The sequence below is a fragment of the Curvibacter sp. Hmag1.1 genome (assembly GCF_059769165.1).
The window spans coordinates 3,317,696-3,373,855 of sequence record NZ_JBMBGX010000002.1 but is presented as its reverse complement, the minus strand read 5'-3'; the positions used below and the strand labels follow the sequence as shown (position 1 = coordinate 3,373,855).

The following is a 56,160-nucleotide window of genomic DNA, read 5'->3' as shown; positions in this document are numbered from 1 at the left end:
AGCCCGAGCACAAGGCTGAAGAACTGTTCGCCAGCTACAACGACAAGACCACCGAAGAACTGGCCGCCTTGGGCGCCACCGCCAAGGTCGCAGGCCGCATGATGCTCAAGCGGGTCATGGGCAAGGCCAGCTTCTGCACGCTGCAAGACTCCTCTTTCGGCCCGAGCGGCGGCCGCATACAGCTGTATGTGCGTGGTGAAGACGTGGGTGTGGACCTGTACGCCGCTTTCAAGCACTGGGATTTGGGCGACATCGTGGCGGCCGAAGGCACCTTGTTCAAAACCAAGACCGGTGAACTCTCCATTCACGCCACCAGCATCCGCCTGCTCACCAAGAGCCTGCGCCCGATGCCGGACAAATTCCATGGAATGGCCGACCAGGAAACCAAATACCGCCAGCGCTATGTGGACCTGATGACCGATGTGGAGTCGCGCAAGCGTTTCGTGGCACGCAGCAAAGCCGTGAGCGCCCTACGCGAGTTCATGGTCAGCCACAACTTTCTGGAAGTGGAAACTCCCATGCTGCACCCCATTCCCGGTGGTGCCAACGCCAAGCCGTTCAAAACCCACCACAACGCGCTGGACCAGGAAATGTTCTTGCGCATTGCGCCCGAGCTGTACCTCAAGCGCCTGATCGTCGGTGGCTTTGACCGCGTGTTCGAAATCAACCGCAGCTACCGCAACGAAGGTATCTCGGTGCGCCACAACCCCGAGTTCACCATGATGGAGTTCTACGCGGCCTACTGGAACTACCAGGACCTGATGGACTACACCGAGAAGCTGATCCGCGACGCAGCCCGGAAGGCCACTGGCGGCTTGCAACTCAGCTATGCCGGCAAACCTGTGGACTTGGAGCAGCCGTTTGAACGCCTGACCATTGTTGAAGCCATCCAAAAATACACCGACGCTGGCGACAACGTGTTTGACGCTACCTGGCTGACCAATGCCGTCAAAAAGCTGGGCCTGACCGAAGCCAAGAACCGACTGGAAGGCCGCAGCCTGGCCAGCCTGCAGGTGCTGTACTTTGAAGAAACCGTGGAAGAGAAGCTCTGGAACCCCACCTTCATCATGGAGCACCCCACCGAAATCTCGCCACTGGCCCGCGCCAACGACGACCGCCCTGAAGTGACCGAGCGCTTTGAGCTCTACATCACCGGCCGCGAGTTCGGCAACGGCTTCAGCGAGCTGAACGACGCCGAAGACCAGGCCGCCCGCTTCCAAGCCCAAGTGGCTGCCAAAGACAGCGGCGACGACGAGGCCATGCACTTCGACCACGACTTTGTGCGCGCACTGGAATACGGCATGCCCCCCACCGGCGGCTGCGGTATCGGCATCGACCGCCTGATGATGTTGCTGACCGACAGCGCCAGCATCCGCGACGTGATTTTGTTCCCCGCGCTGCGCCGCGAGGTGTGATTCAGATTTGAAGAAAAATCGGCCTCTGGCGCCCGCAGAATCTGCGCGAGCAGCTATGAAAATGGTAGCAACACCTGCGCTGCGCTACCTGAATGGCTATCCTGCAGACACGCTGGCCCAAGTGCAGCGCATGCTAGACGAGGGCCGGGTGGGTGACTGGCTCACCCGCCGCCACCCGCAAGCGCACGGGGTGCGGACCGACAAGGTGCTGTACGACTATGTGCAGGACATCAAGTCAGACTATCTGCGCAGCACCGAGCCCCTGAGCAAAGTAGCGTTCGACAGCAAGCTGCATGTCGTCAAAAACGCGCTGGGCACGCACACCACGGTGTCGCGCGTACAGGGCAGCAAGCTCAAGAGCAAGCGCGAGATCCGGGTGGCCAGCCTGTTCAAGGACACGCCGGAGCCCTTCCTCAAGATGATCGTGGTGCACGAGCTGGCCCACCTGCGCGAGCGCGAGCACGACAAGGCCTTCTACCAGCTCTGCACCCACATGGAGCCCGCTTACCACCAACTGGAGTTCGAGGTGCGCATCTACCTCACGCATCTGGAAGCAACTGGCGAACGCCTGTGGGCGGCAGCCGACTAAACCATGCAGAACGCACCGCGCCGCCCTCGCCTTTCGGTGCGTGCCACTCCGTCGCCGCAGACACCTGCATCTGAGGTGCGCCTGATTTGCTTCAACAAGCCCTACGGCGTGCTCAGCCAGTTCACCCCTGAGGGGCGCTGGCGCGGGCTCAAAGACTTCATCGACATTCCCGGCGTCTACGTGGCAGGCCGACTGGACGCCGACAGCGAAGGCCTGCTGCTACTCACCAACGACGGCAAGCTGCAAGCGCGCATCAGCGACCCGCGCTTCAAGATGGAAAAGACTTACTGTGTGCAGGTAGAAGGCGAACCCGACGAAGCAGCCCTCACCGCTCTGCGCCAGGGCGTGATGCTCAACGACGGCATCACCCTGCCAGCACGCGCCCAACGCATCCCGCCACCAGAAGGCTTGTGGGAACGCGACCCGCCGGTGCGGGTCCGGCAAACCATCCCGACCAGCTGGATAGAGTTGGTGATCCGCGAGGGGCGCAACCGCCAGGTGAGGCGGATGACGGCGGCCGTCGGCTACCCGACCCTGCGATTGATTCGTGCCGCCATCGGCCCCTACCGCTTGCAGGGTCTGCCCCAGGGAACCTGGAAGGATGACTCACCAACTGCGATGTGAGGGACCCGTTTTCAAAATTACCGACCAGTAATTTTTTATCCTAGATAGTTGCATTTTCTGGGAATTGGGCCAAAAATACGCCCATGCAAGCCCTACCCCACACCACCGGCCCTACAGATCCCGACATCGTCGTCTTGCGCCGCCGCAAGGTGGTGATGCTGACGCTGCTGGGCACCCTTGTGCCGCCAACATGGGCGCAAGACGCGTCCGCCAACCGCGCGCCCTCCGTATTGAACGCCTATGGCGCTGATTGGCTGCCCAAAGGAAGCGGACCACTCAAATTCTTCGGGTTCAAAGCTTACGACGCCACGCTGTGGTTACCCGCAGCCAGCGGGGGGAGTTTCAGCTTCAACAGGGCTTTTGCGCTGGAAATTGTTTACAACACCTCGGTCAAAGCCAGCGATATCAACAACACCTCGCTGATTGAAATCTCGCGCATCAGCGCAGCCACGCCCGAACAAGTGCAGGCATGGTCCGCCTTCATGACAGGGATGTTTGTGGATGTGAAATCCGGCGACCGCCTGCTGGGCGTCCATGTGCCCGGCGCCGGGGCTCGATTCTTTCTGAACGGTCGACTATTGGGCGAAACACCCGATGCGGCCTTCAGTGAAGCATTTTTCAAAATCTGGCTGGACCCAAAGGCTCGCAAACCGGAACTGCGCGCGGCACTGTTGGGCCTTTAACAGCTAGCGCTGGCGCAGAGGCGTGAGCAAATCACTCAAGCCGTTATGGTCGATTTCATGCATCAGCTGCAACAGGCGGCCGATTTCGCTTTTGGGAAAGCCTGATCGGGCAAACCAGTTCAGGTAGTCGCCGGGCAAGTCTGCAATCAGACGCCCCTGGTATTTGCCGAAGGGCATGGTGCGCTCCACCAGTTTTTGCAGGTCTTCTGCCTGCATCAGCCGCCCGCACGCTTGACGGTAAAGCCTTGCGCGACCAGTGCGGCCATGACTTTGTCCACATGGTCACCCTGCACCTCGATCACACCATCTTTGACGGTGCCGCCCGAGCCGCAGGCGGCCTTGAGTTTTTTGCCCAGCGCAATCAGAGCGTCGTCGTCCAAGGGCACGCCCTTCACCAGCGTCACACCTTTGCCTGCGCGCCCTTTGGTTTCGCGGGACACACGCACAATGCCGTCGCCGGCAAGTCGTTTCGGCACCTGGCACACGCATTCGGCAATCGCCTGGCGGCACACCGGACAGGTGCGGCCCACCTCGGTGGAATACACCAGCCCACCCAGATCAGAGAGAGATTTTTTCGCCATCAAAAGTCAACCCGGACTCAGCGGATGATGATTTCCGCGCGGCGGTTGCGGGGCTCGTTGACATTGGCTTCTGTGGGCACCACGGGCTCTCGCTCGCCACGACCAATGGCCTCCACCAATGCAGGCTCGAATCCACGCTGAATCAACAGATTGCGGACGGCCTGTGCACGCTGCAAAGACAAGGTGTCGTTGGCTTGCGGGCTGCCGGTCCGGTCGGTATGCCCCACCACCTGAATGTCGCCACCGGCTCGGGCCGTTGCCTGCTCCAAGATGCCAGGCAACTGGTTTTGCGAATCGGGGGTCAATGTCGACGTGCCGGGCTCAAACTGCAACGTAAAGCGAACCGGCGGCAGAAAAGGCAACGCCAGCACAGCACCATGCCGCTTGGATACCTCTTCCGCATTGGATAGCTGGGCTTCCAGGCGGCCATCACGTTGTAGCGCTGCCGTCTGGTAAGGCTGCGTCAGGTCCACCACGCCAGCGGCACTTTGCACCTGCACCGCAGTGGCACGCCCGTCGTCTTGGGGCAGCAAGGTCACGCGACTAAGTGGCGCGCAGGCCTGCAAGCAGGCAACCAGCACCAACAAGGCGAGGCGCATGTTCATAGCACCTCCACGATGAAATCGGTGCCGCGCACACTGACCGTCGATGCCGGGGTGGTGACCTTGACGTTGTCAGGCTGGACCTTGCCCAAGAGCCCGGTCACCATGCGGATGGTGCCTTGCAACACGCGGATAGCCAGGTTGCCTTGTTGGGTGGTGCCATCAAACTGGAAGCGGGTGAGGTCTACCGTGGTGTTGGGGCCGATAGCGATGGTGGTGCCATCCCGCAACATCAATACCGCAGAACCGGTGGCATCGGTCTGCACACGATCCGCCTCCACCACCCCGCCGCCTGAAGCGACTGGGCGCTTGGCATCTCCCTGCCCCACGGTAACGGCGCCTTGCACAGCCTTGAAGGTGCCACTGCGGGCTTCCTGCGCCTGCACGGACTGTGTGAGCAAAACCAGTGCGCAGAGCAGGCCGGGCACCAAGAGGGAGGGAGACTTCATGATGGGTGGATTCATTGGGAACGTAGCCCTCCATGGTACCGGACGCACCCTGATACACCGAAGGCCCCGCCACGCGCCGTCGTCCAGCCGAATACAACCACTATCATTTTTATAGCTAGCCGCGCACTACCGTCGGGCGCAGTGTGCGAAAATAGTGCTTAAACCATTTCCGGCGAATCATCCGCACCATGTCCCGTCAAAGCGTCTGGGCCACCAAAGTGGCCGCTCTCATCAAAGGCAACAACAGCCAGGCTGCGCTTGCACAAATCAAGGTCGCGCCCACGGTGAGAGACCTCCAGCAACTGCGCGCCCTGATGACCGCCGATGGCAGCCTGCTCAAGCACCGCCTCATTGACGAAGCAACCCGCGACCAGATCGTGGCACTCTCCGCCCCCCGCCTGCACCGCTCCCCCTGATGTCTTTTGATTCGTTTTCGCCCGGTCCAGAGGGCGGTCTCGTCCTGCGCGGCCCGGACATGCCGGAGCTGTTGCGCCCGGAAATTCTGGCTGACCTGTTTGAAGCCAGCGCACTGCGCACACCTCACGCCATCGCCCTGAGCGATGGAGTGACCAGCCTCACCTATGAAGAACTGAATACGCAGGCTGACCGCGCCGCGAACCATTTGCTCGCGAACGGCATTGGTGGCGGCGATATGGTGGGCTTGTGGCTGCCGCGCGGCATCCCGCTCTTGGTACTGCAACTTGCCATTGCCAAAACCGGTGCCGCGTGGCTCCCCATGGATGCCGACACCCCCGCTGAGCGGGTGTGGAGCTGCCTGGAAGATGCGGCAACCAAAGGATTGATCAGCAGCCCTGACAGCGCGGCGCCCTTCGCCTCACACATGGAGGCACAAGGCATTGCCCTGTGGACCCCGGAAACCCTCTCCGCCGAAGCCCCGCCCCGTCGCCGCACGCACTGCAGCCCGAATCACCCGGCCTATGTGATTTACACCTCCGGCTCCACCGGCAAGCCCAAGGGCATCAGCATCACGCAAGGCAGCATTTGCCACTTTTTGCGCAGTGAGAACGTGCGATTGGGCGTGCGTGCGTCGGACCGCGTATACCAAGGTTTTTCGGTGGCGTTTGACATGTCATTTGAGGAAATCTGGATCAGCTACCTCGTGGGGGCCACCCTGTGGGTCGCCTCCAAGGAAGTCGCCAGCGACATCGAGAGCCTGCCGGGCGTGCTGGAGTGCGAAGGCATTACCGTGCTACACGCGGTACCCACCCTGCTGGGCCTTTTCAACCGCGACATCCCCGGACTGCGCATCATCAACCTCGGTGGCGAAATGTGTCCACCGGCCCTCGTGGACCGCTGGGCACGACCCGGACGGCAGGTGTTCAACACCTATGGGCCTACAGAGGCGACGGTGTCTGCCAGCCTGGCCGAATTGCATGCGGGCGAGCCGGTGACCATCGGCCAGCCCCTGCCGAACTATGGCCTGATGGTGCTGGATGTGAATAGCACCGGGAACCTGCAACTGGCACCACTTGGCTCGACCGGGGAGCTGTGCATCACGGGTCCGGGTGTGGCCGCCGGCTACTTGGGCCGCCCTGATTTGACGGCCGAAAAGTTCCTGCCCAACCCCTGGTCTACCGGCGACCACGACCAGCGGCTGTACCGCACCGGGGACCTGGCCTGCATCACCCCGGAGGGACAGGTGCAGTGCCTTGGCCGCACGGACGACCAGGTCAAGATCCGCGGCTTTCGGGTAGAGCTGGGCGAGATTGAGTCCGCGCTGTGTGACCAGTCCGGTGTGGCTGCCGCCGCCGTCATCCTGCGCGTGGAAGATGGCGTGGAGCAGCTGATCGCCTTTCTGGTGGGGGATGCGGCACACGCACTCGAATTACGCCACGCGCTGACGGAACGTTTGCCCGCCTACATGGTGCCCGGCCACTACGAGGTGCTACCTGCCATGCCACGGCTGGCCTCGGGCAAGATTGATCGCAAGCAGCTCAAGGCGCGACCGCTGAGTCAGTCGGCCACGGCCGACACCGGGTCCGACACACCGGAAACCCCTGCGGAGCAGGTGCTGTTTGCTGCGCTAGGCCATCTGTTCGCCGGGCAGGCTATCCGGCGCACTGCGGACTTCTTTACCGACCTGGGCGGGCATTCGCTGTTCGCAGCCCGCCTGGCATCGCGCCTGCGGCAACAGCCAGGCTACGCCCATGTAACGGTGCGCGACATCTACCAACACCGCACAGTGGGCGCGATTGCTCAGGCCATGGACGCGCCACGGGCTGATGCCGTCCAAGTCGACACTACTTGGGTACCACCCGGCACCTGGCAACGCTGGCGTTGTGGCCTCGCGCAGGCGGCGGCTATTCCCTGGCTGGTCGCCATGCGCATGGGCCAGTGGCTGGCGCCTTTCTTCACCTACCACTTCTTCACGGGTGAGCCAGAGGACTCTATTCCTTTGGCGATAGCCGCCTCCGTACTGGCTTATCTGCTGGCCACTGTGCTGGAGTTCGCGGTAGCGATTGCCGGTAAGTGGTTACTCATGGGACGCATGAAGCCGGGCAGCTACCCGCTGTGGGGGCTCACCTACTACCGCTGGTGGCTGGCGGACCGTCTGCTGGAGGCAGCGCCGGTGTATCTGCTGAGCGGCTCGTCCATGTATGGCTGGTGGCTGCGCGCATTGGGGGCCAAGGTAGGGCACGATGTAGTGATCGGCTCCGTTACGCTGCGCGTGCCGGATTTGCTGAACATTGGAGATGGCTGCAGCATTGGTAATGCGGTGAATTTCGAAAACGCGCGGGTGGAGCATGGCTTGCTGCGTATCGGCACCATCACACTGGAAGCTAACAGCGCGGTGAATTCCTACGCCGTGCTGGAGGGCAACACCCGCTTGCAGGCTTGGGCCCACTTGGAAGGCCAGTCCGCACTTCGTGATGGACAGACCATTCCCGCCGAACGCGTGTGGGCGGGCTCACCGGCAAGGGATACCGGCCGTTTTGAGCGTGAAGCACAAAAACCTCGCCCGGTGCTAACGCGTACCACCCAGTGGCTGGAAGGTATGTACTTCGTGGTCGGTGCCCTGCTGATTACGACCCTGTTTTTCCTGCCCGTGTTCCCCAGCTTTGTGCTGATCGACTGGATCGACGAAAACGAGCTGTTTCCCTGGCTGTCCTCGAACGAGCTGGGCTGGCAACTTGTGAAGTATTTTGTGTTGGCTTTTCCCGCAGCCGCTGTACTGCTCGTGTGCACGGCACTGCTATCGGCATGCATAAGGTGGACGGTGCTTCCCCGGCTACGCCCCGGCAGCTGGCCGGTGCACAGTGCGCTGTACTGCGCCAAATGGCTGGTGAACCAGATTCAGGAATCCAGCCTGCACGTGGTGCACGGGGTCTATGCCACGCTGTACGCGCCGTGGTGGTACCGCCTGCTGGGGGCCAAGGTCGGCCGCGATGCGGAAATTTCATCGGCTCTGGGGCTGGTGCCTGACATGCTGACTTTGGGGGACGAGACCTTTATCGCTGACGCAGTGATGTTGGGCGATGAGCACATCGACGGCGGCTGGATGAGCATGCAGCCCACCGTCATTTCCAAACGCAGTTTTGTAGGCAACGGCGCCTACATCCCGGATGGCACGGTGTTGCCGGAGAACGTGTTGATCGGCGTGCATTCCACTGCCCCTGCCAACGCGCGCATGAAGAATGGGGATACCTGGCTGGGTTCCCCGCCCCTGCACTTGCCGGCACGGGAAGAGACCGCTGGATTTTCCGAATCACTCACATTCAAGCCGTCACCGGGCCGCCGTTTGGCGCGGGGGCTGATTGAGGGCTTTCGCATCGTGGCACCCCACGCGATTGTGATTTCCGTGGGCTACACCATCGTCCTCAAAGTGATGCCGTATGCAGGTGAAGGGCTGTGGTGGACAGTGATCGGGTACCTCACCCTCTCCGGCCTGCTGTACGGACTGGGGACTTACCTTTTCGTGGTCGCACTCAAGTGGCTGCTGATGGGCCGCTACCGTAAGCGCAGCTCCCCGATGTGGACATCCTTCGTCTGGCTGTCCGAGGGAGTCACCAACTTGTTTGAAGGCATTGCCGTACCGAACTTCATGCGCTACCTGCGTGGCACACCGTGGTTGCCGGTCGCATTCAACCTGCTCGGCTGCCACATCGGCAAAGGCGTGTACATGGACACCACAGACATCACCGAGTTTGACTGTGTGTACATCGGCGACTACAGCGAACTCAACGCCCTCACCTGCCCGCAAACCCACTTGTTCGAGGATCGGGTGATGAAAATCGATTGTGTGCGGATCGGAGATCGCGTGTACCTCGCACCCCGTAGCGCGGTGCTCTACAGCGCAGAGGTCGGCTCCGGCGCGTGGCTGGGCCCCCTCACTCTGGTGATGAAGGGAGAAAGCATTCCCGCCGCCAGCAAGTGGAGTGGTTGCCCGGCTGCGCCTACGGCGGCCTGAGCCCTGCGGAGCCGTCGTAAAGCCTGTGCGAATCCATCTACGGTTCACAGAAGAAGCTGTGCAAGACTTGCGCGAACAGGACTTCGCACTGATCTCTTTAGCGCTGCGGCCCGGCCTCCCGCACGCAGAGGCGCGCAAGATGTCCAGAGCAACATTGCAGGACGCTTTGCAGCACCATTTCGGATGCGATGCCAACGCTGTCTCCATCGAAACGGCGTCCGGCAATGCACCTGTCGTTAAGGTTCGACGCCAGCGAGTGCATGTGTCATTCAGCTACGAAAAAGACTGGGCGTTCATAGCTCTCGATATGCACAGCCCCATCGGCATTGATGTTACGTTCATCAATCACGAAGCGGAATGGCTTGAGGAATGCATCAGGGTGGCCAAAGATTTTCTGCCACCTGCGATCTCACGAAAAATTGAAGGCTTGGCAGGCCTAGAGCGCGCCACTGCATTTGCCGAAGAGTGGGCCCTGCATGAAGCAAAACTTAAATGTATGGGCTTGCCACTCCAAGAATGGACAAGCGAACTCGAAGTTCGCTTGTCCGGGATGCGGTCGGGCTCGCTCGGAGACATCGAAGGTTTCATAGTCGCCTATGCGCGGAAGGAAAATTGAAAACCCTGATGACAGGCTAAACTGCCGCCGCATGAGGTCTCCACGAACCATTCTTAGTGCCTTTCTCGTTCCTGTTCTCCTGGGAACTGTGGGATTTGCCTTTTCGGAAACTTCCGGCTACTTTGATCTGCGATCCCGCACGCGGTCAGGCGAAAGTTTTCAGCCCTCTGTGCCGAAAGCCACGGAGCAGCTCCAACGCATTTTGGTGACTTTCAAGGACAACTCTGCACCCCGGAGTTCTCGTCAGGCCACGGTGGAGCAGCGAATGAAAGACCGGATGGCCACTGCTGCGTCAGAGGCCAGCTCTGGCAAGGTCAAGGGGCTCTCCTATCTGCGTGCGGTCTCAGGTAACAGCCACGTTTACCTCACAGACAGCACACTAGACAGGTCTTCCATGCAGACCGTGATTCAGGCACTGGCCAACGATCCGGCGATCGAGAGTGTCTCTATCGACGAACGGATGGTTCCACATGCGTTCAGCCCGAACGATGCAGCCTACGTGAACAACACCCAGTGGCAACTTAAGGCGCCCACGACGGATTTGGGAGCAGCAAACTTCGCTGGGGCCTGGAATCGCGTTACATCTGCTTCAGTTGCAGTCAGCGGCGAGAACGTCGTTGTAGCCGTATTGGACTCCGGCTATCGACCACACGCAGATTTAGCCGCCAACCTGCTGACTGGCTACGATTTTGTCCGTTTAGATCAGAATGGTTCTGCTTTTACGGCCAATGACGGTGATGGCAGAGATACTGATGCGCAAGACCCCGGGGACTGGAATACCAATACCAGCGCATGTGCGGCGCAGGCCACTTCGAGCTGGCATGGCACTCGGGTGGCAGGAATAATTGCAGCTGTCACCAATAACAACGCGGCCCTAGCCAGCATATCTGGTCAGCCGGCCATGGCCGGTACTGCCTACAAATCAAAGGTACTGCCCCTGAGAGTCTTGGGCGTCTGTGGTGGCTACATCTCAGACGTAGTCGATGCGATGCGTTGGGCAGTCGGTATTACTGTGAATGGACTCACCAATAGCAACCCGGCCAAGGTAATCAATTTGAGTTTAGGCGGAAGCGGAACATGCAACTCTCAATATCAATCGGCGATTGATGACGTGCGAAATTCAAAAAATGCAACTGTCGTCGTGTCCACTGGAAATGACAGCAGCAACACCACTATCACACAGCCTGCGAATTGCAAGAATGTGATTGCAGTAACTGCGCACAGGAAAGATGCCGCCAGCCCCGTATTTGCTAATGTAGGAGCGGGAACGACCATCAGTGCGCCAGGTGTGGAGATATACAGCACCAGCAACGACGGGGCCCAGGCCCCCGGGAACGACACTTTTACATCGGAAAACGGCACCAGTTTCTCCGCCCCCATGGTGAGCAGTGTCGCTGCCATGCTTTACCAGATTAAACCGGGGATTACGCCTGACGAGGTCACGTCCAGAATTATCAACAGCGTTCGCAGTTTTCCGGTCAGCACCTTTTGCAGCGGCAACTACCTGTGCGGAGCAGGATTGCTGGATGCAGATGCCGCAGTTGCACAAACATTGGACAACGATGCGCCCTTTGCCAACGCATATGCGAGCCAGACACATAACGTGGGACGGGGTACCTCCATCACCTTGACAGGAGTGGCTGGTGCCGGAACCAGCGGAACTAGCTTAGCGACCGTACAGTGGACCCAGGTTTCCGGCCCGGCAGTCACCATTTCCAACGCTACCGGCAATGTGGCAAGCATCCTCACCCCTGCAAGCTCCAACGACAACAACCTCGTTTTCCGCTTCAGAGCGACTACGCTGGCACCCGCCGCAAAAACAGCGGATAGTTTCGTCACTGTCAACATGGTGTCCGCGCCAGTCGCCGCTTCCGGCGGCGGTGGAGGTGGAGGCAGCTTGGAGAGCCTCAGTCTTTTGACCTTGGCTGTCCTAGCCCTATTGGCCACTGTTTGTGCGCCAAGAAGGTTTACGAAGGTGCGTTAGGACTGGAAAAAGTCCGCCGACGGCTCCAGCCAAATGTGCCGGATAGTAAACAGGGAAACCCCACACCGCAGGGCTTGTTTCCAACCCCAGTGCTAACAGCAGCTTGATTGCCAGGCCTGCCAACAGAGCAAAAGCTATCCAAACGGCCATTCGCGATTTGCGGAAGTGCCGTATCGCCATGAGGACGGCCCCACCAGCCGCCCATCCGTGCAAGGCACCGGAAGCGCCGGCGTAGTAGTCACAGTGCGCATCCCAAACCACGACCAAAGCGACACCCAGCATTCCGCCAGCCATCGCAAGGGCTTGCTCTTGCCAGCGTATCCATGGACGAAACAGGCTCCACAAAAGGATGGCACCTGCCAGGTTCGCCAGAGCGTGAACAGAGTTGAAGTGTGCGAATTGGGCACTGAAAGGCAGCCACCATTGCCCGTCCAGAAATACTTGGCGGCGATAGATCAGCGCGGCAAAGTCCATGGCCGGCGCTGCTCAGGGTCTCAGGCGATCCAGTCCAGTGCCTGCATGTAGTCGGGGTGCACCATAAGGTCGTCCCACGCCATCGCAGGGCTGGTAGGCAGCAATGCGCGGCGGCGGGCTTCGCTCGCCTCCAGCGCCTGCCACTGGCCCTTGAGCTGGGCTTCGGTCAGGCCGTCAATCAATTCGTCCACCGCCTTGCCACCGCCCTCGGCATTGGCCATGGACTGGTTGCACAAGAGCACCAGGTCACAGCCTGCGTTTAACGCCACCACAGCCGCTTCGGTGTAGCTCACGGTTTTGCCGTCGATCAAGCGGGCGCCGGCCATGGACAGGTCGTCACTGAAGATGGCGCCGGTAAAGCCCAATTGGCCGCGCAAAATTTCGTTCAGCCACACGCTCGAAAAACCGGCGGGACGGCTGTCAACCTTGGGGTAAATCACGTGAGCGGGCATCACGCTGCTGGTCACGGTGTTGAGCCAGCGGTACGGTGCGGCGTCATCCGCCAAAATGGCTTTGAGGCTGCGCTTGTCTACCGGGATATCGATGTGCGAGTCGGCTTTCACAAAGCCATGGCCGGGGAAGTGCTTGCCGCAGTTGGCCATGCCGCTTTTTTGCAGGCCATGCATCAGGCTCTTGGCCAGCATGCTCACCACACGCGGGTCGCGTGCAAAAGCGCGGTCGCCGATGACGCTGCTCTCACCGTAATCCAAGTCCAGCACCGGCGTGAAGCTCATATCCACGCCACAGGCGCGCAACTCGGCGCCCAGCACATAGCCGGTGGCGGTGGCGGCGTTGGTAGCGTTCAGGGCGCCAGCCTTCTTGGCGGAGGTGGTGGGCGCGATGTCCCGCATCCACATCTCACCCAAGGCGCGCATGGGCGGCAGGTGGGTGAAGCCGTCGGTCTTGAAGCGCTGCACCCGCCCGCCTTCGTGGTCCACGCAGATCAGCAAATCGGCGCGCACCTTTTTGATCTCGCGGCACAGCGCCGTGAGCTGCTCACGGTTTTGCCAGTTGCGGGCAAACAAAATCATGCCACCTACCAGTGGATGTTTCAGGCGTTTGCGGTCTACCGCGGTGAGGCTGGTGCCGGCGATGTCAATGATCAGGGGGGCGTGGAATGTCATGGTGTCTGTTGCTATCAATTCAGGAGCTGGTTGCGCACATTCTACGAGCGCCAGCGGCTATTTTTATTCAAGTTCTCAGCGGGTTTCCACCACGCAGAAGCTGGCGGCGTAATCGGTTTCGTCAGTGACAGTGATATGGGCCTGCAAGCCTTTGTCTTCAAACCACGTTTTCAACTCGCCATGCAACACGATGACCGGCTTGCCGCTGCGCTCGTTGGCAATCTCGCACAGCTTCCAGGTCATGGGCATCCGCATGCCCAGCCTGATGGCCTTGCTGAACGACTCTTTGGCGCTGAAGCGGGTGGCCAGGTAGCGCAAGCCGCGTTCGGGCCAACGGGCGCTGCGGGCCTTCCAGGTCTTTAGCTCTGCGTCTGACAGCACCTTGGCCGCGAAGCGCTCGCCATGGCGCTCTACGCTGGCGCGTATGCGGCGCACATCGCAAATGTCGGTGCCAATGCCGTAAATCAAGGCGTGCCTTTATTGCCTAAGGCAGGCCAGATAGCCGTGGATGGTGGCGGTGTAGCCCAGCTCCAACGCGTCTGCAATCAGCGCGTGGCCGATAGAGACCTCTTGCAAACCGGGAACCTGCTGCGCAAACGCGGTTAAGTTGTCGCGGTTCAAATCGTGGCCGGCATTGACGCCCAGGCCTGCGTCCAATGCGGCTTGGGCGGCAGCGGCGAAAAGATCCAATTGCGCTTGCTGATCCGCGGTGCCCCAGGCGGCGGCGAATGGCTCGGTATAGAGCTCAATGCGGTCTGCGCCCACCTCCTTGGCAGCCGCCATGGCCGTGGGGTCTGCGTCCATGAACAGGCTGACGCGCAGGTTCAGTGCGTGGGCTTCGGCAATCAAGGGCTTCAAGCGCTCGGCATCCGCGGGAAAGCTCCAGCCGTGATCACTGGTGAACTGGCCTTCCGAGTCCGGCACGAAGGTCACTTGGTGCACCGGCAAGCCGCGCTGGCGCAGATCGCGCACACAGTCCATCAGGTTGTGAAACGGGTTGCCCTCCACGTTGAATTCACGATCCGGCCAAGCCTTGAGCAGGGCTGCCAGGTCCAAGACATCCTGTGCACGGATATGACGCGCGTCGGGACGTGGGTGCACCGTGATCCCCGCAGCGCCCGCCTCCAGGCACAAAGTCGCTGCGCGGGTGACGCTGGGAATACCCAAGTGGCGGGTGTTGCGCACCAGCGCCACTTTATTCAGGTTGACGGAGAGATGGGTTTTCATAGGTTTTGAATATCAATCATCATCTGCCGCGTTCGCAGCGTCTTGACGCCGCAATGGTAGTGCAGCAAAGCCCGCAACTGGGGCTTGAGTTCAGACATCACCTCAGAGCAGGCCCGTAGCGTGGTGGTGAAGGGGGCATGGACTGCAATCGCGTCTTGCAATGTCACCCACTGGCTGCCCGAGAGGCCCGCGCGGTCGTCAGGCCCAGCCTGCCGCAAACCACCTTCAGGAACCAGCACGTAGCGCACGTCGGCCTGCAAAGGCGCGAGGGTCATGGTTTGTGCATCGAGCTGGGGCAAAAAACCCACTTCGCGCAGCAACAATAACTCGAAGGTCCGCAGGGCCGCCTGCAGCACTTCGCCATGCTCACTGGAAATGACCCGAACCACTTGTGCATAGATGTCAAAGAGTTCAGCGTGCGGGTCGTCTCGCGCCAGCAAGGTGATCAGCAACTCATTGAGGTAGTAGCCGGACAGCAGCGCGTCCCCTGTCGGCATCACATGCCCGCCCTGCCACTCTGCGCTGCGCAAAGTGCGGATCTCAGCGTCGCCTCCAAAAGCCACATGCAAGGGCTGCAGCGGCAACAAGATAGGGCGGAAGCTCGACGTGGGCTTCTTCACCCCCTTGGCCACCAGCGCCACCCGACCGTAGTGGCGGGTGAACACTTCCAAAATCAGGCTGCTCTCGCTCCAGTCGTAGCGATGCAATACAAACGCCGGCTCGTCCGCAATCCGCTTGGTCGCCATGGATCAGCGTGTCTTGTTACCAGCAAACGCCGCGGAGCTGGCTCTGCCAGGCCGCTGGCGCTGCCCCCTGCAAGGGGGAAAGCGACTACGCGAAACGAGTAAGCCGGGGGGTGTGCTCATTCATACCCGAAGCTGCGCACGCGCGCTTCGTCATCGGCCCAGCCGGAGCGCACTTTGACCCACAGCTCCAGAAACACCTTGGCGTCTGCGAGCTTTTCGAGTTCCACACGGGTTTCCATGCCGATGCGTTTGATGCGCTCGCCCTTGTCGCCGATCACCATGGCCTTGTGGCCATCACGCTCCACCACGATTGTGGCGGCTATGCGCAGCAGGCGCTTCTGGCCCTTTTTCTGGGGTGGCTCTTCTTCGAACTTGTCGATCACCACCGTAGAGGTGTATGGCAGCTCGTCACCGGTCAGGCGGAACAGCTTTTCGCGTACCAGCTCACTGGCCAGGAATTTTTCGCTGCGGTCGGTCAACTCGTCTTCGGAGTACCACCAGGCTTGCTCGGGCAGGAACTTTTCGCAAATACCCAGCAGGCGGTCAATGTCCTTGGCGTTCTTGGCCGAGAGGGGAATCATCTCGGTGAATTTGGCGCGGGCCTGCATGGCTTGCAGCCAGGGCGCCAAGCCGGCGCGCTCTTTCACGTTATCCAGTTTGTTAGCCACCAAGACGACAGGGATGCCCTCGCCCAAGAGTTTCAATACTTTTTCGTCCGCCGACGTAAAGCTGCCGGCCTCCACCACGAACAACACCAGGTCCACATCTGACACTGCGCCCTGCACCGCTTTGTTCAAGGATTTGTTCAGTGCATTGCCGTGGATAGTCTGGAAACCGGGGGTATCCACAAACACAAACTGCGTCTGCCCCTCGGTGCGCATGCCGGTAATACGGTGACGCGTGGTTTGTGCCTTGCGCGAGGTGATGCTGATCTTCTGCCCCACCAATGCGTTGAGCAAGGTGGATTTACCCACATTGGGCTTGCCCACAATGGCGACCAAACCGCATCGTTGGCCCGCACCATCGGTGCCGGGAGTGGCCAACTTCGGCGTGCTCTTGAGCAAGCCTTCCAGCATGGCATCTAGGTTTTCCTGCACCTCAACCGGCGCTCGAGCTTGAGAGCCTTTTTGCCCCTTGGCGCTCGTGGATTCTGCGCGAGCAGCTACTTTTTTAGGAGCATTCATGATTTGACCTTTGCTTTGATGGTTTGCAGCATGGCCGCGGCCGCTGCTTGTTCTCCGGCCCGGCGTGAGCCGCCGATGCCGCGTTCCGACAAGCGCAGTTCGGGTACCTCGCACTCCACGTCAAAACTTTGTTTATGGGCTGCGCCGATGGTGCCCACCACGGTGTAGAGCGGAAGTTTCATTTTGCGACCCTGCAACCACTCCTGCAACTCGGTCTTGGCATCCTTGCCGATGGCCTGCATCTGCGGGTTGATTTCTACCGCTTCAAACAAGCGGTGTACCAAGGCTTGGGCCTTGGCAAAACCGGCATCCAAATAGACGGCGCCGATGATGGCCTCCAAGGCGTCGGCCAGGATGGAGGCGCGCTTGGGACCTCCGGAGCGCATTTCGCCCTCTCCCAGTTTGAGCACATCGGGCAAACCTAATTTCAGTGCCAACTGGTGCAGCGTCTCTTGCCGGACCAGGTTGGCCCGCACACGGGACAAATCCCCTTCGGGTAGGTTGCCCAAGCGCGAATACAAGAGATCAGAAATGGCCAAGCCTAAAACGGAATCGCCCAGAAACTCCAGGCGCTCGTAATGGTCAGCAGAGAAGCTGCGGTGGGTCAATGCCCGCGACAGCAGAGAAACATTCGAGAACTGGTGCTGTAGCCGTTGCTGCAGCGCGGTCAAACCATCTGCCACTTATTTGGATCGTCCTGCGTATTTAAGGGTCAGGAAAGCGGGGCCGACAAGGTGGATTTCACGTTGGTAGGAGAACGCCACCACGACTTTGTCGCCTTCTTTGGTCACTTCAAGGTCTTTGCCTGTGATCGACTTGATGTTGTCAATCTCAGCTGACTTGTCAAACAAACCACGCACCTCGACCACCGACTGACCGGCTGTCGCACGCTGGGCTGCTTTTTCAATGGCCATGTATTCGATCACGGTCGGAAATGCTTGAGCAGCAATGACCCCTGTCATAGCCAGAATGCCGCCTACAAAAAGCAGGCCAATGAAAGAGATGCCGCGTTGTTTGGATTTGCTGTGCATGTTGTGACTCCCGAAACTCAAGGTCGATAAAGATTCAGTTAAACCCGCCAATCCGCTTGAGATTGGTAAAGTTCATCCACACAAAAAAAGCCTTGCCCACGATGTTTTTGTCCGGTACAAAACCCCAATAGCGTGAATCCAGCGAATTGTCGCGATTGTCGCCCATCATGAAGTAGTGGCCTTCCGGCACTTTGCAGGTCACGCCTTCCACGGTGTAGTTGCAATTTTCCATGCCTTCGAACTTTTCAACTCCGGCCACAAAGGCGGGCCGGCGAGCATCATTCAACAAGCGGTGGGGCTTCTCGCCCAAAGTCTCTTCAAACTGCTTGAAGTACTGGCTGGCATCCTCATCAAAGAAGTCCGGCAAGGTATTGGTCTCCACAGGCTTGCCATTGATGGTCAAACGCTTGTTCAGGTAGGCCACCGTATCGCCCGGTACACCCACCACACGTTTGATGTAGTCCAAACTTGGCTTGGGGGGGTAGCGGAACACCATCACATCACCGCGTTGCGGCTTGTTGCCTTCGGTGATTTTGGTATTGATGACTGGCAATCGCACTCCGTAGGTGAACTTGTTCACCAGAATCAGGTCGCCTACCAACAAGGTTGGGATCATGGATCCGGAAGGGATCTTGAAGGGCTCGAACAAAAACGAGCGCAACAGAAAAACTACGATGATCACCGGGAACAGACCGGCCGTCCAGTCCAGCCACCAAGGCTGCATTAGCAGTTTGACTTTGGCTTCCTGGATGTCTCCATCGACCTGGGTGATGCCCATGTTAGCCAAGCCTTCGCGCCGTTTTGCATCCTGCGCTTCCAACTCAGCCACGGCACGTTGGCGCTGGGGCAAAAAGTAAAAGCGCTCGGCTAGCCAGTAGGCACCGGTCACCACGCTGGCCAGGAAAAGCAGCAACGCAAAGTTGCCATCGACCAGACCGAAATACCAGGAGGCGCCGTAGGCAACGAAAGCCGCAAGTACGGCCGCTGTGAATGCTTGCATTAATCTTCCACTTGGAGAATGGCGAGGAAGGCTTCCTGTGGAACCTCCACCGATCCGATTTGTTTCATGCGCTTCTTACCGGCTTTTTGCTTTTCCAGCAACTTGCGCTTGCGGGAAATATCGCCGCCGTAGCACTTGGCCAGCACGTTTTTACGCAGTGCCTTGATTGTCTCACGCGCAATGATGTTGGCTCCGATGGCCGCCTGGATCGCCACGTCATACATCTGACGCGAAATGATCTCGCGCATTTTGGCCACCACGGCGCGGCCCCGGTAGGCGGACTGGCTACGGTGCACGATGATGGACAAGGCATCCACCTTCTCACCGTTCAACAGGATGTCTACCTTGACCACGTCGGATGCTCGAAACTCTTTGAACTCATAGTCCATGGACGCGTATCCGCGGCTCACGCTCTTGAGCTTGTCAAAGAAATCCAGCACGATTTCACCCAGCGGCATTTCGTAGGTCAACACCACCTGGCGGCCTTTGTAGGCCATGTTCATCTGCACGCCACGCTTCTGGTTGGCCAGCGTCATGACCACGCCCACGTACTCTTGGGGCATGTAGAGGTGCACCGTGACGATGGGCTCGCGGATTTCGGCAGTTTTGCCGATCTCTGGCATCTTGGAGGGGTTCTCCACCATAACCACTTCGCCATCGCTCTTGACCACTTCGTACACCACGCTCGGGGCAGTGGTGATCAAGTCCTGATCAAACTCGCGCTCCAAGCGTTCCTGGACGATCTCCATGTGCAACAGGCCCAGAAATCCGCAACGGAAACCAAAGCCCAGCGCTTGCGACACCTCTGGCTCGTAATGCAAGGAAGCGTCATTGAGTTTGAGCTTTTCCAATGCGTCCCGCAGGGAGTCGTATTCACTGGCTTCGGTCGGGTACAGACCGGCAAACACCTGCGGCTGAATTTCCTTGAAGCCAGGCAATGGCTCTGTGGCTGTCAGGGCGGCGCCACCCGTGCCGGGCTTCACCAAGGTCACCGTATCGCCCACCTTGGCGGCCTGCAGTTCCTTGATCCCGGCAATGATGTAACCCACCTCTCCGGCCTCCAGCGACGTGCGTGGCTGGTTCGCAGGGGTAAAGACACCCAAATTGTCCGCGTTGTAGGTCGCACCGGACGCCATCATCTTGATACGTTCACCCTTGCCCAAGCGGCCATCCACCACGCGCACCAACATCACCACGCCCACGAAGCTGTCGTACCAGCTGTCGATGATCATGGCCCGCAGAGGGCCATCCGGATTGCCTTTAGGTGAGGGAATCTTGGCCACAATGGCTTCGAGAATGTCATCAATGCCTAGGCCCGTTTTGGCCGAGCACACGATGGCATCGGTAGCATCTATGCCGATCACATCTTCAATTTCGCTGCGGGCATTGTCAGGGTCCGCATTCGGCAAGTCGATCTTGTTCAAGACCGGCAATACCTCCACATCAAGATCCAAGGCGGTGTAGCAGTTGGCTACGGTTTGCGCTTCTACACCTTGGGAGGCATCGACCACAAGCAATGCACCTTCACAGGCGGAGAGTGAGCGGGACACTTCATATGAGAAGTCCACGTGACCGGGCGTGTCGATCAGGTTCAGGTTGTAAACCTGTCCGTCTTTGGCCTTGTATTGCAATGCAGCGGTCTGCGCCTTGATGGTTATCCCACGCTCTTTTTCGATGTCCATCGAGTCCAGAACCTGCGCCTCCATCTCACGCGCTTCCAACCCGCCACAACGCTGAATCAAGCGATCTGCCAGCGTGGATTTGCCGTGGTCAATGTGGGCAATGATCGAAAAATTTCGGATGTGATTCATCAACGACGAGCTTCAAGTAATTGAATTAAAAGGAACAGCCATGAAAAAAGGGCGCGTCGAGTGAGGACGCGCCCTGAACCAACAATCTTTTGGCAACTGCGATAGTTGGAAGCTCATTGTAGGCAAAAAGTCCAGAGAGCACAGCCCAAAAAACCCGGTTCAGGGGACGTTGCACCATGGCAACATCATAAATACTCACAACTTATCCACAGACCACTCTCTCAATAACTGGACAACATGTGGGAGAGCTGTGGAGTGTCTGTGGGGCAATCAACAACGTCCCACATCATGGATTATCGCAAGTTCTATATATCTTCTTTGCACCAAAGAATCTGTCTATTCTAACCATCTCAATAAATTCACACTATTGAATTAACGCCAGCGCCAAAAAATCTATGGTCCAAAGAAAAAAAAACTGTGGCTGATGTGTGATCCAACAACCCCAAAGCCCGCTCTGCTTTAGGGTTGTTTCCGTCTCATCGGTTGGCGCGAATGACCGCGTATTGCGTCCAGCCCCCCCCCCGGCGGAACAATACGTTCAGCGGCTTGGATTTATCGTGTTTTGCAATGACTGCGTCAAATTCCTTGACGTTCAGGACTTCCACGTTGGCAACCTGAAGAATGATGTCACCCTCCCGCAAACCCGCCCGCGCGGCCGCATCTGCTGCGCCTTCAATGCGAACACCTCCACGCACGCCCGCCTCTTTGCGCTGAGCTTCCGTCAAGGAAGTCACCACCAGACCGAACACCTGAGCTGCGGGGGAAGCGCTAGGCTTGTCGTCCTTGCTGTTTGCCTTGGCAACAGGCTTATCTGCCTCAATCTCGGCGATCACGACCTGCAAATCTTTGCTTCCGCCACGACGGAACACCGTTACCGTGCTTTTCGTACCGGGCTTGGTACCGCCCACAATACGCGGCAGGTCACTCGATTTCTCAATCACCTTGCCATCAAAGCGCGTAATGATGTCACCAGCCTCAACGCCGGCCTTTTCAGCTGGAGAACCCGTCTCCACACCGCGCACCAAAGCACCGGTCGGCTTTCCGAGGCCAATAGACTCCGCCACATCTTTGGTGACCTGATCAATCTGGACGCCGATACGTCCACGTGAAACACGACCAGTCGCCCGCAATTGGTCACTCACCCGGACTGCTTCATCCATGGGTATCGAAAACGAAATACCCATGAATCCGCCCGAACGGGAGTAAATCTGGCTGTTGATGCCGACCACCTCACCACGCATGTTGATCAATGGACCGCCAGAATTTCCGGGATTGATCGCAACATCCGTCTGGATGAAAGGCAAGAAATCACCCGTGTCGCGCTGCTTGGCGCTAACGATGCCAGCTGTCACTGTATTTTCCAGACCAAATGGCGAGCCGATGGCCATCACCCATTCCCCAACACGCAGGCGGTTGACATCACCCACCTTCACGGCAGGCAATCCACTAGCTTCGATTTTGACAACGGCTACATCCGAACGTTTGTCGGCACCCAAAATCTTTGCTTTGAATTCCCGCTTGTCCGTCAAAGTCACCAACACTTCGTCCGCCCCTTCCACCACGTGCGCATTGGTCATGATGACACCGTCAGAAGTCAGGATAAATCCGGAGCCGACACCGCGTGGCTGCTCCTCTTCCTGCTGCTGGGGACGATTCTGCCTGGGCGCCTGTTTGGGCAAATTGGGAATCGGCAGACCAAAGCGCTTGAAGAACTCCAGCATCTCCTCCTCGCCGGGCCCACCTTGCTGGGCACGGGCACTGACTTTTTCCAGAGTGCGGATGTTCACCACCGAAGGGCCCACTTGATCCACCAGATCCGTAAAGTCCGGCAATGCCCTAGCTTGCGCATGGGCAACTCCCGTCGGAACCAATGCGACGGCAGATACAGCCAAGAAGCCTGTCAAACAAAATCGTCGTGCGGTAGAAATCCAAGCGGTCATCGTCTTCATCCCCTGAAAAAAATCGATATGGCGACTTATTTTTTGCGTTCAAGAGCCTGAACAAAAGAGGCCAGCGTGGCAGCGGGTACCTCACCGACGCCGGTGATCCACCACGCGCCTGCTTTGCGGGTTTGGGTACGCGTAGCCCCCCCAAGGTCCGCACGGCCCGCTTGTGTGTGGCGAGTCGGATCGAATCGCTCCACAAAAAGAGACACGGTTGCCAAGCCGTCTGAGAACATCCATTGCATCGTGCTCTCAGCTTTCCCCGAGGCTCCAGCCAAGAGCGCAACCGGCCGTGTATAACAGCCTGCGGATTTGAATCCGGGTACTACGCTGGACATCGTCCAACCCTGGGCTGCCGCAGTCGTTTTTTCTGTAGTGCGGCGCTCCACTCGATAGCCTTCCGTCTGCCCCATTAACTGACTCAGCTTGGCGGCACTCACCGGCGCATCCAATTGCAATTCAGAGAAGGCGGATTGCTCCAATGTCTTTCCGTCTACATCCAGTGTCTGCAGCTGCACGACCAAGCCGGATTTCTTCTCACTCCAGACACGGTACCCGTAGCGCATGCCGTCCTTGGGGGCAATCTGAACTACATCAGCGTCAATCCCTGCCACCCGGTCGGTCGTCTGAGGCTTCAGTTGATAGAACTCATCCAGAGCGGTACTTTGCGACTTCAACAGTCCCGGAAACAATCCGAACGAATCCCGCGTTTCCGCAATGCCAACTTTGGCAGTCGGGTACAGAGTCAAGACCTCGGAATTTTTCCGAAAAGTGGAGCGTGGGGTGCCGCTGAGCGACTCGATCCGCTCCATTTGCTGATCCCCATCACACACATGCCAGATCTTGGCACTGGCCATCTGTGTGCCTGCGGATACAACAAAGGTACCTGTGTAAGTGCGATAGCGGGAAGCTTCATGCAAACGCATGAGCCAAGAGCTAACCGAGGGGTCCTCGGCCAGTGCCATCGCCGGCATAAAGGACAGGACCACCAAGGCGGAGCAAAGCAATGCCTTGGCAATAGACACCGTTCGGATTTCCATCACCGGCCGGGTCTTTCATAAGTTGCGTTGCGCAAAAATCCGGATGGCGCTTGCCATGCGGAATGGCCACCCATTTGCTGGTGGGCTGCCATCAATGCATCGAGCTCCGGGTTGCGCAACATGACACTGCCGTCAGCAGTAGCTACTTCGGTTGCCACCGGGGCCGCAGGAGTACCGCTCAGGGCAAATGACTCGGAGGGATCACCCTGAGGCCACAGGACCGCAGCAAGCCCTCCTACTGCCAGCACCATTACGAATGAGGCCAATGCCCGGACTTTCCAGAATGATTCATTGGATGCCGAACTTGCAACGATTACCGGATTTGGCACCTGTATCTCATTGTGGAAAACCGGTCCATCAGATTCTTGAGCCAAGCGTTTTTGCAGAGTTTGCCAAAAAGCCAAATCCCCAGAAGGAGCTTCAACCCGCTCGCCCCGTACGGAGGCTACCACAGCGTGATGCACTGCCCACGCCTCGTAGGTGGCAGGTTCAGCTTCCATGGCGTCCAGCAAAGTGCCAATGTCGTCCGCTGACAATTCCCCGTCTGCAAGCGCCGCAATTTGCTCTTGCAAAGTCAGCGATGTGTTGTGTTCCATACCCATGTCCTTACCAACGCTTGCCTGTTTGCTTATCCAAAAGGGGCTTGACCTTGGCCGATATTGCTTCTCGCGCCCGGAATATCCGCGAGCGTACAGTCCCTATCGGACAAGACATGGCAAGAGAAATTTCTTCATAACTCAGCCCTTCAATTTCCCGTAGCACCACTGCTTGGCGCAACTCTTCAGGCAGTTCATCCATCGCACTGTTCACCACGCCAGCAATCTCTTTGGCCGCCAACACTGATTCAGGCGTTTCGTCACTACTTGGTTCGTTCTGGCGCAAAGAAGTTTCATCTTCTTCATCCCGTGCGAAAAAAGACTCTGAAATAGTCCTGTCCCGTTTCAATTCCAAAAGTGCTTTTTTGGCGGTGTTTACCGCAATGCGATACAGCCAGGTATAAAACTGGGCGCCTCCCCGGAACTGATGCAAAGCCCTGTAGGCGCGGATGAACGTTTCCTGAGTAATGTCTTCGACCAGATCAACATCCCGGACCATGCGCCCGACAAGTCGCTGAACCCTTCTTTGATATTTGATAACCAATAGGCCATAGGCTCGCTGGTCGCCGGCAATCGTGCGCTCGACCAACGGCCAATCAGCATCCACCGTTTTTTCAAGGGGTTCGGTCATCTGAGTGCGTGCCGACCGACTTCGAGGGGGTTATCTGACTCAGGGTGAAAGGGGCCAACACCTACAAGTGCCCTGCGCATGGAGCGCCAATGCGACATATGCCTTGGATCAGCATCCATCCACACCCCAAAGCTCCTACCGGTGACTGGCACCAGCAAAAGCCATACCGAAGTCTGGAAATCATATTGGATGGCAACCGCCTTCAAAGGCTCTGCCACCCCGGACCAATACCAGGAGTCCCCGTCCCAGCGCAACCGCCCTTGGGGCATGTGTTGCCAGTAATGGACTAGCCAAGCCGATGTAGCAGACCACAGAATTGCCAAAATCACTACATGTGCCATCGGCATGCCAGCATGCCAGCCACATAGCGGGACACCTGCAAACGCGAGTGAAAGCGCCATGAGGATGCGCCCCGCACGTTGCGAACGAACTATTTGAAAACTGGTCGCTGGTGGGCGTTGCATGGTGCCTCAGCGTGCTGCGGCGGAAATCAAACGCGCTTGAAGACCAGCGTGCCGTTGGTTCCACCGAAGCCGAAATTGTTTTTCACAGCCACATCGATCTTCATGTCGCGCGCAGCATTGGCGCAGTAGTCCAGGTCGCACTCCGGGTCCTGGTTGAAAATGTTGATGGTGGGCGGACTTTTCTGGTGATGCAAAGCCAGCACAGTGAACACCGATTCCAAGCCGCCAGCGCCACCCAGCAAGTGACCGGTCATCGACTTGGTGGAATTCACCACAACACGCTTGGCATGAACACCTAAAGCTGCCTTGATGGCATTGGTTTCGTTCACGTCGCCCAAGGGAGTAGACGTACCATGGGCGTTCAAATAGTCCACCTGATCCGCGTTGACACCGGCATTGCGCATGGCACTCAACATGGCACGGCGCGGGCCATCCATGTTGGGAGCGGTCATATGGCCTGCATCGGCACTCATGCCGAAACCGGCAAGTTCAGCGTAGATTTTGGCGCCCCGGGCCTTGGCGTGCTCATATTCTTCCAACACCATAACGCCACCGCCCTCACCCAACACAAAACCATCACGGTCTTTATCCCAAGGGCGGGATGCAGTCGCAGGGTCATCATTACGGGTACTCAATGCACGCATGGCGGCAAAGCCGCCAATACCCAACGGAGAAACCGTAGCTTCGGAGCCACCGGCGATCATGACGTCTGCGTCTCCATACTCGATCATGCGGCCTGCTTCACCGATACAGTGCAGTCCGGTAGTACATGCCGTCACAATCGCGATGTTCGGACCCTTGAAGCCGTAGCGCATGGACACATGGCCGGCCGTCATGTTGATGATGGATGCCGGCACAAAGAATGGCGAAATCCGGCGTGGGCCGCGGTTGGTGTACTCGGTATGGGTGTTTTCAATCATCGGCAAACCGCCGATGCCCGAACCAATCACACAGCCGATACGGGTGGCCTCGTCTTCACCCAGTTCGTCATTAGTCTTCAAGCCGGAATCTTTCACCGCTTGCACTGCTGCTGCGATGCCGTAGTGGATGAAAGTGTCCATCGTCCGCGCTTCCTTGGAGTTGATGTACGACTCCAAGTCAAAGTTGCGGACCTCGCCGGCAATCTTGCAAGCGAATGCGGATGCGTCGAACTTGGAAATCACGTCAATACCGGACTTGCCGGCAAGCAGATTCGACCAAGCCTCGGTCACCGTATTTCCAACGGGACTGATACAACCTAAACCGGTAACAACAACGCGACGACGGGACATAGAAATCTGGGTTCAGCAGTTCGTCAAAGAAATACCGCCTTTGGGCGATACAAGAGAATTCAAAAGGACCGGCCGGACACCAACAGGCATTCATCCTGCGGTTCCGGTCCGGGGGCGCGGAACCTGATTGGCGCCGCAGAGGCCTATCAGGCCTTTTTGTGGGTGTTCGCGTAGTCGATCGCGTTTTGCACGGTAGTGATCTTCTCTGCGTCTTCGTCAGGAATTTCAATTCCGAACTCGTCTTCCAAAGCCATCACCAGTTCCACTGTGTCCAGGGAGTCAGCACCCAGATCAGCCACGAAGGCCTTTTCGTTGGTGACTTGGGACTTTTCAACGCCGAGTTGTTCAGCAATGATTTTTTTGACACGGACTTCGATATCGCTCATGGGTTCCCTCTAAGGGTTGTAAAAGAATCCGAGATTTTACCCGCCCTAGAGACTTGTCTCTAACCGGGCCGCCGTTCGGACACTTCGGCGGTTTTTTTCTTACATGTACATGCCGCCGTTGACGTGCATTTCCTGCCCTGTCACGTAGCCCGCCTGAGGCGAAGCCAAGTAGCAAACCGCATGTGCAATATCAGCAGGCTTGCCCAGATGCCCCAAGGGAATCTGGCCCAGAAGAGCCTTTTGCTGCTCTTCGGGCAGCCCGGCCGTCATGTCGGTCTCAATGAATCCCGGGGCCACGCAGTTCACCGTGATGTTGCGGGAACCCAGTTCGCGCGCCAGCGCACGGGTCATGCCCGCAACGCCTGCCTTGGCGGCCGCGTAGTTGGCTTGGCCGGGGTTGCCGGACGCACCCACCACCGAGGTGATGCTGATGATGCGGCCATAGCGCTGCTTCATCATGGTCCGTAGCACGGACCGGCTCATGCGGAATACGCCCTTCAAGTTGGTGTCCACGACGGCATCCCAGTCGTCATCCTTCATGCGCATCGCCAAGGTGTCGCGGGTGATGCCGGCGTTGTTCACCAGAATGTGCAAACCGCCCTGCTCTTTGGCAATGGCATCCACCAAGGCATCGCCGGCAGCGCCATCCGTCACATCCAAGGTACGACCGTCGCAACCGGGAAAAGCGGCCAACGCTTCGCGGATCTTGGCTGCACCTGCCTCCGAAGTGGCAGTGCCAATGACCTTGACGCCCTTGCGTGCCAACTCTAGGGCAATCGATGCCCCGATGCCCCGGGACGCACCAGTAACCAAAGCCACTTGGCCCTCATATTTCATTTCGCTCATACCAACAAACCTTTCACTTCTTCCAATGAGGCCGGGTCAAACAGGGCTGCCCCGGTCATCTCGGCATCAATGCGCTTGACCATGCCGGCCAGCACCTTGCCGGGGCCGCACTCCACCAAGGTGGTCAAACCGCGGGCCTTGATCGCCTGCACACACTCCACCCAACGCACCGGACCAAAGGCCTGACGGTACAGCGCATCACGGATACGGTCTGCATCCATCTCGATCGCCACGTCAATGTTGTTGATCAAGGCGATTTGCGGGGTAGCGATCTCGATGTCTTCCAAGCGAGCCTTGAGCTTTTCGGCGGCAGGCTTCATCAGACTGGAGTGGAAAGGCGCAGACACCGGCAGCAACAGCGCGCGCTTGGCGCCCGCAGCTTTCAGAATCTCACAGGCTTTGTCCACCGCTGCCTTACTGCCGGCAATCACGGTCTGTGCGGAGTCATTGAAATTCACCGCCTCGACGACTTCAGCACCGGAAGTGCCGAAAGCCGCCGTTGCTTCTGCGCAGCCAGCTATCACTTTAGTAGCATCCATACCAAGAATCGCTGCCATGGCCCCTACGCCTACGGGCACCGCCTCTTGCATGGCCTGGGCACGCAGGCGAACCAAGGGCGCAGCTTGAGCAAGTGTCAACGCACCGGCAGCCACCAAGGCGGAATATTCGCCCAGTGAATGACCGGCCACGGCCTGAGGCGCCACGCCGGTTTCCGCCATCCAGACGCGATAGGCAGCCACAGCGGCCACCAACATCACCGGCTGCGTGTTGGTCGTGAGGGCCAGCGCCTCTTTGGGGCCTTCATGGATCAGCTTGGCAACATCTTCGCCCAAAGCATCAGAAGCTTCCTTCAGGGTTTCAGACACGATGGCATGGTCACCCCAAGCATCCAGCATGCCTACCGATTGGGAGCCCTGTCCGGGGAAAACAAAAGCAAAAGGTTTCATATCATTTCACCGTCAAAACAGGCGCTAGCGCCCGTGGAGTTTGCGCAAGCAGCTACAAAGTCAGGAGCACAGCGCCCCAGGTAAAGCCTCCGCCTACGCCTTCAAGCATGAGGTTCTGGCCGGGCTGAACCCGACCCGCCCGCACCGCAGAATCCAAGGCCAATGGAATGGAGGCTGCAGAGGTATTGCCATGCTGGTCCACGGTGACGACCACCTTGTCCATAGGCAACTTCAGCTTTTTGGCCGTGCTTTGCATGATGCGGATATTGGCCTGGTGGGGAATCAGCCAGTCAATATCCGCCTCGGTTTTGCCGGCCTTGGCCAGCGTGGCCCGCGCTGCGTCTTCGAGCACGCCTACAGCGAGCTTGAAAACCGCCTGGCCGTCCATTTTCAAAAGAGGGTCGCCCAGAATGTGTCCGTTGGACACGTGGCCTGGGACACACAGGATGCCGACATGCTTGCCATCTGCATGTAGGTCACTGGCCAGAATGCCAGGGGTATCGGAGGCTTCCAGCACCACTGCGCCCGCACCGTCGCCGAACAACACGCAGGTGGTGCGGTCGGTAAAGTCCAGCAAGCGGGAGAAAACTTCAGCACCGACCACCAGCGCCTTGTTGGCAGAGCCGGTGCGGATCAAGGCATCAGCCACCGTCAATGCATAAACAAAGCCACTGCACACCGCCTGCACATCAAAAGCAGCGCCACCATTGGCCCCCAGCTTGTTCTGAAGAATGCAAGCCGTGGAGGGGAACACCATATCCGGGGTGGACGTGGCAACAATGATCAGGTCAATATCAGAGGCTTGCAGGCCTGCCGATTGCAATGCGTTTTTGCAGGCCTCGAGACCCAGGTCACTGCTGTACACGCCGTCTGCCACGAAGTGACGGGCACGGATACCGGTTCGCTCAACAATCCACTCGTCCGATGTTTCGACCCCTTGGGCCGCCAACTCAGCGGCCAGGTCGGCATTGGTCAGCCGACGGGGAGGCACATAGCTGCCGGTGCCTGTGATGCGGGAATAACGTGTCATGGGTGATGTGGTGGGCACCCCGTTCAGCTTATGCGCTTGCGTCCGCCACCGTCAATAGAGCGGCAGCGTGGGCAATGCGGACCTGAACGCGGTCCAGCAAGTTGTTTCGGGCTGCATCATACGCGCGGTTCAAGGCATTGCCGAAGGACATCGCATCCGCTGATCCATGGCTCTTGAACACCAAGCCACGCAAGCCCAAAAGCGCTGCACCGTTGTATCGACGGTGGTCAAAACGATTTTTGAAAGCATTTAGAACCGAATAAGCAGCGATAGCAGCCAGTTTCGTCAAAATGTTGCGAGAGAACTCGGCCTTCAAGAAGGTGCCGAACATTGATGCCAGACCTTCGCTGGTCTTGAGCGCCACATTCCCCACAAAGCCGTCACACACCACGATAGCAGCTGTGCCCTTGAAAATATCGTTGCCTTCCACATTACCGACAAAGTTCAAGTCGCCCGTTTTAGCGGCAGATCGCAGCAGTTCACCTGCTTTTTTGATGACTTCGTTACCTTTGATGACTTCTTCACCAATATTGAGCAAACCGACCGAGGGAGACTCTTCGCCACTCAACACCGACACCAAAGCAGAACCCATGACCGCAAACTGAAGCAAATGCTCTGCGCTGCAATCCACATTGGCGCCCAAATCCAGCACCGTAGTGGCCCCGCCCTTTGCGTTCGGAATCTGGCCCGCAATGGCCGGGCGCTCTATGCCGTCAATGGTCTTCAGGATGTAGCGGGAGATGGCCATCAGCGCACCGGTGTTGCCTGCGGACACAGCGGCTTGCGCGGCGCCTTCTTTGACCTGTTGCACCGCTACCCGCATGGATGAATCTTTTTTCTTGCGCAAGGCGACTTCCAAAGGGTCGTCCATGGAGACCACTTCACTTGCCAGCACCACCGTGGCGCGAGGATGCGAGAAGCCCTTCAAAGCCTCCGGAAGCCCGACGAGCACCAGAGCGGCATCAGGATGCCGATCCAAAAACTCGGTGCACGCAGGCAAGGTCACTTGGGGGCCATGGTCGCCCCCCATGCAGTCAACGGCAATCGTAATCATGCGCAATTCAATCCAACGACAAGGTAGCGGGAGATTATCCGGCCCCAAAATGACAAAAGCCCGTCGCTACAGAAACTGTAGCTTCGGGCTTTGCGGGATTCAGAAGAATCAGGCTTCAGACTTGGTCTTCAGCACCTTGCGACCACGGTAGAAACCGGTGGGGCTGATGTGGTGACGCAGGTGGGTTTCACCAGTAGTTGGTTCCACAGCGATGCCAGGCACGTTCAGTGCGTTGTGCGAACGGTGCATGCCGCGCTTGGAAGGAGATTTTTTGTTTTGTTGAACGGCCATGATCGGCTCCTGGGCAAAGGTGCTGCGCAGGTGGCAACACGGTTAGGGTTAGTAAAACGCGGCGGGTTCCGCACACGGAGCCTGTGATTATAGCCCAAAGTCAGGGCGCTCGCCAAGGCCTACTTTTTGAGCTGCTGCAGAACCGCAAACGGATTGGGTTTGTCGGCGGGTGCATCCACGAAATCCGCATCGGCAGCCGCCAGCTTCACGGTGGTGGGGCATTCCTCGTGCTTGGGAACCGCCGGAATTGACATCAGCAACTCGTCCTCCACCAGTTCCAACAGATTGAACTCGCGGCTCATCACCAGTACGTCTTCTTCCGACTCTTCGTCTTCCACCTCCGCCAACGCTTCATTGGCCACAAAACGGAAAGAGCGCTCAAACTCGATATCGACCGCCACGGGCCCGAGGCAGCGCTGGCAGGTCATGGTCAGCGTAGTGGTTCCCGACAAGTGCACCCAAGGCTCATCCTGTCCAGCCGCGTCTTCCTGCATTTCGCCTTGGGCCGCAAACGCCACCATAACGCCTTCCATAGGCCCCAACGATTCCTCGCTCAGACGCTCAAAGTCCGACAGCGGGAGGCTGGATTCCAGGTCACCGGCGGCCTGGGCGAATGCTTTGATGGAGAGGCTGCGGGGCGAGTATTCATGTTTCATGCGCGCAGTGTAAGAGAATCACCCCATGCAAAGCACCCCGCAAAGAAAACTCGTTTTAGGTTCCACCTCCATCTACCGGCGTGAGCTGCTGGAGCGTATTCGCCTGCCGTTCAGCGTGGCTGCACCCCACGTAGATGAGACCCCCCAACCCGGTGAAACACCGGTGGCGCTGGCCCGGCGCCTGGCCCTCGCCAAGGCCCGTGCCGTGGCTAAAGTGCACCCGGATTGCATCGTGATCGGCTCCGACCAAGTGGCAGACCTTCATGGCCAGCCCCTCGGGAAACCCGGCACGCATGAACGGGCCATCGCCCAACTGCAAGCCATGCGCGGGCAGACTGTGATCTTTCAGACCGCGGTCGCCGTGGTGTGCCTGGCCAGCGGCTTTGTGCAGGAAGATCTGGCGGCAGTGAAAGTGCAATTCCGCGACCTGTCAGACACCGAAATTGAGCATTACCTGCAAGCCGAAAAACCCTACGACTGCGCGGGCAGCGCCAAAAGCGAGGGTCTGGGCATCAGCCTGCTGAGCGCTATCGACAACGACGACCCCACCGCGCTGGTAGGGCTACCCCTGATCCGCACCTGCCGCATGCTGCGCGCCGCAGGTCTGGACTTGCTGAGCACCGGCGCATGACAGGCACGCTGTTCCTGGTGCCCGCGCCGCTGGATTTCGGCTGTGCCACCCAAAGCCCCCTCTCTGACAGCATGCCCCAGCACACACTGAGCCGGGCGGCAAACCTGCGCCATTGGATTTGCGAAAACGCCAAGAGCACACGAGCCTATCTCAAGCGGGTGGGCGAATCTCACCCTTTATGCACCCCGATTCAAGAGATGCAGCTGCAGGAGCTGCCGCGCGAGGTCCACAAGAAAGGCGACCACCAAGGCGGCTTTGATGCCAAGCCTTTGTTGGCTGCGGCCCTGCAAGGACACGACGTGGGACTGGTGAGTGAAGCAGGTATGCCCGCCATCGCCGACCCCGGCTCCTCCGTGGTGCGCGCAGCCCATGAGCTGGGCATACGCGTGGTACCTCTGGTCGGCCCTGTATCCCTGCTACTGGCGCTTGCTGCCAGCGGCTTGAACGGGCAGAACTTTGCGTTTGTGGGCTATGTGCCTTCAGACCCTGGCGAGCGGGTCAAGCGCATCAAGGAGCTGGAGTCCCTGGCCCTCAAAACCGGGCAAACACAGCTGTTTATCGAAACGCCCTACCGCAACACCGCCCTGCTCCAGAGCCTGCTACATACCCTGCAGACCAATACCCGGCTGGCCACATCCAGCGGGCTCACGCTGGAAAGCGCCACCACCCACAGCCAGACAGTGAAGCTTTGGAAACACAGCGGGTGGGCGCTGGACAACGCCATACCGACGGTTTTTGCCCTGGGTCGCTAAATCAACCAGCCAGGCCGATGTTCAGTGGAATGCAGGCAGACTGCGCGCGGCCTTGACGGCACCTTCGCCGATGGAGGCACCAAAGCGCTTGACCAGGCGTTCCGCCACGTTCTCCTTGCGGGTGTAGTCCACGATTTCCTCTGCCTTGACCACCTCGCGGGCAACAAAGTCAATATTGCCCAGCTTGTCGGCCAGTCCAAGGTCGATAGCTTGCTGGCCCGTCCAGAACAAGCCGCTGAACATGTCGGGCGTCTCTTTCAAGCGTTTGCCACGCCCTTCTTTCACCACGCCAATGAACTGCTGGTGAATCTGGTCCAGCATGGCCTGCGCAAACACGCGCTGCTTGTCGGTCTGCGGGCTGAACGGGTCGAGGAAACCCTTGTTTTCGCCGGCAGTGAGAAGGCGGCGCTCCACACCCAGCTTTTCCATCAGCCCGGTGAAGCCGAAACCATCCATCAACACCCCGATGCTGCCCACGATGCTGGCTTTGTCCACATAGATTTCGTCCGCTGCCACCGCGATGTAGTACGCCGCAGAGGCACAAGTTTCTTCCACCACCGCGTACACCGGTTTCTTGTGCAAGGCCTTGAGGCGGTGAATTTCGTCATTGATGATGCCCGCCTGCACCGGGCTGCCACCGGGGGAGTTGATCAGCAAGACCACCGCCTTGGCGCCTTGGTCTTCAAAGGCAGCGCGCACTGAAGCGACAACCACTTCTGCGCTCGCTTCATTACCCGAGGCTATCTCACCATGGATGCTCACCACCGCAGTGTGAGGTGTCGAGATATCACTGGGCGTGCCGCTCTGCTGCATGCCCAACCAGACCACCACACACAGGAACCCCAGCCACGCCAGGCGGATGCCGTTGCGCCAGCGACGGGCTGCGCGCTGTTCGACCAAGGCGGCCGTAGCCAGCTTTTCAAGCGTAGCCCGCTCCCAGCCGTCAGTTCCAGTAGCATTTTTTGCTATATTTTCAGGAGCTATCCGCGCAGATTCCACGGGCGTTACTGGCGCTTTTGGCTCTTCTGGTTGGCCAGAAGGGAAGTTGAAGTCGGTCATTTAAAAAGATACCGGTTGAAGATGGGGTGAAGTATGCCAGCGGACCACGCCGTCCACCTCGGTTACGGCGATAGACACCAGCTTGCCCCGGCACGGCCCGGTGCGACACTGCCCCGTCTGGGGGGAATACATAGCACCGTGGGTGGCGCAGATCAGCCAATGCCCGGTTAAGTCAAAAAACCGGTTGAGCTGGTAGTCCATCTCCATGGGCACGTGCGAGCAGCGGTTCAGGTAGGCATACACCTTGCCCGCGTAGCGAATGGCAAAGGCATAACAGGTCTGCCCGCAATAGATCACGTCAAAGGGCACCGCCAGCCCGCTATCCACCAGATCAGCGGAGTTGCACAAGGCAATTCCGGGGGTATCGGGAACAGCGTCCGGCATGAGGGCTCCTTGTCAGGCTAATAAGTATCAGGCGTTGGCCAGCAACCAGGCATCCAATTCCGCTACCGAGTGGGCAATCGTCAGGGGGCCCAGCGCGGCGAAACTCTCCGGCTCATGCGCGCCGTAGCTCACGGCCACACTGGCACACCCGGCGTTCACCGCCATTTGCAGGTCGTGGGTGGTGTCCCCGATCATCAGCACGCGGTCAGCAGCCACTCCGAACTCCATCATCAGCTCCTGCAACATGAGGGGGTGCGGCTTGCCGGCAGTCTCGTCTGCGGTGCGCGAGCCATCAAAAATGCCTTGCAGATTCACATCGCGCAGGGCTTCATTCAACCCACCGCGGCTTTTGCCGGTGGCCACCGTCAGCAGGTGCTGTCGGGTTTTGAGCCGATCCAACATCTTCAGCACCCCAGCAAACAGGGTAATGTCGTTCTGATGCACGCTGTAATGGTGCTTGTAGCGGGCGCCCAGCTGCGGGTATTTTTCGGGCGGCACGTCAGGCGCGGCATGGGCCAGCGCCTGCATCAGCCCCATACCGATCACGTAAGCCGCATCTTTGTCACTCGGTACGGTGCCGCCCACGTCCTTCACCGCCAGCTGGATGCATCGGGTGATCAAGGCCGTGGAGTCAAACAGGGTGCCGTCCCAATCAAATGCGATCAGGTCAAAGCGGCGGGGGCGGAAAGCGTTGGAATTCATGCCCCAATTTAACCCTGAACCAGAGCCGTCGCGCCCGGCTCTTCCGGAATGGCCTGCAGCAGAAAACGGGCAAGCTCAGGGGGCAGACCTGTCTGAAGGACAACCCGCTCTCCCGTCGCAGGGTGATTGCATTGGAAACGCCAGGCATGCAAAAACATGCGCTTGAGCGCCAAAGCCCCATCGTCACGTGCCAGCGCCTTGTTCAAGTCGAAGTCGCCATATTTGTCGTCACCCACGATGCCCATGCCTTCCGAGGCCAGGTGCACCCGGATCTGGTGGGTCCGGCCGGTTTTAATGGTCACTTCCAGCAAGGAATAGACTTTTTGTTGCGGTGTTTGCGCCGTGCGGGCTGCCGGGGTCACGGAGTGCACCTTGACCAGACTCAAAGACGGCATGGCATCCGGGTGGTCTTTGGCCACCACCCGCACGCGGCGCTCGCCATCGGCCAGCAGGTATTTCTGTAGGGATTTATCCAATACCTTTTTGTTGGCCGGCCACTGCCCTGCCACCAACGCTAAATACGTCTTACCGGTTTCACGCTCCCGGAACTGGTCTTGCAAATTCTTTAAAGCGCTGCGCTTCTTGGCCACAAGCAAAATGCCGCTGGTTTCCCGGTCCAGCCGGTGCACCAATTCCAAAAATGTCGCTTTGGGGCGCGCCATGCGCAGCTGCTCGATGACGCCGAAGCTCACCCCGGATCCGCCATGCACGGCTACCCCGGCGGGTTTGTCGACCGCCAAAAAATGGTCATCTTCAAACAAGACCGGAAAATCCTTGGCCGGCACGAAACGGCCCACCTGCTCGGCCATTGCGGCGGTTTTCTGTTCCGCACGCTCGGAGGTACGCACCGGCGGCAGGCGAATGACGTCGCCCACGGCGAGACGGGTGTCGGCGCTGGCGCGGCCTTTGTTTACGCGGACTTCGCCGCTGCGGATGATGCGATAGACATGGGTTTTGGGCACCCCTTTGAGTTCCCGCATCAAAAAGTTGTCCAGACGTTGGCCGGCGCTGTCTTCGTCCACCGTCACAGATTTGACTTGGGAGTTGGCAAGGGGGGCCGGTGAGGGCAGATTGCCCTCTATAATGTGTTTCACTAGCGACGCGCCGTAAGTGGTTGATTTGTCTGGAGTTTAGTCCACACCCCACTGAACGCTTCGCTGGAAGGTCGAAGCCGCCGTTGGGCGCGACCCGCAAATCACACGCCAGCTGCTTGTGATGGCGGTGTCACCCAACGGTCAAGACTACGAATTGAAACCCTGATACGGAATACCCCAAGTCCGCCAACCCACGGTTGACGGACGGAATGAAACGAGATGTTTGTGTTGCTGAGCCTGATGACCATGTGCCTACGGAGCGTATTCGCTCCGTTTGGTGGCACAAATCGGCCTGCAGCCCCGGTACCACCAGCGCAACCAGCTAGCATTTTTGTAGCTGATTCACAAACGCAATCCCTCGTCCCCATCCACGCGCCTACGCTTCGACACCTCGTGTGACCTGAAGTTCTCCGGCAATTCCTCCTCACTTCAATTCGTCAGTCCGGCTCCGTTAGCCCCACACAGGGCATGTGCTTATTGAAGAAGGATGCAATCCATGAAACGGATGCTGATTAACGCCACGCAGGCTGAAGAACGCCGCTTGGCCATCGTCGACGGACAAAAACTCCTCGACTACGAAATTGAAATTGAAGGCCGCGAACAACGCAAAGGCAACATCTACAAAGCGGTCGTGACCCGTGTAGAACCCTCTCTGGAAGCCTGCTTTGTGGACTACGGTGAAGACCGCCACGGTTTTCTGCCCTTCAAGGAAATCTCCAAACAGTATTTCCAGCAAGGCGTGTCTGCGAGCAATGCCCGCATCCAGGACGCGATCCGCGAAGGCCAGGAGCTGCTAGTTCAGGTCGAAAAAGAAGAACGTGGCAACAAGGGCGCAGCTCTGACCACTTTCATCTCGCTGGCCGGACGCTATGTGGTGCTGATGCCCAACAACCCCCGTGGTGGTGGTGTCAGCCGCCGTATCGAGGGTGACGACCGCGCCGAACTCAAAGAAAACATGGACCAGTTGGAGTACCCCAACGGCATGTCCATCATCGCCCGCACCGCCGGCATCGGCCGCAGCGCGCCCGAACTGCAGTGGGACCTGAACTACCTCCTGAAACTATGGGGTGCCATCGACGGCGCCGCCAAGGGCGCCAAGGGTGCTTTCCTGATTTACCAGGAATCCAGCCTGGTGATCCGCGCCATCCGTGATTACTTCAACCACGACATCGGCGACATCCTGATCGACACCGACGACGTGTACGAGCAGGCCCAGCAATTCATGGCCCACGTGATGCCTGAGCACGCAGCCCGCGTGAAGCGTTACCGTGACGACGCGCCGCTGTTCAGCCGCTTCCAGATCGAACACCAGATCGAATCGGCTTATGCCCGCACCGTGACCCTGCCTTCCGGCGGCGCCATCGTGATCGACCACACCGAAGCGCTGGTATCGGTGGACGTGAACTCGGCCCGCGCCATCAAGGGCGGCGACATCGAAGAAACCGCCACCCGCACCAACCTGGAAGCCGCCGACGAAGTAGCGCGCCAGATGCGACTGCGCGACTTGGGTGGCTTGATCGTGATCGACTTTATCGACATGGAAGAGTCCCGCAACCGCCGCGAAGTGGAAAACCGCTTGCGCGACGCCCTGCGCCAGGACCGTGCCCGAGTGCAGTTCGGTACGATCTCCAAGTTCGGTTTGATGGAAATGAGCCGCCAGCGCCTGCGCCCGGCTCTCTCCGAGGGTGCATCCATCCCCTGCCCCCGTTGCGGCGGCTCCGGCCACATCCGTGACACCGAATCCAGCGCTTTGCAGATTCTGCGCATCATCCAGGAAGAGTCCCTCAAGGACAACACCGCCTCCGTGCTGTGCCAGGTTCCCGTGGAAGTGGCTTCGTTCCTGCTGAACGAAAAGCGTACTGAAATCGCCAAGATCGAGCTGAAGCAACGCATCAACGTGTTGATGGTGCCCAACAAGACTCTGGAAACTCCCAACTACAAGCTCGAGCGCTTGAAGCACGACGATCCCCGTCTGGACCACATCGAAGCCAGCTACAAGATGGCCGACGACATGGAAGAAGCCACCGGCGTGACCCGTCGCTCGCAAGAGCCTACCAACAAGCAGACCCCTGTCATCAAGGGCGTGCTACCGGATGCACCAGCCCCTATAGCGCCTCCCAAGCCTGAGCCCGTCAAGGCAGCTCCGGTACCGGTGGCAGCGCCTGTTGCAACTCCGGCATCCAAAGGATTCTTAGGATGGATCAAGAGCTTGTTTGCTGCGCCTGAAGCCGCGCCTGCGCCTGCCGTAGCGCCTGCGCCGGCCAAGACCGATGACAAGCGCGAAGGCCGCAATGGACGCGATGGCAACCGCAACGGCGGTCGCAACCAGCGCGGTGATCGCGGCGGTGAAGGTCGTGGCGAGCCACGCAACGAGGCCCGCCCTGATAACCGTGGCGAGCGTTCCGAACGCGGTAACCGCAACGAACGTGGTGAACGCAATGGCCGTGGTGAACGCGGCGAACGCCAAGACCGTGGCAACCGCAATGAACGCGGCGAGCGCAACAATGCGCCCCGTCAGGAGCGCATGGATGGCGAGCAGTCCAAAGCCGTAGGCGCTGAAGTCAGCCTGCAAGCCGACGGCGCACCTACACCACAGGCTCGCGAAGGCCGCCAGGAGCGTGGCAACCGCAATGAACGCGGCAACCGTGGTCCCCGCAATGGCGATCGCATCGACAACGCAACCCGCAACGCAGAGGTGAATGCGGAAGCTCCTGCAGCCCAAGCTTCGGCAGAAGGCGTGGAAGCAATCGCGGAGTCGCAAGGCGAAGCGCGTGAGCCACGCGAAGGTCGTAACCGCAACGGCCGTGGCCGTCGCAACGACCGTGGCCCACGCCAGGACGAGGCCAACCGTGTAGATCAGCCCGGCGAGTTGCCCGTTGCTGAAGGTACAGACGCTGCTTCAGCAACCGACGTACCCTCAGAAGGAACCACAGGCCAGGAACCACGCGAACGTCGCTCCCGCGACCGTTATGGCCGTGACCGTGGTAATCGCGGCCCGCGTGGTGAAAATGGACAGCGCCAGCAGGCTGACGGACAAGAAGCCTCTCCCGCTACCTTTGACGCTGCACCTGTACCGGAATCTGCTCCCGCAGCCCCTGTTGAGGCAGTGGCACCAGTAGCTCCGGCATCACCGGTCGCTCCTGTAGCTGCGCCGGTCACTGTCGCCACGACTACTGCTGCTTCCGTGGTGGCCGCTCCCGAAGGCCGCATGCCCAAAGTGGTGAGCTATGCGCTCCCTACTGAAGCACTGGCTCAGGTGGCATCCAGCTCCGGTCTGCAATGGGTGAATTCGGACGCTGACAAGATCGCCGCCGTCCAAGCCGCCATTGCTGCCGAACCCAAACCGGTCCATGTGCCCCGTGAGCGTCCCGCTCCCGTTGTGCTGGATGACCGCCCGCTGGTTCTGGTGGAAACCCGCCGCGACTTGCGCGACATGAAGCTGCCGTTTGAAGAAAACCAAACAGCGTAAAGGCCGGACTTGTCATCCCTCAGGGGGTGACAAGGGCCAACAAAAAGGGCGCCTATCGGGCGCCCTTTTTGTTGGGTTCACGCAGTCCGAATATCAAAAGATATCGACTGCACCGATCTTCAATGCTTCGCCGAAAAAGCCCTTGCGAACCAACTCGGCATGGCTGAACACCTTGTTCTGTCCGTGATGTTGGGCATAGTCCACGGCACGCTCGGCGCGTTCCAGTGCGGTGCTGGGTGAGTCGTCCGGACTGACCCGGGTGAAGCCGCCACTGATGGTAAGACGCCCCACCTGCGGGAAATTGAATTTCTCAATATTGGCTCGGAAGCGCTCAAACGCCGCCAGAACCAAGGCTTCATCCGGGCAATGCATCAGGACCGCAAACTGCTCGCCACCGAAGCGGTACAAGCGGTCGTAGGTGCGGAATGTGTTGTTCATGATGCGGGCGACCAGCAACAAGACTTCTTCAGCAATCAAATGCCCGTGCTGGTCGTTGATCACGCCATAGCTATCCACAGAAATCGTACCAAGCCAGTAATTCGGCGGGACGCGGTGACGTCTTTCCTGACCCGCTGAGAGCGCTGGCTGCCGGGCAGCCGCTGCGGTCTCTTCCACCTGACCCAATTCTTCGAGCACTGCGCTGTAAAACGTATCGTCCAGGGATTTGCGGTTCAACAGACCGGTCAAGGCGTCACGGTCGCTGTAGGCCAGCAGCCGATACATATTGCGGAATACCCGGGACACGTCCCCCACCACCGCCAACTGGTCATCCTGCAGAGGGCTGGCCGAATGAATTTCCAACACACCTTCGTCTCCCGCCACCGGGTCCGTGAAGAGCGGCAGGTAGGTGATGCGGGGGCCGTCTTCGCCCGCCCATGCAATTTCCACACGCTCTTGGCCTTGGATGCAATGCAGGCGGTCACGGTTGTCTTCGAGCAAGGGTAGCGTCTGGAAGTCAACGCGCAAAGGATCCACGACTTTGCCACCGCCCCGGGCGTCCAGCACGGTGACGTCCATCCAGCGCTTGATGCCTTCTTCGCTGACCACTTTGGACACCAGTACCCGCTGTATGGGCACCAGATCAATCAGGGCCTTGGAGAGTGTGAGTTCCAGAAGATCACGGTCGCGGTGGTCCGTGAGCTTGATCAGGTGTTCAATGAGTGTTGCCATGAAACCATAATAGCCCTAACGCGCACGCGCGTCACCAAGGGTTTTACGCCTTGGCAGCGGCTTTGTAGGCGTCCGCCGCCCCCTTGGTGTCCAAGCGGTGTTCTGCGAGCTCGGCCATGGCCAACCAGGCCCGACGCTTCATGTCGGCATCTTTGAGCATGGGGATCGCCTGACGCAGCAGTGCCTGGGCTTTGCCCCACAGGGACAAACGTACACACAGTACCCCTGCGAGGTATTGCAGCAGCGGGTCACCGGGCTGCGCCATCTGGGCGGCCTCAATACGCGACAGCCAGACGCCATCGGGCTGGGTTTCTTCCGACATAAAACTGCGCTCCAGCAACCGGACCAGGCGCACACGCTGCTCATAGCTCAGTGCCGAAGCCTGGGGGTTTTGGCCTTGCCACAATGGCAACACCCACAAACGGGCGGTCGCCACGTCGCCTTGGAGCAGCAGCAATCTCTCTGCCGCTTCGAGCGCCACATCGGGTAACAAACGCTCTACATCATCCAGTGCACCCCAAGCCTGCTCTAACTGCGCTGCATCATGCGCACCACGCAAAAGTTCCAACGCCAGGCCCCGCACGATGCCGGCACCAGCAACTTCCGAGAACGCACGGTGCTTGGTCAGTACACGGGCTGAGTCCAGCGCCACCCGCGTATTGCGGGCCTGACGCGCTGCCTTGAAACGCAACCGCAAGGCAATCGTGCGGCGGGCGGTACCCACGGGCAGTTGCTCCAGCCATTGGACTGCTCCGGTGGAATCCCGGTCTTCGAGGGCCCAGCGGGCGGCACGCAGCTGGACACCATCGCGCAGGTCACTCGCATCCTTGCTGCCCGCTTCCTCCAACGCCCGCTGAAAATGGGTTTCGCGTGTGCCACGGTCTTGCAATGCGTGCGCACTCTCCGCGGCCAGCAAATGCGCCAGCGTGCGCAGCCGCGCCGCATCGGGCAAGGCGTCTCCGCTGGAGAGCATGGCATCCTCCACCGCAACCACGACCTCCGCAGCCTTGCGAGCCCGCACAAAACGGCCGGCTACCAAATGCGAGATCGTGTCCAGCAAACCGGAATAAATGGTGCGCTCTTTGTAGGACAAACGCCAGCGGCGCGCCTGCTGTGGAATGCTGAACAGACCGGAGATCCCTCGCAGCGCTAGGTGCAGCGTCACAAAGGCCAGCGCCAGACCCAGCAGCACGAGGTTCAAGGACACATCGACCCGGTAAGGTGGCCAGTACAAGGTCACAGTGCCTTGGTTATTGCCTGCAAACAATGCAGAAGCTACCGCCATACCGAACAAGGCCATCAGCCAGAGAGCAAAGCGCATGGTCAGCGTCCTGCAGCAGCAGTAGCGAGCGCTGCCAGCGTCTCATCCACCCGGGGCACTTCCAGCGTCCGCATCTGGGTTTGCAACTGCTGCAAAGCGGCTTGTGCCGTCTGGGTTTTGCGCGAACCGGCATCGAAATAACGCGTCAGGGAGTTGGAGGCCGCTACCAGATCTGCACGGGCGGCATCCGTCTGGCGGGAAAGCAGACCCAAGCGTGCGTTCAAAACCTTGAGCTTGAAGTTTTCGCGCACGAAAAACGATTGTTCCGGCGAGAGCAAGGCCACGTCGGGGCTCTCGATCTTGCTCACCCGCACCAAGCCGCGTACCTCCTCGCGCACTACCTCCAGCATCCGACCGGACCAGCCGGTGAGGGTCTCCTCCGTCTTGCGCTGTAGACTGGGCGCAGCCTTGGGTGCCTGCAACGCATTGCCAACCGGCAATTCGTCGGCCAAAGAAACCAACTCGTCCAGCCGTACCAGCATAGCCGGGGTATCAGACAAAGCAGTGCCTTTGATACGGGCAACATCCTTGGCAATAGCCCGCTGCACCGGTGTCAAACGGGGCTGTGCAGCACGGGCCACACGCAACTCTGCCGACTTGAGCGACGCCAGCAAGGGCTCCACGCTACCTGTCAGTTGCGCCTGCTGCTGCGCCAAACGCAGCGAAGATTCAATGTCGACCACCAGATTTTCATCGCGCGAGCGCGACAGGCTTTGCATCAACTCTTCCAGCTGAGTGCGTTGCAAGGCGACTTCGCTGAGACGCGCATCCAACACGGCCAACTTGGCGGCCGTTTCAATCGCCAGTTCCTGGGCCTGCTTGGCGGTCGCGCGGGCTTCACCGGCCTGGGAGCCGGACTCTGCCGTCTGGCGGGCCAACTGCTCCTGGATATTGCCCAATTTTTGCCACAGCAAGACGCTGCCGATCACACCGGCCACGGCCACCACCGCAACACCCCGCAACCAGCGGCGGGATGACTTGACCGTAGGGAGGAGTGCACCCGGAAAAGGCGCTGCGGGCGCGTCAGAAACGGTGGGGGCCACAGGGGCAGATGCTTCTGGATTCATTGCAAGGATTCTATCGACGCCATCAGCGCCGGCAGCAATGGCTTGGACTCCCGCACCCGACCGAATCCCGCCTCCCTAGCGGCATCGCCGATGCGCGCATGGGTCACCACCGCTTGCGCTTGCGCCCAACTGACGCCGGGGCAGGCATGCTGCAGGTTGCGGATGGCCTCAGAACTGCTGAACACCCACACCGTGCCATCGGTGGCAGCGGCTTGGGCCTGTGCGATGGTGGATGCGTCCCATTGTGGGCGCTGGCGTTCATAGGACACCACAAACTCGACTTCACCACCGGCATCCATCACCTGCAGTGCAAACCAGTCGCGCCCGGAGCCTTCATCGCTGGCGCCTTCGTCAATGGTGCTACCGCGAACAATCAACACCCGGTAACCGGGCGTGACCCGGCTTCGCACTACGGCCCACAAGGCTTCGGAATCAAACTGCCCTGCATGGAAGTCAGGCGCATCCACAAAGCCCGGCTCCGCGCCGACCCGTTGCAGGGCCGAGTAACTGCCGGGGCCGGTGACAAATGCTCTTGTTTCTATAGCTGCTTGCGCAGTAAATACGGGCGCTACAGCCGCTTTTCCTTCAAAAAAGTAATGCACCGCATTACGGCTGACAAACATCACTGCGTCAAAGTCTGACAGACGGCTCCACGCTGATTCCACGTGCGCGGACTGAGCGGCGGGACGGATATCAATCAGCGGCAGGCTCCAGCTGGTGTAGCCGGCAGCATCCAAAGCCTTGAGCCACGGAGCGGCCTCAGCTTGGGGACGGGTGATGATGACGCGCATAAGTAGCCTTATCGTGTCTGGGCCTGAACCGCAGCCTGCAAGTCGCGGGCAACCTGCTCGCCGAGTGCAGTGGCCTCTGGGGCATCTTTGGCAAGGCCGGAAGCCCGGGCATAGACCACCGGCTGGATACCCTCTGCATCGCCCCAGGCTGCGCGGATGTGCAGTTCATCGCCGGAAATCGTGGCATAAGCCGCCAATGGCATGGAGCAACTTCCTCCCATCATGCGGCTGACGGCACGTTCGGCACTCACAGCCAGCCAGGTGGGCTGGTGCACCAAGTGCTGCAATGCCGCCTCCACGTCTTGCCGGCCGGCACGGACTTCAATACCCAGCGCCCCCTGACCTGCAGCGGGCAGCATTTGCTCGGGCTCAAACACAGCCCGAATGCGGGACTCCAGCCCCAGACGCTTGAGTCCGGCAGCTGCCAGCACGATGCCGTCGTACAAACCGTCATCCAGCTTGCGCAGACGGGTGTCTAGGTTGCCCCGCAGGGGTTCGATCTTCAGGTCCGGGCGGATGGCCCGTAGTAAGGCCACACGGCGCAAACTTGACGTACCCACCACCGCACCCTTCGGCAAATCCATCACGCTGGCATAGGTGCCGGACACCCAGGCATCCCAGGGGTCTTCACGCTCCATCACGCAGGCCAGCGCAAATCCGTCGGGCAACTCCATCGGGACGTCTTTGAGGGAATGGACCGCGAGGTCAGCACGGCCGTCTTCGAGAGCAACTTCCAGCTCCTTGACGAAGAGGCCCTTGCCTCCGACTTTGCTGAGAGAACGGTCCAGAATCTGGTCGCCCTTGGTCGTCATGCCCAACAGGGACACCGAGGCCCCGCTCTGCTCGAGAAGGGCTTTGACATGTTCTGCTTGCCAGAGTGCCAAACGGCTCTCCCGGGTGGCGATCGTAAAAGTGGGCAAAATCGTAACTCGGCTGTAATCGAAAATATGCCTTCGATGCTAGCATGGGCGCGTTCCTTGCTTCATCCGAAGCCTCTCTCACATCACTCCCAGACCTATGAATAAAGCACCTGCCGCAGAAACGGCCAAGCGCGCAAAAGACAACGAGCGTCCCTTGGTAGAAGACATCCGCCTCCTTGGGCGCATTCTGGGGGATGTGATCCGGGAGCAGGAAGGTGTTGACGCTTATGAGCTCATCGAAAAAATCCGGACTCTGTCGGTGGCCTTCCGTAGGGATGCCGACCAGGAAGCCGACAAGGCCCTCAAAAAATTGCTCAAGAGCCTGTCTGGCGACCAGACGGTCAGCGTGATCCGCGCATTCACCTATTTTTCGCACCTCGCCAACCTGGCCGAAGACCGCCACCATATCCGCCGCCGTGCGATCCATGAACGCGCCGGCGATACCCAGGAAGGCAGCATTGAAGTTGCCATGTCCCGCCTGCGCTGGGCCGGCATTGCGCCCAAGGCAATTTCCAACACACTCGCCCAAAGCTTTGTGTCCCCGGTGCTCACGGCCCACCCCACCGAAGTGCAACGCAAGAGCATTCTGGATGCAGAGCGTGACATCGCCCAACTGCTGACCCAGCGCGATGAGATCAAGCAACGCGCCAGCATCGTCGACAGCAAAAAAGACGCACTCACCCCCAAAGAGCTGGCCGCCAACGAAGCACAGATGCGCGCCCGCGTCATGCAGCTCTGGCAGACCCGCCTGTTGCGCTTCTCCAAGCTCACCGTGGCCGACGAGATTGAAAACGCCCTGAGCTATTACGAGTCCACCTTCCTGCGCGAAATCCCCAAGTTGTACGCCGACCTCGAAGACATGCTGGGCAACCAGCCGGTACACAGTTTCTTGCGCATGGGCCAATGGATAGGCGGTGACCGCGATGGCAACCCCAACGTCAGCGCACAGACTCTGGAATACGCCCTGCGCCGTCAGGCAGAGGTGGCCCTTCGCCACTACTTGACCGAGGTGCATTACCTGGGCGGTGAGTTGTCCATCTCCGCCATGCTGGCCGACTGCACCCCCGAGATGCAAGCCCTGGCCGAAAGCTCGCCCGACCAGAACGCCCACCGCAAAGACGAGCCCTACCGCCGTGCGCTGACCGGCATGTACGCGCGTTTGGCTGCCACCCTCAAGGAACTGACCGGTACCGAAGCTGCGCGTCACGCCGTGGCACCGCAAAACCCGTATGTGCTGGCTGAAGACTTTGTAGCTGACCTGCGTGTGATCGAGGCCTCCCTCAAAGCCAACCACGGCGCTGCACTCACGGCCCAACGCCTGCATCCCTTGATTCGTGCGGTAGAGGTGTTCGGCTTCCACCTGGCCACGGTTGACTTGCGCCAGAGCTCTGACAAACACGAAGAAGTGGTCGCCGAGTTGCTGTCCACCGCGCGGGTGCATGCCGACTACAGCAGCTTGAGCGAAGAAGAAAAACGCAGCCTGCTGCTAGGCCTGCTTAATGACGCACGCCCCTTGAGCGTGCATGGCGTGGCCTACTCGGCCCATGCGCAGGGTGAGTTGGCGATTTTTGCCATGGCCAAGGTCATGCGCGAGCGCTTCGGCCATGAAGCCATCCGTCACTACATCATCAGCCACACCGAAACCGTAAGCGACTTGCTGGAAGTCCTGCTGCTGCAAAAGGAAGTCGGCCTGATGCGCGGCACCCTGGACGCTGAAGTGACTGCCGATCTGATCGTGGTGCCTCTGTTCGAGACCATTGAAGACCTGCGCAACGCTGCGCCCATCATGCGTGAGTTCTACGCGCTGCCCGGCGTGGCTGAGTTGGTCAAACGCAGCGGTGGCGAGCAGGACATCATGCTGGGCTACTCCGACTCCAACAAGGACGGCGGCATCTTCACCAGCAACTGGGAGCTGTACCGCGCCGAAATCGCCTTGGTCGAATTGTTTGACGTGCTGGCCGCCCAACACAAGATCCAGCTGCGTATGTTCCACGGCCGTGGTGGCACCGTGGGTCGCGGTGGCGGCCCGAGCTACCAGGCCATCCTGGCCCAGCCTCCCGGCACGGTGCGCGGCCAGATCCGCCTGACCGAACAAGGCGAGGTGATCGGCTCCAAATACGCAAACCCGGAAATCGGGCGTCGCAACCTGGAAACCTTGGTCGCAGCTACCTTGGAAGCCACTTTGCTGCAACCCACCAAGTCGGCTACCAAAGCCTTCCTGGAGGCCGCTGCCGAGCTGTCGCAAAACAGCATGTCGGCCTACCGGGCGCTGGTGTACGAAACCCCCGGCTTCACCGAATACTTTTTCAGCTCCACCCCGCTGCGTGAAATTGCCGAGCTCAACATCGGCTCCCGTCCTGCTTCGCGCAAGGCATCCCAGCGCATTGAAGACCTGCGTGCAATTCCCTGGGGCTTCAGCTGGGGCCAGTGCCGCTTGACGCTGCCCGGCTGGTTCGGCTTCGGCTCTGCCGTGCAACAGTTCATCGGCAATGGCACCGTTGCGGAGCAAAAAGAACGTGTGGCATTGCTGCAGAAAATGTACAAGCAGTGGCCCTTCTTCCGCACCCTGCTCTCCAACATGGACATGGTGATGGCCAAGAGCGACCTGGCTTTGGCTTCGCGCTATTCCGAGCTGGTGGGCGATGCGCGCTTGCGCAAGAAGATTTTCACGGCCATCGAAGCTGAGTGGCATGGCACCGCCCAAGCGCTTGCCACCATCACCGGTGAAAAGAACCGACTGGCCAACAACGCCGCATTGCAGCGCTCCATCCGTCATCGCTTCCCCTACATCGACCCCCTGCACCACCTGCAAGTGGAGCTGGTACGTCGCTACCGCGAAGGCAAGGCGGACGAACGGGTGCAGCGCGGTATCCACATCTCCATCAACGGCATTGCTGCCGGCCTGCGCAACACAGGCTGACAGTGCGATCTCCTGCAATAAAAAAGGGCCTCAGGGCCCTTTTTTATTGCAGCACGAACCGGTCCAACCTCAACGCCAACGAGCCTCAATGCGTGCGTATTCACCGTTCTTGCGGATCTTGTCCAAACCGGCATCAAAGCGGGCAATCAATGGCTCAACGCCGGGAAACTTCTTGGAAAACGAGAGATACAAGCTGGGCTCCAGCAGGACACCGCGCAGCCTGAACCCTTGGCCCAAGGTCGGGTTGTTGGCCGCAATTTCAGTAGCGACCCGGTCAAACACCAACGCATAGTCCACCCGCCCGGCAACCAGTTTGCGCAGCGAGGTCAGGTCGGAGGCTGCCACGTCCCGCACCATAGTCGGGTCGTCATCAAAGGCGGTACCGTAGTCGTAACCATTCGTCACCCCTACTCGCTTGCCCCGCAAAGCCTGCACATTCACGGGATCTGCAGGTCCGTCATTGCGGCCATAGATGCCGATGCGTGCACGAAACAGGTGGTACTTGTGCCAGAGGTATTTGTCTTCAGTACGGGCGTCACGCAGCGTATCGAAACAACCGGCGAGCTTTCCCGCCTCCACCTCGCGCATACAGCGCGCGTACGGCAAGGGGACCAACTCCACCTCTACCCCTGCCGCCTCCCAGGCCGCACGGACCAAGTCCACCGCAAAGCCGGCAGGCTGGCCTGCTTGCACATATGCGTAGGGGCGCCAATCGTCTTCAGCGCCAATGCGGACCTTGGTGACAACAGGCTTGTCAGTCGGCTTCTGAGCCCATGTGGAGCTTGCCAACACCAGACCCGCCAGCCCCGCGATACAAAAAGCGCGACGCAAATTCATTGAGAAATCAGTGCCCTCACCGAGGGCAATTGCCGGCGGGATACCGACAGCAGCTCGTCCAGCCCCTGCAGTCTCACCGCCCATCCTTCGCCCTCTTCAGCATCGAAATGCTTTTCCAGTGATCGCACCATCTTGCGGGCCACCAATGCATTGCGGTGGATGCGGATGAACTGGCCACCGTGTTTTTCTTCCAAGTCGTTCAAGGCACCATCCAGGATGTAGCTGCGTGTGGCCGTGCGTACCGTGATGTATTTAAGCTCTGCCTTGAAGTAGAGAACCTGCGTCAAAGGCACCCGCTCTGTCCTGTTGCGCTCCTGGATGATCAGCACCTCTTCACTGGCAAAATCGGCCTGTAGCGCCCGTCTTGCATGCGCGAAGCGCTCCGCTTTTTGTAGCGCCGCCTGCAGGCGCTCCAAGCGTACGGGTTTGGTGAGGTAGTCCACCGCTTCCAGATCGAAAGCCGCCACTGCATGCTCGGCATGTGCCGTCACAAACACAATCGCAGGCGGGTGCTGCAGAGTGCGCAATGTCTGGGCCAGGGTCAGGCCACTGTTGCCCGGCATATGGATATCCAAAAACACCAGATCCACCGGTTGCTGGCGCAGCAAGGCAGCAGCCTGCTCGGCGTTGGGGGCTTCAGCGGCTACATGGACGGCAGGATGGGTGCAGTCGCCGAGCAAGGTGCGCATACGGGCCCGGGCCAGGGGCTCGTCATCCACCAGCATCACCCGTAACAGGGTGTCAGGCTGCATTGCAGTCATAAAGGCACCTCCATACGCACTTGGTACACACTATCTTTCAGGCCGCTCTTGAATTGGCCCTGCACATCATGCAACAAGGCCAGCCGCTCCTGCACGTTGCGCAACGCCAAGCCATGACCCCGAGCGCCCTGCCCGGCCGGCACCGTGTTGGTGACTTTGATCACCACCACCGAGCCTTTGCAACGTGTCGATATTTTGACGGACGCTCCCGTGTTGCTGGGCTCCACGCCGTGGCAGACCGCATTTTCAACCAGCGGTTGCAAGATCAAGGGAGGCAAATGGGCGCCATCTGCCAGCGGGTCCAGATCCCACTGCACCCGCAGGCGGTCACCGAAGCGCACCTGCTCAATGGCCAAATAGCGTTGCGCAAGCGACAGCTCCTCGCCCAAAGTGACCGAACTGCCGGGGTCCTTGAGCGCATGGCGAAACAAGTCGCTCAGGTCTTCCAGCAACGCCTCTGCCTTGGCAGGTTCTGCCCTCACCAGAGCGATCGCGCTATTGAGAGTATTGAACAAAAAATGCGGCCGGATGCGCGATTGCAGCTCCGCGAGACGGGCCGCGGTATCTGCGGGAGTGCGGCCTTTGGCGCGCATGACCAACGCTGCGACCAACAGGCTGGACAACAAGGCGCCGGAAAAGAAACTGGACACCCAGGGGGGGGCTCTCCAGCAGACCTGACAGAGCCAGCAAGCCGCAGCCATACAAACCGGCGACCCCTCCCAGCGAAATGGCCAGTGCATATTGGGCAGACTTGGGCATGCGTGCCAGCCAACGCTTGGCAATGCAGGCGGACAACAGCCACGCCAGTGTGCCGGGCAAAGCTGCACCGGTCACCAGAGCCAGACGCGCTATCCAATCCCACAGGCCGGCAGCGGCAAACATGCACACCACCGAGAGAGACAGCTCCACAAACAACACCGCGCGCAGCACGACTCCGATGTGGCAGGCATCAAACACCAGCACCGGTGCAGGCTGCGCAGCCGGCACCGCAGGGGTGAGTTCCTGGAACGTCGATAATATTTGGTTGTCGTTCATGTCCACCGGATTTTGACTCCTTTCCTGAAAAGCGCTTCCCATGTCACAAAACCAATTCGATAAAAAGTCCCAAGCGTGGTCCGCGCTGTTCTCCGAGCCCATGAGCGATCTGGTCAAGCGATACACCTCCAGCGTGTTTTTCGACAAGCGCCTCTGGCAGGCCGACATCACCGGCAGCCTGGCACATGCCGAAATGCTGGCAGCCCAAGGCATCATCAGCGCCGACGACCACGCATCCATCCAAAAAGGCATGGCGCAGATCTGGAGCGAAATCGAATCCGGCGCTTTAGAATGGAAGTTGGACCTCGAAGACGTGCACCTCAACATCGAAGCACGCCTGACCCAACTGGTGGGCGACGCTGGTAAGCGCCTGCACACCGGCCGCAGCCGCAACGACCAGGTCGCCACCGATGTGCGCCTGTGGTTGCGCGGCGAGATCGATTTGATCGGCGGCCTGCTGACAGACCTTCAAAAAGCCCTGCTGGTTCTGGCTGATAAGAATGCCGACGTCATCCTGCCCGGCTTCACTCATCTGCAAGTGGCCCAGCCAGTGAGCTTTGGCCACCACATGCTGGCCTATGTGGAAATGTTCAGCCGCGATGCTGAGCGCTTCACCGAAGTGCGCCGCCGCACCAACCGCCTGCCATTGGGCTCTGCCGCTTTGGCCGGCACCAGCTACCCGCTGGACCGCGAGCGCGTAGCCAAGACGCTTGGCATGGTGGACGATGCGGGGAACCCACAAGTCTGCCAAAACAGCCTGGACGCGGTGAGTGACCGCGACTTTGCCATCGAGTTCACCAGCGCTGCCAGCCTGGCCATGATCCACGTGAGCCGCATGAGTGAAGAGCTGATCATCTGGATGAGCCAGAACTTCGGCTTCATCCACATTGCCGACCGCTTCACCACCGGCAGTTCCATCATGCCGCAGAAGAAAAACCCCGACGTGCCTGAGCTGGCGCGCGGCAAGACCGGCCGCGTGGTCGGCCACCTGATGGGCCTGATCACCCTGATGAAAGGCCAGCCCCTGGCCTACAACAAGGACAACCAGGAAGACAAAGAGCCCCTGTTCGACACTGTGGACACGCTCAAAGACACCCTGCGCATCTTTGCCGACATGGTGAACGGCATCACCACCAAACCCGAAGCCATGGAGCGCGCAGCCCTCAAGGGCTACGCCACCGCCACCGACCTGGCCGACTACCTGGTGAAAAAGGGTCTGCCCTTCCGCGATGCGCACGAGACCGTGGCCCACGCCGTCAAGACCGCCACCGAGCGCGGTGTGGACTTGTCTGAGTTGCCTCTCGAGGTCCTGCAGAGCTTCAATCCCAACGTGGAAGCCGATGTGTTTGAGTGCTTGAGCCTGCGCGGCTCACTCAACGCCCGCAACACCTTGGGTGGCACTGCGCCTACCCAAGTGCGGGCCCAGATTGCGCGGCACCAGAAGCGCTTGGGCTGATCCTGTAGCGAGACTACGAAAAGCCTCCCGTGCAAACGGGGGGCTTTTTTTATGCAGCGAGAGCGCGCTCCAAATCATCTGCCAGTTGATCGACAGCTTCTTCAGTGGTAGCCCAGGAACACATAAAGCGCGCACCACCGCCGATGAAGGTGTAGAAAGTCCAGCCCAAAGCCTTGAGGCGGGCAATGGCGGGCTCGGGCAGGTTGACGAACACGCCGTTCACTTCAGTGGGCAGCAGCAACTCGGCACCGGCAATGTCGGCTATACGCTCTGAGAGGCGGTGCGCCATCGCATTGGCGTGGGCGGCGTGGCGCAGCCAGGTGCCTTCGGTCAACATGGCCAGCCAGGGGGCTGAGAGGTAGCGCATCTTGGAGGCCAGCTGTCCGGCCTGCTTGCAGCGGTAAGAAAACTCTTCGCCCAGTTTGCGGTCAAAAAACACAATCGCCTCACCAATCGGCAAGCCCATCTTGGTGCCGCCAAAGCACAGTACATCCACACCGGCGCGCCAGGTGATGTCGGCGGGCGCGACCTTGAGGGCGGCCACTGCGTTGGCAAAGCGGGCGCCGTCCATGTGCACCTTCAGGCCGTGCTCCTGCGCGATGCGGCTGATGCCGCTGATTTCGCCCTTCTGGTAAACCGAACCCATCTCTGTGGACTGGGTCAGCGTGACCACCTTGGGCCGCGGGTAGTGCACATCGGTGCGGCGGGTGATGACTTCGAGCACACCCGCAGAAGTGAGCTTGCCGTGACGGTGCGGGGCGGAGAGCAGCTTGGAGCCGTTCGAGAAAAACTCGGGCGCGCCGCACTCATCGGTTTCGACGTGGGCGGTGTCGCTGCAAATGACGGCTTGGTAGGACTGGCACAGCGACGCCAGCGCGATCGAGTTGGCCGCAGTGCCATTGAACACAAAGAACACCTCGGCATCCGCCTCAAAGACTTCGCGGATGCGGTCGCAGGCCAAGCGCGTGGCGTCGTCATTGCCGTAGGACGCCGCAAAACCCGTGTTGGCCGCCATGAACGCCTGCATGGCCTCGGGGCAGACGCCAGAGGTGTTGTCACTGGCGAATTGCAAATAGTGACCAGGGGCAACGGTGGACACGGAGGTAGGCAAAGTGGTCATGGCGGTGTAATATCGTTTCAGCGGATATTTCCGGTATATCGAACAAAAATCCATTTTACCGACCAACATCGACATGGCGCAAGTCCCCCACCCTACTCCCTTGGTCGACGGCCCTCCGGCCGTAGGCTCCAAACTGCAAGACGCCCGAAAGGCGCAACAGCTTTCGCTGGACGAGCTCTCCAAACGCGCAGGAGTTTCCAAATCCATGCTCTCCGAAGTAGAGCGCAACCAGGCCAACCCGACCGTAGGCGTACTGTGGCGCCTGGCCACGGCACTGGGCATCAGCCTCACTGACCTGCTGAGCAACACCACTGCCGACAAGGCTACGCCGACGGTGGAGCTGGTACCGGCCCACACCATTCCCGTCACCACCAGCCCGGACGGCAAGTGCACCCTGCGCATCCTCGGGCCCATTGCCTTGGCGGGCCGGGTGGAGTGGTACGAGCTGGCCGTGGAGCCCGGCGGCGTGCTGGCCTCCGAGCCGCACGAGGCGGGCGCGAAAGAGCACCTCTCGGTGCTCAGCGGCAGCCTCACGGTGCAGGCCGCCGACAGCAGCAAGGTGCTCAAGGCGGGCGACAGCGCGCGCTACGCGGTGGACGTGCAGCACGCCATCAGCAACACCGGCAAGGGCATGGCCAAGGCGGTGCTGGTGGTGGAGCACCTAGGCTGATTTCCATATAAAAACGGGCTCTAGCGCCCGTTGAATATGCGCAAGCAGCTACTGAATTGATAGCAATTCAGCGCTGCAGCTTCCAGGGCTCGCTCGCAAAACGCTCCACCAAAAAGTCCAGCAAAGCCCGCACCGCCGGCGAGAGGTGCTTGCGCGAGGGGTAAAGCGCGTAGATGGACATCATGGGCAGCTGCCACTGCGGCAGCACCTGTTGCAAGCTGCCATCATGGAGGTGGGGGCTTGCCAGGTACGTGGGTTGCATGGCCACCCCGCCGCCTGCGAGCGCAGCCCGCAGCAAGGCCGTAGCCTCGTTGGCGCTGAAGTGGCTGCCCACATGCACTTCGGCATGCTCCTCGCCGCGCTGCAGCTTCCACACACTTTTGCCGAAGTTGGCATAACTCAAGCAGCGGTGGGCCTGCAGGTCTGCGGGATTCTCCGGTATGCCGTGCTTTGCCAAGTAGCCGGGCGAAGCCACAAGCACCGAAGCACATGGCGCCAGCACCCGGCCGATGAGCGCCGGGTCCGGCTCGGCGCTGATGCGAATGGCCAAGTCGATGCGCGCCTCCACCAGGTTGAGTGCGCCTTCGCTGGCATTGAGGTCGATCTTGAGCTGCGGATAGAGCGCCAGAAAATCGGAAATCGCCGCCGCCATTTCCGCATAGGCAAACGACATGCTGCAGGTCACCCGCAATTGCCCGCGCAGCGCGCCGTCGTGGCGGCTGGTCTCTTCTTCGACGTTCTCCATGAGCGCCAGCATCTGCTGGCTGCGGCGCAGGCAGCTCTCGCCGGCGTCGGTCAGTGTGACGCTGCGGGTAGTGCGCTGGAGGAGGCGTGCGCCCAGCCACTGCTCCAGCTCGCCGACATAGCGCGTCACCATGGCGCGCGACATGTCCATCTTGTCGGCCGTGGCACTGAAGCTGCCACTCTGCGCCACCTCCACAAACACCTGCATGGCGGTCAAACGGTCCATGATTTGCTCAATTTATGAAACAGTAATGGCAGAATTATCGGGTTTATCTGCGCAGATATTGAAATTAAAGTTCAACCCAACGCTGATGAGACGTCCTCTTAGCGTCTAACCACTACCAGGAGTTCACCATGATCCGCACTACCGTTATCGCCGCATCACTGGCCATCGCCTTTACCTCACTGTCTGGGGCAGCAAATGCTCAGCAGCCACTCACCGTCAAGGTCTACAACGCCGACGGCAACAGCTTCAACGTCAATTCCACGCTGGTTTATGGCCAGAAAGACGCCATCGTGATTGACGCCGGTTTCACCCGTGCCGACGCCTTGCGCATCGCGGCCAACGTGCTCGACAGTGGCAAGCAACTCACCACCATCTACGTGAGCCAGGCTGACCCTGACTACTACTTCGGCGTGGAAGCCCTGAAAGAAGTGTTCCCCCAGGCCGACGTGGTGACCACACCCGCCGTGCTGGGCAAACTCGCGCCCAAGCTGGCTGGCAAGGTCGCATTCTGGGGACCAAAAATGGGCGCCAACGCCCCCCGTAAACCCGTGGTGCCCCGCGCCCTGGAAGGCAACACCCTGACACTGGAGGGCCAGACCATCGAGATCCGCGGCACCCAAGGACTGCTGGCACACCGCCCCTATGCCTGGATTCCGTCCATCAAGGCGGTGGTCGGCAACATAGGGGTGTTCGGCAACACGCATGTCTGGACCGCTGACACACAAACCGCTGCAGAGCGCGCCGCATGGGTAGCCCAGCTGGACGAAATGGCCGCTTTGAAGCCTGAACTGGTGATTCCCGGCCACATGAAGGCAGGTACCAAGGTAGACGCAAGCGCCATTGCCTTCACCAAAGACTACTTGCAGACTTTCGAGAAAAACCTCGCTGCCAACAAAACCAGCGCCACCTTGATCTCCGCCATGAAGCAAGCCTACCCTGCCCTGACCGACGGCGGCCTGTCGCTGGACATCGGCGCCAAGGTCAACACCGGCGAAATGAAGTGGTAAACCCCGTCGCCATGCCCTAAGGCATGGCATCCATCCCAGCACCCAGGAGCCCACATGTCCCTTCTTCACCAAGTTTTGCAAGACCTGAACGCGGGTCGCTGGAACGCCGCCCATGACCAGGTGCAGAAGGACGACTCCATGCTGGGCGCCTGGTTGCACGGCATCTTGCACCTGCAGGAAGGCGATCTGGAAGACGCCGAGAACTGGTACAACCGCGCCGCCCGGCACTTCCGCAGCCGCGGTAACCTGCAAGAGGAGATTGCCCTTTTTGAGCAAGCGCTCGCAGCCGCCACGCTTAAC

Annotated in this window: 55 protein-coding genes and 1 pseudogene (2 of these 56 only partly in view); 16 read left to right on the top strand and 40 right to left on the bottom strand. The window is 59.6% G+C overall.

Annotated elements, in window-relative coordinates:
• The 4 genes from lysS to ACOAP0_RS16365 all read left to right on the top strand — a co-directional run.
• On the top strand, positions 1 to 1,415 hold the 3' portion of the coding sequence (gene lysS, locus ACOAP0_RS16380) for a lysine--tRNA ligase (RefSeq protein WP_498377289.1). It extends 133 nt beyond the left edge of the window; the window shows 1,415 of its 1,548 coding nt (coding positions 134–1,548); the start codon falls outside the window, past its left edge; the stop codon is at positions 1,413 to 1,415.
• A gap of 55 nt (positions 1,416 to 1,470) precedes the next feature.
• Positions 1,471 to 2,004, top strand: a complete 534-nt coding sequence (locus ACOAP0_RS16375) for a YgjP-like metallopeptidase domain-containing protein (protein WP_498377288.1) — start codon at positions 1,471 to 1,473, stop codon at positions 2,002 to 2,004.
• A 3-nt stretch (positions 2,005 to 2,007) separates the two neighbouring features.
• Positions 2,008 to 2,628, top strand: a complete 621-nt coding sequence (locus ACOAP0_RS16370; RefSeq protein WP_498377287.1) for a pseudouridine synthase — start codon at positions 2,008 to 2,010, stop codon at positions 2,626 to 2,628.
• Between the two features lie 83 nt (positions 2,629 to 2,711).
• Positions 2,712 to 3,311 carry a chalcone isomerase family protein gene (locus ACOAP0_RS16365; RefSeq protein WP_498377286.1) on the top strand — a complete coding sequence of 200 codons (600 nt, stop codon included), beginning with the start codon at positions 2,712 to 2,714 and terminating at the stop codon, positions 3,309 to 3,311.
• Between the two features lie 3 nt (positions 3,312 to 3,314).
• Here ACOAP0_RS16365 and ACOAP0_RS16360 read toward each other — a convergent pair whose 3' ends face one another.
• From ACOAP0_RS16360 to ACOAP0_RS16345, 4 genes are read right to left on the bottom strand one after another with little or no spacing between them, the layout of a single operon-like run.
• Positions 3,315 to 3,527 carry a DUF3820 family protein gene (locus ACOAP0_RS16360; RefSeq protein WP_498377285.1) on the bottom strand — a complete coding sequence of 71 codons (213 nt, stop codon included), beginning with the start codon at positions 3,525 to 3,527 and terminating at the stop codon, positions 3,315 to 3,317.
• Positions 3,527 to 3,892, bottom strand: a complete 366-nt coding sequence (locus tag ACOAP0_RS16355) for a translation initiation factor Sui1 (RefSeq protein WP_498377284.1) — start codon at positions 3,890 to 3,892, stop codon at positions 3,527 to 3,529. The genes ACOAP0_RS16360 and ACOAP0_RS16355 overlap by 1 nt, the downstream gene beginning before the upstream one ends.
• 17 nt (positions 3,893 to 3,909) lie before the next feature.
• A complete protein-coding gene (locus ACOAP0_RS16350) occupies positions 3,910 to 4,497 on the bottom strand; it encodes an OmpA family protein (protein WP_498377282.1) in 588 nt (195 codons plus the stop codon).
• A complete protein-coding gene (locus tag ACOAP0_RS16345) occupies positions 4,494 to 4,943 on the bottom strand; it encodes a FecR family protein (protein ID WP_498377281.1) in 450 nt (149 codons plus the stop codon). Before ACOAP0_RS16345 ends, ACOAP0_RS16350 begins: the two co-directional genes overlap by 4 nt.
• Before the next feature lie 188 nt (positions 4,944 to 5,131).
• Here ACOAP0_RS16345 and ACOAP0_RS16340 point away from each other — a divergent pair, with 188 nt between their 5' ends.
• From ACOAP0_RS16340 to ACOAP0_RS16325, 4 genes are all read left to right on the top strand, one after another.
• Positions 5,132 to 5,359 carry a hypothetical protein gene (locus tag ACOAP0_RS16340; RefSeq protein WP_498377280.1) on the top strand — a complete coding sequence of 76 codons (228 nt, stop codon included), beginning with the start codon at positions 5,132 to 5,134 and terminating at the stop codon, positions 5,357 to 5,359.
• Positions 5,359 to 9,372 carry a Pls/PosA family non-ribosomal peptide synthetase gene (locus ACOAP0_RS16335; RefSeq protein ID WP_498377279.1) on the top strand — a complete coding sequence of 1,338 codons (4,014 nt, stop codon included), beginning with the start codon at positions 5,359 to 5,361 and terminating at the stop codon, positions 9,370 to 9,372. Before ACOAP0_RS16340 ends, ACOAP0_RS16335 begins: the two co-directional genes overlap by 1 nt.
• 58 nt (positions 9,373 to 9,430) lie before the next feature.
• Positions 9,431 to 9,988, top strand: a complete 558-nt coding sequence (locus ACOAP0_RS16330) for a 4'-phosphopantetheinyl transferase family protein (protein ID WP_498377277.1) — start codon at positions 9,431 to 9,433, stop codon at positions 9,986 to 9,988.
• A 265-nt stretch (positions 9,989 to 10,253) separates the two neighbouring features.
• Complete coding sequence (locus tag ACOAP0_RS16325) at positions 10,254 to 11,972, top strand: S8 family serine peptidase (protein WP_498377276.1); 1,719 nt, start codon at positions 10,254 to 10,256, stop codon at positions 11,970 to 11,972.
• Here ACOAP0_RS16325 and rrtA read toward each other — a convergent pair.
• From rrtA to ACOAP0_RS16215, 22 genes are all read right to left on the bottom strand, one after another.
• The gene (gene rrtA, locus ACOAP0_RS16320) at positions 11,925 to 12,446 is read right to left on the bottom strand and encodes a rhombosortase (RefSeq protein WP_498377274.1); all 522 of its coding nucleotides are present in this window, start codon (positions 12,444 to 12,446) and stop codon (positions 11,925 to 11,927) included. The genes ACOAP0_RS16325 and rrtA overlap by 48 nt on opposite strands.
• A gap of 20 nt (positions 12,447 to 12,466) precedes the next feature.
• Positions 12,467 to 13,570, bottom strand: coding sequence for a beta-N-acetylhexosaminidase (gene nagZ / locus ACOAP0_RS16315; protein ID WP_498377273.1), 1,104 nt, complete (start codon positions 13,568 to 13,570; stop codon positions 12,467 to 12,469).
• A gap of 75 nt (positions 13,571 to 13,645) precedes the next feature.
• Positions 13,646 to 14,038: a holo-ACP synthase gene (gene acpS, locus ACOAP0_RS16310; protein ID WP_498377272.1), complete on the bottom strand. Its 393-nt coding sequence runs from the start codon at positions 14,036 to 14,038 to the stop codon at positions 13,646 to 13,648.
• A gap of 9 nt (positions 14,039 to 14,047) precedes the next feature.
• Positions 14,048 to 14,797 carry a pyridoxine 5'-phosphate synthase gene (locus tag ACOAP0_RS16305; protein WP_498377271.1) on the bottom strand — a complete coding sequence of 250 codons (750 nt, stop codon included), beginning with the start codon at positions 14,795 to 14,797 and terminating at the stop codon, positions 14,048 to 14,050.
• Positions 14,794 to 15,543 carry a DNA repair protein RecO gene (recO, locus tag ACOAP0_RS16300; RefSeq protein WP_498377270.1) on the bottom strand — a complete coding sequence of 250 codons (750 nt, stop codon included), beginning with the start codon at positions 15,541 to 15,543 and terminating at the stop codon, positions 14,794 to 14,796. The genes ACOAP0_RS16305 and recO overlap by 4 nt, the downstream gene beginning before the upstream one ends.
• 116 nt (positions 15,544 to 15,659) lie before the next feature.
• Complete coding sequence (gene era / locus ACOAP0_RS16295) at positions 15,660 to 16,619, bottom strand: GTPase Era (protein WP_481875007.1); 960 nt, start codon at positions 16,617 to 16,619, stop codon at positions 15,660 to 15,662.
• A gap of 104 nt (positions 16,620 to 16,723) precedes the next feature.
• Positions 16,724 to 17,410 (bottom strand): ribonuclease III, encoded by a 687-nt coding sequence (gene rnc / locus ACOAP0_RS16290; protein WP_498377269.1) that lies wholly within the window; start codon positions 17,408 to 17,410, stop codon positions 16,724 to 16,726.
• Positions 17,411 to 17,758, bottom strand: coding sequence for a DUF4845 domain-containing protein (locus tag ACOAP0_RS16285; RefSeq protein WP_313878522.1), 348 nt, complete (start codon positions 17,756 to 17,758; stop codon positions 17,411 to 17,413).
• A gap of 34 nt (positions 17,759 to 17,792) precedes the next feature.
• Entirely contained in the window at positions 17,793 to 18,758 is a 966-nt protein-coding gene (gene lepB / locus ACOAP0_RS16280) for a signal peptidase I (RefSeq protein WP_498377267.1), read from the bottom strand.
• Positions 18,758 to 20,569 carry a translation elongation factor 4 gene (gene lepA / locus ACOAP0_RS16275; RefSeq protein ID WP_481875000.1) on the bottom strand — a complete coding sequence of 604 codons (1,812 nt, stop codon included), beginning with the start codon at positions 20,567 to 20,569 and terminating at the stop codon, positions 18,758 to 18,760. Before lepA ends, lepB begins: the two co-directional genes overlap by 1 nt.
• A gap of 476 nt (positions 20,570 to 21,045) precedes the next feature.
• Complete coding sequence (locus ACOAP0_RS16270) at positions 21,046 to 22,509, bottom strand: Do family serine endopeptidase (protein WP_498377266.1); 1,464 nt, start codon at positions 22,507 to 22,509, stop codon at positions 21,046 to 21,048.
• Between the two features lie 35 nt (positions 22,510 to 22,544).
• Positions 22,545 to 23,552 (bottom strand): MucB/RseB C-terminal domain-containing protein, encoded by a 1,008-nt coding sequence (locus ACOAP0_RS16265; RefSeq protein ID WP_498377265.1) that lies wholly within the window; start codon positions 23,550 to 23,552, stop codon positions 22,545 to 22,547.
• The gene (locus ACOAP0_RS16260) at positions 23,552 to 24,148 is read right to left on the bottom strand and encodes a sigma-E factor negative regulatory protein (RefSeq protein WP_498377264.1); all 597 of its coding nucleotides are present in this window, start codon (positions 24,146 to 24,148) and stop codon (positions 23,552 to 23,554) included. Before ACOAP0_RS16260 ends, ACOAP0_RS16265 begins: the two co-directional genes overlap by 1 nt.
• Positions 24,149 to 24,158: 10 nt before the next feature.
• A complete protein-coding gene (locus ACOAP0_RS16255) occupies positions 24,159 to 24,779 on the bottom strand; it encodes a sigma-70 family RNA polymerase sigma factor (protein WP_498377263.1) in 621 nt (206 codons plus the stop codon).
• A 490-nt stretch (positions 24,780 to 25,269) separates the two neighbouring features.
• Complete coding sequence (gene fabF, locus ACOAP0_RS16250) at positions 25,270 to 26,514, bottom strand: beta-ketoacyl-ACP synthase II (RefSeq protein ID WP_498377262.1); 1,245 nt, start codon at positions 26,512 to 26,514, stop codon at positions 25,270 to 25,272.
• A 146-nt stretch (positions 26,515 to 26,660) separates the two neighbouring features.
• Positions 26,661 to 26,900, bottom strand: a complete 240-nt coding sequence (gene acpP / locus ACOAP0_RS16245; protein WP_498377261.1) for an acyl carrier protein — start codon at positions 26,898 to 26,900, stop codon at positions 26,661 to 26,663.
• A 99-nt stretch (positions 26,901 to 26,999) separates the two neighbouring features.
• On the bottom strand, positions 27,000 to 27,746 hold the full coding sequence (gene fabG / locus ACOAP0_RS16240; protein ID WP_498377260.1) for a 3-oxoacyl-ACP reductase FabG: 747 nt from the start codon (positions 27,744 to 27,746) through the stop codon (positions 27,000 to 27,002).
• Positions 27,743 to 28,693: an ACP S-malonyltransferase gene (fabD, locus tag ACOAP0_RS16235; protein ID WP_498377259.1), complete on the bottom strand. Its 951-nt coding sequence runs from the start codon at positions 28,691 to 28,693 to the stop codon at positions 27,743 to 27,745. The genes fabG and fabD overlap by 4 nt, the downstream gene beginning before the upstream one ends.
• A 52-nt stretch (positions 28,694 to 28,745) precedes the next feature.
• Positions 28,746 to 29,723, bottom strand: a complete 978-nt coding sequence (locus tag ACOAP0_RS16230; protein ID WP_498377258.1) for a beta-ketoacyl-ACP synthase III — start codon at positions 29,721 to 29,723, stop codon at positions 28,746 to 28,748.
• 28 nt (positions 29,724 to 29,751) lie between these two features.
• Complete coding sequence (gene plsX / locus ACOAP0_RS16225) at positions 29,752 to 30,777, bottom strand: phosphate acyltransferase PlsX (protein ID WP_498377257.1); 1,026 nt, start codon at positions 30,775 to 30,777, stop codon at positions 29,752 to 29,754.
• A gap of 108 nt (positions 30,778 to 30,885) precedes the next feature.
• Positions 30,886 to 31,068: a 50S ribosomal protein L32 gene (gene rpmF / locus ACOAP0_RS16220; RefSeq protein ID WP_087496852.1), complete on the bottom strand. Its 183-nt coding sequence runs from the start codon at positions 31,066 to 31,068 to the stop codon at positions 30,886 to 30,888.
• 119 nt (positions 31,069 to 31,187) lie between these two features.
• Positions 31,188 to 31,724 carry a YceD family protein gene (locus ACOAP0_RS16215; protein ID WP_498377255.1) on the bottom strand — a complete coding sequence of 179 codons (537 nt, stop codon included), beginning with the start codon at positions 31,722 to 31,724 and terminating at the stop codon, positions 31,188 to 31,190.
• Positions 31,725 to 31,749: 25 nt separating this feature from the next.
• Here ACOAP0_RS16215 and ACOAP0_RS16210 point away from each other — a divergent pair, with 25 nt between their 5' ends.
• Entirely contained in the window at positions 31,750 to 32,355 is a 606-nt protein-coding gene (locus ACOAP0_RS16210) for a Maf family nucleotide pyrophosphatase (RefSeq protein WP_498377254.1), read from the top strand.
• Positions 32,352 to 33,107 carry an SAM-dependent methyltransferase gene (locus ACOAP0_RS16205; protein ID WP_498391472.1) on the top strand — a complete coding sequence of 252 codons (756 nt, stop codon included), beginning with the start codon at positions 32,352 to 32,354 and terminating at the stop codon, positions 33,105 to 33,107. Before ACOAP0_RS16210 ends, ACOAP0_RS16205 begins: the two co-directional genes overlap by 4 nt.
• A 21-nt stretch (positions 33,108 to 33,128) precedes the next feature.
• Here the strand turns inward: ACOAP0_RS16205 and ACOAP0_RS16200 are convergent, their stop codons facing one another.
• The 4 genes from ACOAP0_RS16200 to ACOAP0_RS16185 are packed head-to-tail and all read right to left on the bottom strand — an operon-like array spanning position 33,129 to position 36,346.
• Entirely contained in the window at positions 33,129 to 34,166 is a 1,038-nt protein-coding gene (locus tag ACOAP0_RS16200; protein ID WP_498377252.1) for a S49 family peptidase, read from the bottom strand.
• Complete coding sequence (locus tag ACOAP0_RS16195; RefSeq protein WP_498377251.1) at positions 34,167 to 34,550, bottom strand: Rieske (2Fe-2S) protein; 384 nt, start codon at positions 34,548 to 34,550, stop codon at positions 34,167 to 34,169. It abuts the gene before it with no gap.
• Positions 34,551 to 34,577: 27 nt separating this feature from the next.
• Positions 34,578 to 35,252 carry an HAD family hydrolase gene (locus ACOAP0_RS16190; RefSeq protein ID WP_498377250.1) on the bottom strand — a complete coding sequence of 225 codons (675 nt, stop codon included), beginning with the start codon at positions 35,250 to 35,252 and terminating at the stop codon, positions 34,578 to 34,580.
• An 8-nt stretch (positions 35,253 to 35,260) separates the two neighbouring features.
• Positions 35,261 to 36,346, bottom strand: coding sequence for an RluA family pseudouridine synthase (locus tag ACOAP0_RS16185; protein WP_498377249.1), 1,086 nt, complete (start codon positions 36,344 to 36,346; stop codon positions 35,261 to 35,263).
• A gap of 496 nt (positions 36,347 to 36,842) precedes the next feature.
• Here ACOAP0_RS16185 and ACOAP0_RS16180 point away from each other — a divergent pair, with 496 nt between their 5' ends.
• A complete protein-coding gene (locus ACOAP0_RS16180) occupies positions 36,843 to 39,815 on the top strand; it encodes an Rne/Rng family ribonuclease (protein ID WP_498391471.1) in 2,973 nt (990 codons plus the stop codon).
• A 93-nt stretch (positions 39,816 to 39,908) separates the two neighbouring features.
• On the opposite strand, the gene ACOAP0_RS16175 is transcribed toward ACOAP0_RS16180, so the two are convergent.
• The 5 genes from ACOAP0_RS16175 to hemC are packed head-to-tail and all read right to left on the bottom strand — an operon-like array spanning position 39,909 to position 45,084.
• A complete protein-coding gene (locus ACOAP0_RS16175; protein WP_087496844.1) occupies positions 39,909 to 40,985 on the bottom strand; it encodes a GGDEF domain-containing protein in 1,077 nt (358 codons plus the stop codon).
• A gap of 43 nt (positions 40,986 to 41,028) precedes the next feature.
• A complete protein-coding gene (locus ACOAP0_RS16170; protein ID WP_498377247.1) occupies positions 41,029 to 42,306 on the bottom strand; it encodes a heme biosynthesis protein HemY in 1,278 nt (425 codons plus the stop codon).
• A 2-nt stretch (positions 42,307 to 42,308) separates the two neighbouring features.
• Positions 42,309 to 43,373 carry a uroporphyrinogen-III C-methyltransferase gene (locus tag ACOAP0_RS16165; RefSeq protein ID WP_498377245.1) on the bottom strand — a complete coding sequence of 355 codons (1,065 nt, stop codon included), beginning with the start codon at positions 43,371 to 43,373 and terminating at the stop codon, positions 42,309 to 42,311.
• Complete coding sequence (locus ACOAP0_RS16160; protein ID WP_498377244.1) at positions 43,370 to 44,164, bottom strand: uroporphyrinogen-III synthase; 795 nt, start codon at positions 44,162 to 44,164, stop codon at positions 43,370 to 43,372. Before ACOAP0_RS16160 ends, ACOAP0_RS16165 begins: the two co-directional genes overlap by 4 nt.
• An 8-nt stretch (positions 44,165 to 44,172) precedes the next feature.
• The gene (gene hemC, locus ACOAP0_RS16155) at positions 44,173 to 45,084 is read right to left on the bottom strand and encodes a hydroxymethylbilane synthase (RefSeq protein WP_498377242.1); all 912 of its coding nucleotides are present in this window, start codon (positions 45,082 to 45,084) and stop codon (positions 44,173 to 44,175) included.
• A 97-nt stretch (positions 45,085 to 45,181) separates the two neighbouring features.
• Here hemC and ppc point away from each other — a divergent pair, with 97 nt between their 5' ends.
• Positions 45,182 to 48,004 carry a phosphoenolpyruvate carboxylase gene (gene ppc / locus ACOAP0_RS16150; RefSeq protein ID WP_498377241.1) on the top strand — a complete coding sequence of 941 codons (2,823 nt, stop codon included), beginning with the start codon at positions 45,182 to 45,184 and terminating at the stop codon, positions 48,002 to 48,004.
• A 69-nt stretch (positions 48,005 to 48,073) separates the two neighbouring features.
• Here the strand turns inward: ppc and ACOAP0_RS16145 are convergent, their stop codons facing one another.
• The 3 genes and pseudogenes from ACOAP0_RS16145 to ACOAP0_RS16135 form a co-directional block, all read right to left on the bottom strand.
• Positions 48,074 to 48,841, bottom strand: a complete 768-nt coding sequence (locus ACOAP0_RS16145; protein WP_498377240.1) for a substrate-binding periplasmic protein — start codon at positions 48,839 to 48,841, stop codon at positions 48,074 to 48,076.
• A complete protein-coding gene (locus tag ACOAP0_RS16140; RefSeq protein WP_498377239.1) occupies positions 48,838 to 49,602 on the bottom strand; it encodes a LytR/AlgR family response regulator transcription factor in 765 nt (254 codons plus the stop codon). Before ACOAP0_RS16140 ends, ACOAP0_RS16145 begins: the two co-directional genes overlap by 4 nt.
• Positions 49,599 to 50,637: pseudogene (locus ACOAP0_RS16135) on the bottom strand (sensor histidine kinase). The gene ACOAP0_RS16140 and the pseudogene ACOAP0_RS16135 overlap by 4 nt, the downstream one beginning before the upstream one ends.
• 40 nt (positions 50,638 to 50,677) lie before the next feature.
• On the opposite strand from ACOAP0_RS16135, the gene argH reads away from it, so the two are divergent.
• A complete protein-coding gene (gene argH, locus ACOAP0_RS16130; RefSeq protein ID WP_498377238.1) occupies positions 50,678 to 52,093 on the top strand; it encodes an argininosuccinate lyase in 1,416 nt (471 codons plus the stop codon).
• 49 nt (positions 52,094 to 52,142) lie between these two features.
• Here the strand turns inward: argH and ACOAP0_RS16125 are convergent, their stop codons facing one another.
• Positions 52,143 to 53,213 carry a threonine aldolase family protein gene (locus ACOAP0_RS16125; RefSeq protein WP_498377237.1) on the bottom strand — a complete coding sequence of 357 codons (1,071 nt, stop codon included), beginning with the start codon at positions 53,211 to 53,213 and terminating at the stop codon, positions 52,143 to 52,145.
• A 73-nt stretch (positions 53,214 to 53,286) separates the two neighbouring features.
• On the opposite strand from ACOAP0_RS16125, the gene ACOAP0_RS16120 reads away from it, so the two are divergent.
• Positions 53,287 to 53,883: a helix-turn-helix domain-containing protein gene (locus ACOAP0_RS16120; protein ID WP_498377236.1), complete on the top strand. Its 597-nt coding sequence runs from the start codon at positions 53,287 to 53,289 to the stop codon at positions 53,881 to 53,883.
• Positions 53,884 to 53,950: 67 nt separating this feature from the next.
• Here the strand turns inward: ACOAP0_RS16120 and ACOAP0_RS16115 are convergent, their stop codons facing one another.
• On the bottom strand, positions 53,951 to 54,853 hold the full coding sequence (locus ACOAP0_RS16115) for a LysR family transcriptional regulator (protein ID WP_498377235.1): 903 nt from the start codon (positions 54,851 to 54,853) through the stop codon (positions 53,951 to 53,953).
• 128 nt (positions 54,854 to 54,981) lie between these two features.
• On the opposite strand from ACOAP0_RS16115, the gene ACOAP0_RS16110 reads away from it, so the two are divergent.
• Together ACOAP0_RS16110 and ACOAP0_RS16105 are read left to right on the top strand one after the other, a co-directional pair.
• Positions 54,982 to 55,860 carry an MBL fold metallo-hydrolase gene (locus ACOAP0_RS16110; RefSeq protein WP_498377234.1) on the top strand — a complete coding sequence of 293 codons (879 nt, stop codon included), beginning with the start codon at positions 54,982 to 54,984 and terminating at the stop codon, positions 55,858 to 55,860.
• A gap of 54 nt (positions 55,861 to 55,914) precedes the next feature.
• On the top strand, positions 55,915 to 56,160 hold the 5' portion of the coding sequence (locus tag ACOAP0_RS16105) for a hypothetical protein (RefSeq protein ID WP_498377233.1). The gene runs 9 nt beyond the window's last position; only the first 246 of its 255 coding nucleotides appear in the window; its start codon is at positions 55,915 to 55,917; its stop codon lies off the right edge, out of view.

Coding starts and splice junctions, on each gene's coding strand:
- ACOAP0_RS16140 (WP_498377239.1), bottom strand. CDS start 49,602: ATGACTGCAATGCAGCCTGACACCCTGTTACGGGTGATGCTGGTGGAT.
- ppc (WP_498377241.1), top strand. CDS start 45,182: ATGAATAAAGCACCTGCCGCAGAAACGGCCAAGCGCGCAAAAGACAAC.
- ACOAP0_RS16360 (WP_498377285.1), bottom strand. CDS start 3,527: ATGCAGGCAGAAGACCTGCAAAAACTGGTGGAGCGCACCATGCCCTTC.
- ACOAP0_RS16180 (WP_498391471.1), top strand. CDS start 36,843: ATGAAACGGATGCTGATTAACGCCACGCAGGCTGAAGAACGCCGCTTG.
- ACOAP0_RS16230 (WP_498377258.1), bottom strand. CDS start 29,723: ATGACACGTTATTCCCGCATCACAGGCACCGGCAGCTATGTGCCTCCC.
- ACOAP0_RS16350 (WP_498377282.1), bottom strand. CDS start 4,497: ATGAACATGCGCCTCGCCTTGTTGGTGCTGGTTGCCTGCTTGCAGGCC.
- ACOAP0_RS16370 (WP_498377287.1), top strand. CDS start 2,008: ATGCAGAACGCACCGCGCCGCCCTCGCCTTTCGGTGCGTGCCACTCCG.
- rrtA (WP_498377274.1), bottom strand. CDS start 12,446: ATGGACTTTGCCGCGCTGATCTATCGCCGCCAAGTATTTCTGGACGGG.
- ACOAP0_RS16355 (WP_498377284.1), bottom strand. CDS start 3,892: ATGGCGAAAAAATCTCTCTCTGATCTGGGTGGGCTGGTGTATTCCACC.
- fabF (WP_498377262.1), bottom strand. CDS start 26,514: ATGTCCCGTCGTCGCGTTGTTGTTACCGGTTTAGGTTGTATCAGTCCC.
- ACOAP0_RS16190 (WP_498377250.1), bottom strand. CDS start 35,252: ATGAATTCCAACGCTTTCCGCCCCCGCCGCTTTGACCTGATCGCATTT.
- ACOAP0_RS16165 (WP_498377245.1), bottom strand. CDS start 43,373: ATGAATCCAGAAGCATCTGCCCCTGTGGCCCCCACCGTTTCTGACGCG.
- acpP (WP_498377261.1), bottom strand. CDS start 26,900: ATGAGCGATATCGAAGTCCGTGTCAAAAAAATCATTGCTGAACAACTC.
- ACOAP0_RS16365 (WP_498377286.1), top strand. CDS start 2,712: ATGCAAGCCCTACCCCACACCACCGGCCCTACAGATCCCGACATCGTC.
- ACOAP0_RS16265 (WP_498377265.1), bottom strand. CDS start 23,552: ATGGAAATCCGAACGGTGTCTATTGCCAAGGCATTGCTTTGCTCCGCC.
- argH (WP_498377238.1), top strand. CDS start 50,678: ATGTCACAAAACCAATTCGATAAAAAGTCCCAAGCGTGGTCCGCGCTG.
- ACOAP0_RS16125 (WP_498377237.1), bottom strand. CDS start 53,213: ATGACCACTTTGCCTACCTCCGTGTCCACCGTTGCCCCTGGTCACTAT.
- ACOAP0_RS16200 (WP_498377252.1), bottom strand. CDS start 34,166: ATGACCGACTTCAACTTCCCTTCTGGCCAACCAGAAGAGCCAAAAGCG.
- fabD (WP_498377259.1), bottom strand. CDS start 28,693: ATGAAACCTTTTGCTTTTGTTTTCCCCGGACAGGGCTCCCAATCGGTA.
- ACOAP0_RS16325 (WP_498377276.1), top strand. CDS start 10,254: ATGAAAGACCGGATGGCCACTGCTGCGTCAGAGGCCAGCTCTGGCAAG.
- lepB (WP_498377267.1), bottom strand. CDS start 18,758: ATGCAAGCATTCACAGCGGCCGTACTTGCGGCTTTCGTTGCCTACGGC.
- ACOAP0_RS16285 (WP_313878522.1), bottom strand. CDS start 17,758: ATGCACAGCAAATCCAAACAACGCGGCATCTCTTTCATTGGCCTGCTT.
- ACOAP0_RS16210 (WP_498377254.1), top strand. CDS start 31,750: ATGCAAAGCACCCCGCAAAGAAAACTCGTTTTAGGTTCCACCTCCATC.
- ACOAP0_RS16205 (WP_498391472.1), top strand. CDS start 32,352: ATGACAGGCACGCTGTTCCTGGTGCCCGCGCCGCTGGATTTCGGCTGT.
- ACOAP0_RS16255 (WP_498377263.1), bottom strand. CDS start 24,779: ATGACCGAACCCCTTGAAAAAACGGTGGATGCTGATTGGCCGTTGGTC.
- ACOAP0_RS16270 (WP_498377266.1), bottom strand. CDS start 22,509: ATGACCGCTTGGATTTCTACCGCACGACGATTTTGTTTGACAGGCTTC.
- era (WP_481875007.1), bottom strand. CDS start 16,619: ATGCTGGAAGGCTTGCTCAAGAGCACGCCGAAGTTGGCCACTCCCGGC.
- fabG (WP_498377260.1), bottom strand. CDS start 27,746: ATGAGCGAAATGAAATATGAGGGCCAAGTGGCTTTGGTTACTGGTGCG.
- ACOAP0_RS16120 (WP_498377236.1), top strand. CDS start 53,287: ATGGCGCAAGTCCCCCACCCTACTCCCTTGGTCGACGGCCCTCCGGCC.
- ACOAP0_RS16340 (WP_498377280.1), top strand. CDS start 5,132: ATGTCCCGTCAAAGCGTCTGGGCCACCAAAGTGGCCGCTCTCATCAAA.
- ACOAP0_RS16170 (WP_498377247.1), bottom strand. CDS start 42,306: ATGCGCTTTGCTCTCTGGCTGATGGCCTTGTTCGGTATGGCGGTAGCT.
- ACOAP0_RS16160 (WP_498377244.1), bottom strand. CDS start 44,164: ATGCGCGTCATCATCACCCGTCCCCAAGCTGAGGCCGCTCCGTGGCTC.
- ACOAP0_RS16145 (WP_498377240.1), bottom strand. CDS start 48,841: ATGAATTTGCGTCGCGCTTTTTGTATCGCGGGGCTGGCGGGTCTGGTG.
- ACOAP0_RS16175 (WP_087496844.1), bottom strand. CDS start 40,985: ATGGCAACACTCATTGAACACCTGATCAAGCTCACGGACCACCGCGAC.
- ACOAP0_RS16335 (WP_498377279.1), top strand. CDS start 5,359: ATGTCTTTTGATTCGTTTTCGCCCGGTCCAGAGGGCGGTCTCGTCCTG.
- ACOAP0_RS16345 (WP_498377281.1), bottom strand. CDS start 4,943: ATGAAGTCTCCCTCCCTCTTGGTGCCCGGCCTGCTCTGCGCACTGGTT.
- ACOAP0_RS16375 (WP_498377288.1), top strand. CDS start 1,471: ATGAAAATGGTAGCAACACCTGCGCTGCGCTACCTGAATGGCTATCCT.
- ACOAP0_RS16195 (WP_498377251.1), bottom strand. CDS start 34,550: ATGCCGGACGCTGTTCCCGATACCCCCGGAATTGCCTTGTGCAACTCC.
- nagZ (WP_498377273.1), bottom strand. CDS start 13,570: ATGACATTCCACGCCCCCCTGATCATTGACATCGCCGGCACCAGCCTC.
- ACOAP0_RS16260 (WP_498377264.1), bottom strand. CDS start 24,148: ATGGAACACAACACATCGCTGACTTTGCAAGAGCAAATTGCGGCGCTT.
- ACOAP0_RS16115 (WP_498377235.1), bottom strand. CDS start 54,853: ATGGACCGTTTGACCGCCATGCAGGTGTTTGTGGAGGTGGCGCAGAGT.
- lepA (WP_481875000.1), bottom strand. CDS start 20,569: ATGAATCACATCCGAAATTTTTCGATCATTGCCCACATTGACCACGGC.
- ACOAP0_RS16305 (WP_498377271.1), bottom strand. CDS start 14,797: ATGAAAACCCATCTCTCCGTCAACCTGAATAAAGTGGCGCTGGTGCGC.
- ACOAP0_RS16215 (WP_498377255.1), bottom strand. CDS start 31,724: ATGAAACATGAATACTCGCCCCGCAGCCTCTCCATCAAAGCATTCGCC.
- plsX (WP_498377257.1), bottom strand. CDS start 30,777: ATGATTACGATTGCCGTTGACTGCATGGGGGGCGACCATGGCCCCCAA.
- ACOAP0_RS16110 (WP_498377234.1), top strand. CDS start 54,982: ATGATCCGCACTACCGTTATCGCCGCATCACTGGCCATCGCCTTTACC.
- rpmF (WP_087496852.1), bottom strand. CDS start 31,068: ATGGCCGTTCAACAAAACAAAAAATCTCCTTCCAAGCGCGGCATGCAC.
- recO (WP_498377270.1), bottom strand. CDS start 15,543: ATGGCGACCAAGCGGATTGCGGACGAGCCGGCGTTTGTATTGCATCGC.